A 55,881-nucleotide genomic window follows, 5' to 3' on the forward strand; every position below is an offset into this window, starting at 1 on the left:
GTCGCTCCTTCGCTCAACTGCCTCTCCAAAGAATCCTTTCTCAGCCTAAACTCAACCCCAAAATCGCCATATGCGATTCCCCTGCACGACAAGGGGAGGTCGCTTACGCCAGGGTGCGCTCGACGATGTCTCGCAAATCGGCCGACAGCTTCTCGGTATTGGCGATTGAAAGCAACGCCTCCCTTGCCTTGGCCTGCCGCACGGGTTCGAGCGAGCGCCACGACCTGAGCGCCGTCGCCAGCCTGGCGGCCACCTGCGGGTTGCGTTTTTCGACCTGCAGCACCGTTTCGACGAAAAGCCGGTAGCCCTCGCCGTCGGCGCGATGAAAGCCGGTCTGGTTGGCGCTGGAAAACGTACCGATGAGCGAGCGTACCCGGTTCGGGTTGGCAATCGAGAACGCTGGGTGGCTGGTCAAGGCCCGCACCGCGTCGACGGTTTGCGGACCGGGCACGCTGGCCTGGATCTGGAACCATTTGTCCATGACCAGCGGATCGGTTGCATATTTCGCCTCGAAATCGGCCAGTGCCTTGATTGCCTTAGGCGAGCCGTGGTGACGGTGCGCAAGCACGGTCAACGCCGCGGCACGATCCGTCATGTTGGTCGCCGATTGGAAGTGCCGGGCAGCGAGTTCCGCACCTCCCGGCAGCAAGGAGAGATAGTCCAGCAGGACATTGCGCAGCGCCCGCCGCCCGGCACTGGCCGCGTCCGGGCTGAACGGACCATTGTCGGCGAGCCGATCGTAGAAGTTGGAGAATATCTCGCGGTTGGCCTCGGCGATCGCAACTGCCAGCGCCCCGCGCGCCGCGAGAATGGCGTCGGGGTCGATGTTCTTGCCGATGTCGCGGGCGATATCGGCCTCGCCGGGCAGCGCCAGCGCCAGTGCCCGATAGGCGGGTTCGAGCGCTTCGTCGCCGGCTATTTTGCCGGCAAGCCCGGTCAGCCGGGAGCTGAACTCGGGTTGCCTGTGGTCCAGGATCTGGCGGAAAGCTGCAATCAGCGCATCGGTCAAAAGCGTGTTGAATGCCTGCCAGCGCGAGAAGGCGTCGCTGTCATGGCCAGCCAGAAAAAACTGGTCGTCGGGCCGCTGCTCGACCGAAAGCGTCACTGGCGCCGAAAAGCCGCGGTTGAGCGACATGGCCGGCCGCTCGGCAATCCCGGAAAACCTGACGACATGGCGGCGTTTGCGGATATGGATGACGCCGTCCTCGACATTCGCCCCTTCCACGCCGCTATAGGCTGTCGCCTCTCCGCCGGCGCCGACCAGGCCGAAGGCAAGCGGAATGTGCATCAGCCGTTTGCGGCTTTCCGACGGCGTTGGCGGCACCGACTGCTCGATTTCGAGCGTGAATTCCTGCGCCGCAGGATTATACGCCGAACTGACGGTCAGGTTCGGCGTACCGGCCTGATGATACCAGAGCGAAAACTGCGACAGGTCGCGACCGGAAACGTCTTCGAACACCTTGATGAAGTCTTCGATCGTCGCCGCCTGGCCGTCGTGACGTTCGAAGTAGAGGTCCATGCCGGCGCGGAACGTCTCTGCGCCGAGGATGGTGTGGATCATGCGCACAACTTCCGAGCCCTTTTCATAGACCGTCGCCGTATAGAAATTGTTGATCTCGCGGTAGCGGCGCGGCCGCACCGGATGCGCCAGCGGCCCTTGGTCCTCGGGAAACTGATGGGCGCGCAGCGTACGTACCTCGGCGATGCGCTTGACGGCGCGCGAGCGCTGATCGGCGGAGAATTCGTGGTCGCGGAAAACGGTCAGGCCTTCCTTCAGGCAAAGCTGGAACCAGTCACGGCAAGTGATTCTGTTACCTGTCCAATTGTGGAAATACTCATGCGCAATGATGGCTTCGATATTGGCGAAATCGGCGTCGGTCGCGGTTTCCTGGTCGGCGAGCACATATTTGTCGTTGAAGATGTTGAGGCCCTTGTTCTCCATCGCGCCCATATTGAAGTCGGACACGGCGACGATGTTGAAGACATCAAGGTCGTATTCGCGGCCGAATGCGTCCTCGTCCCATTTCATCGACCGTTTCAAAGCGTCCATGGCGTAGCCGGCGAGCCTCTCTTTGCCCGGTTCGACATAGATTGCGAGCTCGACCTTGCGGCCAGACAGGGTAACGAAATTGTCCGAGATATTGCCGAGGTCGCCCGCCACCAGCGCAAACAAATAGGACGGCTTGGGGAAGGGGTCGTGCCAGACCGCATAGTGCCAGCCGCCGGCAAGCTCGCCGCTGCCGGCCGGGTTGCCGTTGGACAAAAGCAGCGGCGCCTCATTGCGCTCAGCTTCGATACGCACCGTATAGACCGACAGGATGTCGGGACGGTCGAGGAAATAAGTGATGCGGCGAAAGCCTTCGGCCTCGCATTGCGTGCAATAGACGTTGCTGGAGCGATAGAGGCCCATCAGCGCTTCGTTCTGCGCCGGCGCCAACACGGTTTCAATTCTCAGCTGGAAGCGCCTTGTGGCAGGGGGGCTGATGATTGTCAGTTGATCGGGCGTGACGAGAAAATCCTCAAGGCTCGGTTCCTGGCCGTCGATGGCGATACTGCGGAGCGTCAGCCCGTCGCCATCCAGCACCAGTGACACCGACGCGGCAATCTCGTCGCGACGTTCGACCGTCAGCACGGCGGTGACATGCGTTGCTTCAGGCGAAAGGCGGAAAGTCAGGCTGGTTTCCGGAATCAGATAATCACTAGGGCGATAGTCTTCGAGTTTGAAGACCTGGCCGGTATCTGTGCGCATTCCTTGATTTTTCCTGTCGATCCGGGAGCGGCGGGCGGGTCCGCTGGTCCAAATAATTTGAAGTCTGCGCTCTTTACACGAAACACTCCCTCGACAAAACTGCAGCGACGTCTATTTCCGGCGATCATTTCCCGAGCATCATCGCGAGGCTTCCATGACCATCGTCACGCCGAAATTCGGGATGAGCGCCTCTGTGTTGCGTCGCGACGATCGGGCCTTCATCAAAGGCGCCGGGGCGGTTACGATCGGATCGACGCCTGCCGCGCTCAATGGGGTGACCGACGCGTTCTACCGCGCGTACGGCATCAGGCACATCGACATGCCGGCAACGCCGGCGCGCATCTGGGCGATCGAGGAAGCAAAAGGGGCGTGACAGCCAGACCGGATTTGCCAGTGCTTGCAGCCGGCGACCTTGCCGGCGAGCACAGCACGCTGACCGGGATCTTGCTCAAGATCGTATCGGTGGCGGTCTTCGTTGGCATGTCGTCCTGCATCAAGGCGGCAGGCACCGTGCCGGCGGGCCAGATCGTCTTCTTCCGCTCCTTCTTTGCCATTTTTCCGATCATCGCCTTCCTCGCCTTCCAGGGAAAACTCGGAACCGCCTTTTCGACAAAGCGCCCGCTCAACCACATTGCGCGCGGCGTCGTCGGTGTCTGTGCCATGGGGCTCGGCTTCTTCGCGCTGACGCGGCTGCCGCTGCCGGAGGCGATCACGCTGAACTACGCGCAGCCGCTGCTGGTCGTGGTGTTCAGTTCGATCTTCCTCGGCGAAGCCATCCGCATCTATCGTTGGAGTGCGGTTGCCGTCGGCCTGGTCGGGGTGCTGATCATCTCGTGGCCGGAACTGACGCTGCTCAGTTCGGGCGCTGCCCTCGGCGATCAGGAGGTGCTCGGCGTCATTGCCGCCCTCATAGCCGCGGCGATCTCGGCCATCGCCATGCTCCTGGTTCGCAACCTCGTCCAGAGCGAGCGGACGGCGACCATCGTGCTGTGGTTTTCGGTTACCGCGAGCCTCATGGCGCTGCTTTCGCTGCCATTCGGCTGGCAGGCGCTGACGACGGCACAGGCCGGGCTTCTGATTGCCGCGGGTTTTTGCGGCGGGCTTGGCCAGATCCTGATGACCTCGGCCTATCGCCATGCCGAGGCTTCCGTCGTGGCACCCTTCGAATACACTTCGATGATCCTCGGCGTCGTCGTCGGGTATCTGGTCTTTGGCGACGTCGCCACGATCAACATGCTGGTCGGCGGCATGATCGTGGTTGCGGCGGGGATTTTCATCATCTGGCGCGAGCGCCAGCTGGGTCTCGAACGCACCCGCACCCGCAAGGCCGTCGCGCCGGAAGGGTGATCACGGCTTCGCTGCGTCAGTCCGCTCTGTCGCCAGCCGCACCAGCACCGCCCGCGTCTGTTCGTCGGCGGGGAAAAAAGATTCGATCGCCAGCTCCGACAGCGTCACGTCGAGTGGCGTGCCGAACACGGTGATGGTGCTGATGAACGACAGCACCGCGTCGCCATGGGCAAGCTTGAGCGGATGGACAATCGCGTTCGGTTCGACCGGCGCCGGCCGGCTGCCCCTAAGGCCGGACGGATAGGCCCGAAGCTCACGCTCGAGCTCGACCAGAACCGGATCGGCGGTAGCGTCGTTCTGCCGCCTCAGCCGCTCCAGAAGATGCGTCCGCCATTCCGCTAGGTTGACGATACGCGGCGCGATGCCGCCGGGATGCAGGCTGAGGCGCAAAACGTTGACCGGCGGCTTCAGCAGGGAGGCATCGGCGACATTGGCGAGGAACGGGCCGATGGCGGCGTTCGCCGACACCAGGTTCCAATGCCGGTCGACGGCAAGCGCCGGGAACGGCTCGTGCGCCTTGAGCACGGTCTCGACCGCCGCCATCGCCGGTGCCATCGAGGCATCGTCAAGTGGTCGTTCGCCGAAGCTCGGGGCAAAGCCGGCGGCCAGCAGCAGCTGGTTGCGCTGCCTGAGCGGGATCGAAAGCTGCTCCGCCAGATGCAGCACCATGTCACGCGAGGGTGCGGCGCGGCCGCTTTCCACGAAGCTCAGATGCCGCTGCGAGATCTCGGCCTCCATAGCGAGGTCGAGCTGGCTCATGCGCCGGCGTGTACGCCATTCGCGAATGAGACTGCCGGCGGAAATCTGGGCTGCTGTCATAACGAGATGACTAGGCCGGCAGTGGGCGCATTTCAATTACCTGCGAAGTCATGATGCCGCCCTTCCTTTCTCGCAAGGGGAGAACTGAAGACGCGCTCTGCACCATTACCCAAGCGCCCGCAACTTCGCCTTCACTTCGAGGAAATCCCGCCACGCCAGCTTCTTGTGCGCCGGCGTTCTCAGCAAATAGGCCGGATGCAGGGTCGGCATGGCAGGAATGGCGACGCCGGACGGGGTCGTGTGGACGCGCCAGTTGCCGCGCAGCCGCAATATGCCTTCGGAGGTGTTGAGCAGGGTCTTTGCCGACGGGCCGCCGAGATTGACCAGCACCTTCGGATTGACCAACTCGATCTGCCGCTCGATGAACGGCCGACAGATCTCGGTCTCGTGCGGGGTCGGCGTGCGGTTGCCCGGCGGCCGCCAGGGAATGACATTGGCGATGTAGACGGACGTCCGGTCAAGACCGATCGCGGCCAGCATGCGGTCGAGCAGCCGGCCGGAGCGGCCAACGAACGGCAAGCCCTCTATGTCCTCATCGCGACCCGGCGCTTCGCCGACCAGCATCACCTCGGCAGTCGGATTGCCGTCGGCGAACACAAGGTTCTTGGCGGTGAATTTGAGATTGCAGCCGTCGAATGCCGCCATGTGCTGGCGAAGCTCGTCGAGGCTTGCCGCCGATCTCGCCAGTTGCCGCGCCAATGCCGCTTGCGCCTCGTCGGGCACCGTTGACATGGCCGGGGACGTTCGCACTGCCGGTGCCGTATTGGGTCTCTCGCCCATTTCGGCGCGCGACACGCTCGTCGAGCGTTGTGGCGCCGCATTTTCACCGGCCGGCATAGCGGCCGCCGCAGGCACCCGCTCCGGTGGCCTGGCTTCTGCAAACCTGTTTACCGGGTGTTCTTCAAGTGCCTCGTCGACGCCGGCGGTGGCGTAGAAGGCCAGCAGCTCGGCGAGATCGGCTCGGCTATTGTGGGGGGCGGCAGTCATGGTTTCACATTCGGCCGCGAAGCTTGAATTTGCAAGTTCAGCTCGACGGTATGCGCGGATCCTGCACCAGATAGAACGTCCAGCGCGGCGTGTAGTCGGTGATCAGGAAATGGAAGCTGGCGGTCTTCAGCGGGTCGATCTTGCCGTTCTTGAACAGCAGGCGGTCATACGGTTCGAAATTGCGGTCGAAATCGGCGTAGCTGCTCGACCAGATATTTTCAGGCGTTTTGTTGCGCTGGTCGAACGACAGGCCGTCGCCGAACACGCTGGGCTGGTCGAGGATCTCCTGGAGTTCGAACTGGAACTCGACCCAGGCCTGGCCGCTATTGTTGAGCACGTCGATGCGCATATACATCAGACCATTGGCGAAGTCTCCCGCCTTGCCGAACGGCTGGATCGGCTTTGTCGTGCGAATGGCCAGCGTTACCGGCGTCGCTGAATTCAGCTCTTCGGTGATGACCAGCGGATCCTCTTTCGTGCCGATGCCGGAAGCCCCGGTGATGCGGAAGCCGCCGCGCTCGTCGGAAAAGGAATAGGCGCCGGTCGCCCAGACCAGTTGCTGCTCGGCATGGGCATCGAGGGTCGTCAGTGGCAGCAGCGCCAACAGCGCCGCACGGCAAATCCGGCCGGGCGTGAAAAAAAAGCGCGTCGATGAAAAGCCAGCCGGCCCGAATATGCGCATGGCGGGAAGTATGGCCGATAAGCAAGCCGTCGAACAATTAAAAACATCAGTGCGACATATCTGTGCAAACGGAATAGGATTGAAGATTGATGCTCGCCACCGCGAATCTGTGTGGCAGGACGCGACTTTTTGGCGAAATCGGTATTGTCACGTCCGCGCCGGTTTCCCGTCGCTATTTGATGCGCTATGCAGCGCGTGAGCCAGCAAGATGCCGGGAATAGCGAGCCAGTGAGGGGTCGATGAGCGATATCGAACGCGAAAGCATGGAATTCGACGTGGTCATCGTCGGCGCCGGCCCGGCCGGCCTCGCCGCCGCGATCCGTCTCAAGCAGGTCAATCCCGAGCTTTCCGTCGTCGTGCTGGAAAAGGGCGGCGAAGTCGGCGCGCACATCCTGTCCGGCGCCGTCGTCGATCCGATCGGCATCGACCGGCTGCTGCCCGGCTGGCGCGAAGAGGAGGGTCATCCCTTCAGGACACCGGTCACCGACGACCATTTCCTGGTTCTCGGCCCCGCCGGTTCGTTCCGTCTGCCCAATATCCTGATGCCGCCGCTGATGAACAATCACGGCAACTATATCGTCTCGCTCGGCAATGTCTGCCGCTGGCTGGCGACCAAGGCCGAGGCGCTGGGCGTCGAGATCTATCCGGGCTTTGCCGCGGTCGGCCTGCTCTACAACGAGGCCGGTGCGGTCACCGGCGTCGTCACCGGCGACATGGGCGTCGAGAAGGACGGCACGCACGGTCCGGGCTTTGCGCCGGGCATGGCGCTGATGGGCAAATATGTCTTGATCGGCGAGGGCGCGCGTGGCTCGCTCGCCAAGCAGCTGATCGCCAAATACCACCTTTCCGACGGCCGCGAGCCAGGAAAATACGGCATCGGCCTCAAGGAACTCTGGCAGGTCAAACCGGAAAACCACCGGCCGGGCCTTGTGCAGCATTCCTTCGGCTGGCCGCTCGATATGAAGACCGGCGGCGGCTCCTTCCTCTACCATCTCGAGGACAACCAGGTGGCAGTCGGCTTCGTCGTTCACCTGAACTACAAGAACCCCTATCTGTCGCCCTTTGACGAGTTCCAGCGCTTCAAGACCCATCCGGCGATCCGCGGTACCTTCGAGGGTGCCAAGCGGCTGGGCTATGGTGCCCGCGCCATCACCGAAGGCGGCTGGCAGTCGGTGCCGAAACTGTCCTTCCCCGGCGGTGCCCTGATCGGCTGCGCGGCCGGCTTCGTCAACGTGCCGCGCATCAAGGGCTCGCACAATGCCGTGCTCTCCGGAATGCTGGCGGCCGAGCATGTCTGTGATGCGATAGCCGCCGGCCGCGCCAATGACGAGCTGGCCTCCTATGAGGCCACCTGGCGCGCCACCGATATCGGCAAGGACCTGAAGAAAGTGCGCAACGTCAAGCCGCTATGGTCACGCTTCGGCACCATTGTCGGCGTCGGCCTTGGGGGGCTCGACATGTGGCTGAACACGCTGTTCGGCTTCTCGGCCTTCGGCACGATGAAGCACGGCAAGGCCGACTACGCCACGCTGGAACCGGCCGCCGCGCACCAGAAGATCGCCTACCCGAAGCCGGACGGGGTGCTGACCTTCGACCGGCTGTCGTCGGTGTTCCTGTCCAACACCAACCACGAGGAGAACGAGCCGGTGCATCTGCTCGTCGCCGACATGGACCTGCAAAAGCGCTCCGAGCATGACGTCTATGCCGGGCCCTCGACGCGTTACTGCCCGGCCAGCGTCTACGAATGGGTCGACAAGGACGGCAATGCCGCCGCCGATTCTGCGGCAGAGGATGTGCGCTTCGTCATCAACGCGCAGAACTGCGTGCACTGCAAGACTTGCGATATCAAGGACCCGAACCAGAACATAAATTGGGTGCCGCCACAGGGCGGCGAGGGCCCGGTCTACCAGAACATGTAAGTCACAAGGTTTGTTCCGGACTAAACAAGATGAGGAGCAGCGCAACCGTAGGATTGTTGAATAAACCGCCTGCCTGTGTTTCCTTTCTGCGGCGACAGGGAGGAAGGAAAAATGCGCCTGGCAGTTCTGACGAGCGTTGTGGCGATCGGGGCATTGTGCGCCCCTGCAGCCTTGGCCGGCACTAAGGTGCTGGTCAAGACACGAACTTACAACATTGCCGGAACCACCGGCGCGGCCCTGATCGAGGCCATGGATCGCAGTGGGCCGAAGCACGGCTTCATGACCCACGCCATCGCGCAAACCGGCTACAGCGTCGGTGATTGGACCTTCGACGCCCATCAGGAAAACGGCGTCTGCCGCCTGCGCCAGGCCAACGGGACGCTCAATCTCTTCTATACCTATCCCAAACTGGTCTCAGCCCCATCGCCTGCGCTGCAGAAGCGCTGGAAGCGGTTCTTCGCTGGCGTCCGCGCCCATGAAGAGACCCATGGCCGCATCGCCAGACAGATGATGCGGGCCACCGAAAAGTCGGTTCGAGGGCTGACAGTCGCTGATGACCCGCACTGTTTCGAGGCACGTCGCGAGGCAAAGCGCCGGATCAATGCCATCTATGCCGAATACGAGGCAAAGCAGATCGCCTTCGATGCGCACGAGCATCGCGACGGCGGCCCTGTCGAGCACCTCATCCGCGCTTTTGTGGGCCAGTAATAAGCCAGGTCGAGACTGGACTGCGGATTTTCAGCTTCGCGTCCCGCCAGGCAGCGCTGCAAGCGCGGTCGCCGTCTGGTGCTCGTCGAGCGACCGTAGCGAAAACTCCACCAGCACCGGCAGATGGTCTGAGCCGGTGTCCTCAAGGGTCGACGCCGAACGGATAACGATGGCGCCCTTGCTGAAAACCTGGTCGATCGGCAGTCCGGCGAAGCGCAGGAAATCCGGCAGCTTTCTGTAGAGCCAGGTCGGCCCGACCGACGGCATTACAGTCAGCTTGCCAAGCGATGCGACGCGCCGGACAGCGGCGCTCCATGGCGCTGCGTTGCAGTCGCCCGCCAGTATCGACGTCTCGCCAAGCGAGGCGATTTCGTCAGACAACCCTCCAATCTGCCGTGATTGGTTGTGCGGCCATGGCCAGGTGAGGTGGATGGCGCCGACATCGACGTCGGTTCCGCCAAAATCGACCGTGGCGATCGCCATCGCGCCGCGGCTGTCGCAGTGCGGCGCCGTGCCTGTGGCAAACGGTCGTCTGGACAGCAACGCAACGCCGAACACGCCATTGGGATACGGGCAGAGGATCCGGTAGGGATAAGCGCCGGACAGCAGCCCAAGCTTTGCTTTCCACATCTCGGACACCTCGTCGAGGGTGATCACATCGGGCTGGGTCCGGCCGATCAGCGACAGCACCTTCTCGGGTGTTGGATTGTTGAACCTGAGGTTCATCTGCAACAGGCGGTAGACTGGCTCGTCACCGGGTTTGGCTTCGTAGGCGGCCTGCACCTGCCATAGCCGCGAAAGCGGCAAGGCATTCGACGTGGTGGCAAAGGAGGCTATCGCAAACAGCAAGGCGGCCGCGGCCTGCAGGCGAAACGAGGTGGCGAGCAGGGGCAGAGCGCAAAGCGCCATCAGCACCGAAAAATGGACGCGGAAATGAGCAAAGGAATCGAGGGCCGGATGCAGCGATCCGAAAAACCCGGCCACCAGCGCGGCCGAGAGTGCAAGCATTGCGACGAATGCCAGCGCAACCGTCATGTCCCGAATACGTGCCATCGCTTTGTCTATCGGCAGAAGTGCGGCTCAATCAAGATGACGAAATGTCCTGACCCGGACCGACACATGCGATTCGGCATTTACTGGAAGGCCGTTTCCGAAAAGCTCCTGAGCTTGCGCGAATGCAGTCGCTCCATCGGCATTTCAGCCAGCTTCTCCATCGCCCTGATGCCGATGGTCAGGTGCTGCGCCACTTGCCGCTTGTAGAACTCGGTCGCCATGCCGGGCAGCTTCAATTCGCCATGCAGCGGCTTGTCGGATACGCAAAGCAGCGTGCCATAGGGAACCCGGAAGCGGAAGCCGTTGGCGGCGATCGTTGCCGATTCCATATCGAGCGCGATCGCCCGCGACTGCGACAGCCGCTGCACCGGCCCGCGCTGGTCGCGCAGCTCCCAGTTGCGGTTGTCGATAGTGGCGACGGTGCCGGTGCGCATGATGCGCTTGAGGTCGTAGCCGGAAAGCCCGGTGACCTCGGCGACCGCTTCCTGCAGCGCCACTTGGATTTCAGCCAGCGGCGGGATCGGCACCCAGACCGGAAGATCGTCGTCGAGGACATGGTCTTCCCGAACGTAGGCGTGTGCCAGCACATAATCGCCCAGCGCCTGCGTGTTGCGCAGGCCGGCGCAATGGCCGAGCATCACCCAGGCATGCGGCCGCAGCACCGCAATATGGTCGGTGATGGTCTTGGCGTTGGAGGGGCCAACGCCGATATTGACCATGGTGATGCCGCCATGATTCGGCTTCTTCAGATGATAGGCCGGCATCTGCGGCAGGCGAGGGGGGGCAGCACCCTCACCAGGCGCGCTGTCGCCCACTTTGGTCACGATATTGCCCGGCTCGACGAACTCTACATATCCGTCACCGCCATTGGCCATCAATTCGCGTGCACGGGCGACGAATTCGTCGATGTAGAACTGGTAGTTGGTGAACAGCACGAAGTTCTGGAAATGCTGGGGACTGGTCGCCGTATAGTGCGACATCCGATGCAGCGAATAGTCGATCCGTTGTGCCGTGAACGGCGCCAGCGGCCGTGCCTCGCCCAATCCCACTTCGAATGTACCGTTGGCGATCTGGTCGTCGGTGCCGTCGAGATCCGGCACGTCGAACAGGTCACGGATCGGCCGTTTGATGCGTTCCGCAGCGGCACCGTCGACATGCGTGCCTTCGAGAAAGGCGAAATGCAGGGGGATAGGAGTGGTCGATTCTGAAACCGTGACCGGAACGCCGTGGTTGCGCATGATCAGCCGAAGCTGTTCGGTGAGATAGCTCTCGAAAAGAGCAGGCTGGGTGATTGTGGTTGAGAAATGCCCCGGCGTCGGCATGTGACCATAGGCCTGCCTCGAGTCGATCTGGGTGAACGAACTCGTGGTGACGCCGATCTCCGGATAGAAGGCCCGGTAGCGTTTGTTGTTGTCGCCGCCCGCGGCGAGCGCGGCAAATGAATCGCGCAGGAACTTGGTGTTGCGGTCGTAAAGCACCTGCAGGGCCGCGACCGCCTTCTTGGCATCGTTGAAGCTCTGTCGGCCGAACGGCTCCGGCGTGACGACCGATTCAATGGCTTGAGGATAGATTCGCTTTTCCATGACCCAATATAGAGAGTTGGGCGCGCAGTTGGGAGGGGGTAAGGCGGTCTCAAAACGCCCTGTCGGCGGTTTTCTTTCCGGCGGCCTAGCCTCGCCGCAAGCTGACCAGCAGCAAAAAGCCGACGCCGGACTTTCTCAGCGCAGGCGCCTCGATGGTCGAACCGGCATCGGCGCGCATCGTCGGCACGGCCAGGACCGGGGCCGCCAGAACCGTCAGGATGAGTGCCGTCCGCGGCAGAAGCCGAAGGATCTTGACGACATTGGCGGTGAGGTGGGTCATGGCGTGGGTTTCAATATCTCGCTGTCGAGTTCAGTGGCGAAGCTGGTTCGGGCAACCGAGCCGGCAGGAAATGGCCACATCCCAGGCGCGATCCGGCCGGCCGGCTTCGGCGACAAGGACGGCGAACAACATGCCGAACAGGCTCATCAGCAGGCAGACGATGGTGAAGCGGCGGGCAAGCATCGGGCGGTGTCTCCTTCAACACGCATCATAATGCCTTGCCTAGGGTGAACCGGCTCTGATCCCGGCGTTCATCTGGGGTTCAAAATGGTTGATGATCTCTGGGCGGGCCGCCTTGAAAGCAGTGACCTATGGCGAGCCGCGGCTGCGAGACCGATATATGAAAACAGGGCCGACTGGCCCCGCGCACCCCGGCAGGAATGGCACGATCAGAGCTTGTGCCAGGTCTGGCTCTTGCAGATCAGCCCGCCGAACACGCAGCCGCTCATCTTGAGCGAATTGCCGGAAAGCGAAGCCTTGCCCGAATAGGTCTTGTCGGTTTCGGGGTCGGTTATGGTGCCGGCATATTTGTTGTCGCCGGCCACCTTCAGTGAACCGATGTTCTTGCCGGCAAATTTGCCGGATTTGAGCGTAATCGAAAATGCCCCGCCGCCACCCGAAATGGCGGCAGTCGCTCCGGCTTGCGTTTTCCAATTGCCTTCGATCGGATCGGCCCATGCCGCGCCGGTCATCATTATTGCGGCCGCGAGGGCCAGACTCACGTATCGAAACATGTCTTTCCTCCCTCAGGCAAGTCCAATCGGGATCCGTCCCGGCTGTCTGCCCCTTACGCAAACGTAAGCTAGTCCAGCTCCCGGAAAAACAAAAGCGGTGCCGCGACGGAAGGGTTGCGGGTTTTTGCCCGCTCCCGAACGGCCGCGCCGGCGAAAAATGAAACGGGCCGCACACGTCTTTGTCTTCTGTGGTTAGCGGAGTCTTGATCCGCGCCTCGCAAGTTTTCTTCAAATTTTGTGCAAACTGGCGCAGTTGCTGGCTTTGTATCCTTAACGAATTTTCGCGTTTACCTCTTGTTTTAGCTTTGTTTTCCTCAAATTAAGCACGCCATTTAACGACGGATTCAAGCCTCCGCGGCATCCTCGAAAGCATCGAAAGAGCGGCCGCCCCCGAAGGTAATCAAGGACACCGAGGGACAGACGGAGACAGCTCTCGGGAGCCAGAACAGGGGATTTGAAATGGCACGTTTTGAAATGCTTGAAGCCGGCTTCGGCGCCATGGGGGCAACTGCCCAGGCCGATATTCTTTTCGAGTTGGGCATGATGTATGCGACCGGCCGTGATTGCGAGACCGATGTCGTCGCCGCCCACAAATGGTTCAACATCGCCGCGATCAAGGGTTCGGCCCGCGCCGCGGAACTGCGTTCTGAATTGTCGGCCGCCATGTCGAAAGTCGAGATCGCCAGGGCGCTGCGCGAAGCCCGCGAATGGATGACGATGCACTGAATTCGCCGACACTGAGTTCACTGACAGGGACGCTTCGGGTCAAGGCCGCGCAGACGGCTGGCCCCGAAAAAAAAGAGGCCGCGCAAGATGGCCGACCAATTCAAAACCAAGAACACGGCAGGCTGATCGGGCCGAGCCGTGCAACTGACAGGGAAAGCCAGCGGGTTCCGGCGCTGATGCGCCGGCAAGCTCAACGGCAAAAGCCGCGACCCGGCCGGAACAGGGCTGGCGCGGCTTTGTCTTTGGGACCGCATGTTACAGGCCCAATCGAGTGCCGACGATGCGTCTAGACAGCTCCGGCGAAGGATGAAATTCTCCCGCCACTCTGGAAGAGGCGCGGCCGGGCGGCTGCGCGAGAGTGGAGGAGTTATGTCACCATGAAGAAATTCAGTATTTTGAGCGCAGCCATATTTGGCCTGATGATGACCGCGCCGGTCGCCTTCGCCGACGACGTCACCTTTTCGGTGGTCGGACCGATGACCGGGCAGCTTGCCACCATCGGCGATCAGTTCAAGCAAGGCGCGCAAGCCGCCGCCGACGCGATCAACGCGGCTGGCGGCGTCGACGGTCGCCAGATCAAGCTCGACATCGAGGATGATCAGTGCGATCCGAAGCAGGCGGTTTCGGTCGCCAACCGCATCATCGCCAATGGTGTCAAGTTCATCGATGGCCACGCCTGCTCGGGCTCCAGCATCCCGGCCTCCGCTGTCTACGCAGAAGCCGGTGCGCTGATGATGAGTCCGGCTTCCTCAAACCCGGTGTTGACCGACGCAGCGGCGAAGGCCGGCTGGCCGACGATCATGCGCCTCTATACGCGCGACGATGCGCAGGGCGCTTTTATTGGTCCCTGGATCGCCAAGAAATATGCCGGCAAGAAAGTCGTCATCCTGCACGACAAGAGCGCCTATGGGCAGGGCGTGGCCGATGCCGTGAAGGCAACGATGAACCAGAACGGTCTCAATGAAATCCTCTACGAGGGCATCAACGCCGGCGAGAAGGACTATTCCGCGCTTGTTACCAAGCTCAAGGAGCTGAAGGCTGACGTCGTCTATTTCGGCGGCTATCACCCCGAAGCCGGCCTCATCCTGCGCCAGTCGGCGGAGCAGAACCTCAAGTTCCAGTTGATCATGCCGGACTCGATCGCTTCGCCGGAATTCTGGCAGGTTGCCGGTCCGGCCGGCGAAGGCACCATGTTCGTCTTCCCATCGGATCCGCAGTCGAAGCCCGAAGCCAAGGAAGCCATCGCCAAGATCAAGGCCGGCGGCTTTGTGCCGGAGGGCTTCACGCTGTTTTCCTATGCCGTGATCCAGGCATTCGCCGAGGGCATCAAGCGCGCCGGCAGCGACGACCCGGCCAAGGTCGCCGAGGCGTTGAAGAACGGCCAGCCGATCAGCACGGTTGTCGGGCCGGTCACCTTCGACGAGAAGGGCGACCTCAAGAACGCCAGCTACGACATCAACCAGTGGCATGACGGCAAATACGCGCCGATCCAGCCCTGATAGAACTATGTTGTAATTGAAAATGGCCGGCTCAAACCCGGCCATTTTCATCTCTGCGGTGCCTTTTGTGACGCGCTCGGGGTCACTTCGTGGATAAGGAAACTGCGGTCAGTTGTGGTTCCTCGGCAAAGCGAACCAGCACGGTTCCGTCGGTGACCTGCGCGCCTTCGGCGGCGATCTCGGCGATAAGCCCGTCATGGGGCGCGGCAATGGTGTGCTCCATCTTCATCGCCTCCAGGATCAGCAGCGGCTGGCCCTTGATCACGGCCTCGCCTTTTGCCGCACGCACCAATTTGACCAGGCCCGGCATCGGCGCGCGCAGGCTGCCGGAAGCGGCGGCTTCGTCGGCTCGCGCCAGCGGGTCCGGCACGGCAAAATCGTAGCCGATAGCGCCCTCGAAGACGGTGACGTGGCCCGGCCAGCGGGCGAGGCGAGGGGTGGTACGGAGATCATGCGAATTGACGCTGTCATAGGGCGCTTCCAGCGCCACCTCGAACCGTCTGTCCGGCCGCACCGACACGCGCGCGACGATCTCCTGCTCGCCAAACTTCAGCAGCATGCGCCGCACTACAGCGTGGAAATGCGCATAGCCGGCCAGCGACAACCAGGGATCGTCCGAGGACGGCATGTCGCGCGCACCGGACGCGGCAAGTGCCGCGGCGGCAATCGTCTCACCGCTCGGCGGCGCAACCGCCGTCAACGCCTGCTGATGCCTGGAGATCAGGCCGGTATCGAGATCGCCCGCCGCAAAAGCTGCATCAGCGGCCAGCGCGGCAAGAAAGCCAGTGTTGACGGTCGAGCCGGCGATTTCGGTCTGCGACAGCGCCTCGCCAAGTGCCGTGAGCGCCGCCCGTCTGTCCTTGCCATGGACGATCAGCTTGGCGATCATCGGGTCGTAAAACGGGGAAATCGCATCGCCGGCGCACACACCGGTTTCGACGCGCATGGTCGCACCCTCCGGTGCCGGCTGCGGAAATTTCAGATGGTGCAACGTGCCGGTCGCCGGCAAAAACCCTCTTGCCGCGTCCTCGGCATAGATGCGCGCCTCGAAGGCGTGGCCGGAGAGCGCGATCTCGCTCTGCGTCTTCGGCAGTTTTTCGCCGGAGGCTACCCGCAACTGCCACTCGACCAGGTCGATGCCGGTGACCATTTCGGTGACGGGGTGCTCGACCTGCAGGCGGGTGTTCATTTCCATGAACCAGAAACGGTCGGCCTTCAGACCTTGCGAGGCATCGACGATGAACTCGATGGTACCGGCGCCGGAATAGTGGATTGCCTTGGCGGCTTTCACCGCCGCTTCGGTCATTGCCTTGCGCAGTGCCGGCGTTATGCCCGGGGCAGGCGCCTCCTCGATCACCTTCTGGTGGCGGCGCTGTGCCGAGCAGTCACGTTCGTAGAGGTGCACGACATTGCCGAAACTGTCGCCGAATACCTGCACTTCGATGTGGCGCGGCTTGTCGACATATTTTTCCACCAAGACGCGGTCGTCACCGAACGCGGCTTTCGCCTCGCGCCGCGCGCCCGACAGTGCTTCCGAAAAATCATCGGGATGCTCGACGCGCCGCATGCCCTTGCCGCCGCCGCCGGCGCGCGCCTTGATCAATACGGGGTAGCCTATCTCGCGCGCCTTGGAGGCGAGCAACACGATCTCCTGCGCTTCGCCATGGTAGCCCGGAACGACAGGCACGCCGGCCTTTTCCATCAGCCGCTTGGCCGCGTCCTTCAGTCCCATGGCACGGATCGAGGCCGCCGACGGCCCAATGAAGATCAGCCCGGCCGCGACCACCTGGTCGACGAAATCGGGGTTTTCCGAAAGAAAGCCGTAGCCCGGATGGATGGCCTCGGCACCTGTGGCCAAGGCCGCCGCAATGATCTTGTCGCCGCGCAGATAGCTTTCGTTGGCGGGAGAGGCGCCGATATGCACCGCTTCGTCGGCCATTTCGACATGCAAGGCGTGAGCGTCGGCATCGGAATAGACGGCGACGCTGCGCACACCCATCCTGCGTGCCGTGCGGACCACCCGGCAGGCGATCTCGCCACGGTTGGCGATCAGGATCTTGGCGAACATCGGGCCTCCCGGATTTGGCGCGGGCAAGCCCGGATCGGCGTTTGCCCGTCTACTTCGAAGCCGCGATCTGACAGTTGCCGCTGGCCGCCACCTTGTAGTACGCCCGTGCGCTCTGGCAGGATTTCATCGCCATGGCCTCTGCCGCCTTTTGCGACGAGGCGTTGTAGTGGGCGCCACACAGGACGTAACCGTCCCTGACCCGCACGAAAGACGTCGTGGCGTATGCCGAATGGCCGCTTGCAGCGACATAGGCCTTGTAGGCCTTGGTGCACTCGTCCTTGGCGCTGCCAGGCAGAAGTGGTGAAAAGCGCTTGTCGCCTTCGCTTCCGGCCAGCGATCCCGCCGCGCCAGTGCCTGGCGCAACAATATAAGTAACCCCGAAAGTATTGCGGCAGTAGTTTTCTGGAAAAGTTGCTGTTTCACCTTCGCCCAAGCCCCATTGACGTTGAAAAACAGCTATAGCCGCAATTTTTCTGTATGGCCAGTTGGATGACTGAAAATGGGTCTGCAGATTTCTCATGGCTGTGGATCACGCTTTGCCGAGTGCGGCAACGACCCGCTGATACAATTCGGCCGTCGGCTCGTCGAAGCAGCAGAAAATGACGGTTTCCGGAACGATGTTCTGGCCGATGAAGGCGCTCACGGTCCCGACAGCAATTTGCGTCGCCTGATCCTTTGGGTAGCGGTAGGCCCCGGTCGAGATCGCTGGAAACGCCACCGTCCGGCAGTCCTTTGCGGCGGCGATTTCGAGCGACCGGCGATAGCAGGAGGCGAGCAGTTCGGCTTCTCCTTTGCTGCCACCTTGCCAGACCGGCCCGACCGTATGAATGACGTAGCGCGCGGGCAGCCTGTAGCCCTTGGTGATTTTTGCGTCTCCGACCTTGCAGCCATGCAAGGTCCGGCATTCTGCCACAAGCTCGGGGCCGGCCGCGCGGTGGATAGCGCCGTCGACGCCGCCGCCTCCGAGAAGAGAGGTGTTGGCGGCGTTGACGATGGCATCGACCGCCAGCTTCGTGATGTCGCCGGTTTGAATGCGAATCCTCTGGCCGATTTCGCTCATCTCACATCCTGAACACGCCGAACCTTGTCTCTTCGATCTCGGCGTTGAGCGCGGCCGAAAGGCTGAGCGCCAGCACCTCGCGGGTCTTGGCCGGGTCGATGATGCCGTCGTCCCAGAGCCTTGCCGACGAATAGAGCGGGTGGCCTTCATGCTCGTATTTCATCAGGATCGGCTTCTTGAATTTCGCCTCCTCCTCGGCGCTCCATTCCCCGCCCTTGCGCTCGATGCCTTCGCGCTTGACCACGGCCAGCACCGTTGCAGCCTGCTCGCCGCCCATCACCGAAATGCGGGCATTCGGCCACATCCACAGGAAGCGTGGCGAATAGGCGCGTCCGCACATACCGTAATTGCCGGCGCCGAACGAGCCGCCGATGATCACGGTCATCTTCGGCACCTTGGCCGTTGCGACCGCCATGACCAGCTTGGCGCCGTCCTTGGCGATGCCGCCGGCCTCGTATTTCCGCCCGACCATGAAGCCGGTGATGTTCTGCAGGAAAATCAGCGGGATCCTGCGCTGGCAGCACAGCTCGATGAAATGCGCGCCCTTTAGCGCGCTTTCCGAAAACAGCACGCCATTGTTGGCGATGATGCCGACCGGCATGCCGCTGAGATGGGCAAAACCGGTGACCAGCGTGGTGCCATAATTCTGCTTGAACTCATCGAATTCGGAGCCGTCGACTGTGCGGGCGATTACCTCGCGTACCTCGTAGGGCTGGCGCAGATCCGTCGGCACGATGCCGTAGAGTTCATGTGGATCGTGAAGCGGCGGAACCGATTTCTGTAAGGCAAGGCTTACAGTCTTGTTCCGATTCAGGTTTTTGACGATACGCCGGCATATGGCCAGCGCATGCTCGTCGTCGAGCGTATAGTGGTCGGCAACGCCGGAAAGCCTTGTGTGCACGTCGGCGCCACCGAGGTCCTCGGCGGTGACGTCCTCGCCGGTGGCCGCCTTCACCAGCGGCGGGCCGCCGAGAAAGATGGTTGCCTGGTTGCGCACCATGATTGTCTCGTCCGACATCGCAGGCACATAGGCGCCGCCGGCAGTGCACGACCCCATGACGCAGGCGATCTGCGGAATGCCGGCGGCCGACATGTTGGCCTGGTTATAGAAGATGCGGCCGAAATGATCGCGGTCGGGAAACACCTCGTCCTGATTGGGCAGATTGGCGCCGCCGCTGTCGACCAGATAGACGCAAGGCAGATTGTTCTGCAGCGCGATTTCCTGTGCACGCAGATGCTTCTTCACTGTCAGCGGATAATAGGTGCCGCCCTTCACCGTGGCGTCGTTGACGACGACCATCACTTCGGTGCCTTCGACGCGCCCGATGCCGGCGATGAGACCGGCCGACGGGATGTCCTCGCCATACATCGACCATGCCGCGAACTGGCCGATTTCGAGGAAGGGCGAGCCGGTATCGAGCAATTGGGCGAGGCGTTGCCGCGGCAGGAGCTTGCCGCGGGAGACGTGCCGCTCGCGCGCCTCTTCCGAGCCGCCGCGTTCGACCGTGGCCGCTTTCTCAGCAATATCGGCGACCAGCGCCCGCATGCGCTCGGCATTGGCGCGGAAAATATCGGAGGCGGGCGAGATCTGCGAGGTGAGGGGGGCCATGGCGCTACCGGATCAGCTCGATCTTGCAGCCGACATCGAGGTCGCTCCAATCGCGATCAGCGGTGACGGCAATGGCGTTCTCGCGAATAGCCAGCGCGAGGCAGGCCCGATCGCCCAACGACAGGCCGCGATGCCGCGTCAGTTGGCGAAGCTGCCCGGCGGCGATGCCCATCGCTTCGTCGAAAACGGCGATCGGCATGCCGAGACTGGCGAGGTCGTCCGCGGCCTGTTCCATGCTGCGTCCCTTGTCGATCAGCTTGGCAATGATTTCGGCCGCATTGACCGAACTGCATTGTGCATCCGGCGCGAACCCCAAAGCACTATCGGTGCCTTGCTCGTTGAGCAGGATTGCGAGTGCCGCCGAACTGTCCATGACGTAGGGCTTCATTTCGCCCGCTTTCCTGTCGTCCCTTCGGCGTGAAGCCGGTCGAGACGCTTGTCGCTTCGACGCTGCTCTTCCCGCCGCTCCTTCAGAAATTCGTCGACGACGCTTTCACCGGGCTGTTTCAGCGCCGACAATTCGGCCTGGACGCGCCGCAGATTCTGCAGCCACGATCTTACCCGCAGCTCGCCGTTTTCGACATGCAGGATCGTCTCCTCGCCAGGCTTCACGCCCATCTCCTCGCGCATCGCAGCAGGGATGACGAAGCGCCCGCCCTCGCCAAGCTTGACACGCTCGCGTTTCGCCGGAACCCTAAGCGGCGTTTTGCGAGCGCTGGCATCGAACTGTGCTTGCTGATCTTCGTCAAATCCGGACTTTCCCGTTCTGCCCGCCATGGTTCGTCTCGCTAGGATTGTGGCACATAGTCCGAAATATGCCACATCGCATGGCTTCTGGCAAAAGTTCAAAAGGATGCCATTAGGCGCTCTCCGCCATGATTTCCCGCCCGATCAGCCAACGGCGGATTTCGCTGGTGCCGGCGCCGATCTCGTAGAGCTTGGCGTCGCGCAGCAGCCGGCCGGTCGGGTAGTCGTTGATGTAGCCATTGCCGCCCAAAAGCTGGATGGCCTCGAGCGCCATCAGCGTCGCCTTTTCGGCGGCGAAGAGAATACAGGCGGCAGCATCCTTGCGGGCCGTCTCACCGCGATCGCAGGCGGCGGCCACGGCATAGACGTAGGCGCGCGCCGCGTTCATCGTCGCATACATGTCGGCGAGCTTGCCTTGCACGAGCTGGAATTCGCCGATTGGCTGGCCGAACTGCTTGCGCTCGTGCACGTAAGGTATCGCTACATCGAGGCACGCAGCCATCAGCCCGATCGGCCCGCCGGCCAGCACGGCGCGTTCGTAGTCGAGGCCCGACATCAGCACCTCGACACCGCGCCCTTCCTCGTGCAGCACATTGTCGAACGGCACTTCGACATTCTCAAACACCAGCTCGCCGGTGTTCGAGCCGCGCATGCCGAGCTTGTCGAGCTTTTGCGCCACGGAAAAACCGGCAAAGGCTTTTTCGACGATGAAGGCGGTGATGCCGCGCGAATTGAGTTCCGGATCGGTCTTGGCGTAGACGACCAGCGTCTCGGCATCCGGTCCGTTGGTGATCCACATTTTGGTGCCGTTGAGCACATAGCGGTCGTTGCGCTTTTCGGCGCGCAGGCGCAGCGACACCACATCGGAACCGGCACCCGATTCCGACATCGCCAGTGCGCCGACCTTTTCGCCGCTGCAGAGCGAAGGCAGATATTTTTCCTTCTGCGCCTGCGTCGCCCAGCGATTGATCTGGTTGACGCAGAGGTTGGAATGGGCGCCGTAGGAGAGGCCGACCGAGGCCGAGGCGCGCGAAATCTCCTCCATCGCCACAACATGGGCGAGATAGCCCATGCCGCTGCCGCCGAAATCAGGATCGGCGGTGATGCCGAGCAGGCCGAGCCCGCCGAGCTCCACCCACAAATGCGCCGGGAATTCGTTCGTGCGGTCGATCTCGGCGGCGATTGGCGCGATTTTCTCCTGGGCGAAGCGCCGCACCAGGTCGCGCAGCGCCTCGATGTCTTCGTCAAACCCGAAGTTGAGCGTATGCGTGTACATGCCGTTCCTCCCGGCGCACGACCCCGAAAATCGGGATCATGCGCGAAATCAAAGTGCTAGAGCGTCCTTTGCGCGCTCGAATGGACGCACAGTGCCGTGGCTCGTCCTCGCGCCATCGCTCTTTGCTCCGACAAGCCGCATTGTCATTGCTAGATATGTAGCGGTGACTTCGGCGATCGACAGCCGTTCGCCCGGCCGGAACCAGACGATGACGCCGGTCATCATCTGGATCAACGCCATGGCGGTGAGCCCGGTGTCTTCGATGCTGAACAGGCCCGCTTCGACGCCGTCGCGCAGGATGGTGCGCAGTTCCTTCTCGTAGGCCGTGCGCATGCGCAGGATCTGCGTGAGTTTTTCGTGTGACAGGCTGCGCAGCTCCATGTTCGAAACATGGGTGGAATGGCGGCGTTCGATATGGAAAGCGATGTGGTTTTCGACATAGGCGGCGAGCCGCGCTGCCGGATCGGCGCCGACAGGGCGTGTTGCGCGCCACGCCTCGATCAAGCCTTCCATATGCTCATGCATCAGCGTGAACAGAAGATCCTGCTTGGTCGGGAAGTAGCGGTAAAGCGCCGCTGCCTGGACGCCAACCTCGGCCGCCAGCTGGCGCATCGACATCGCCTCGTAGCCGAGACGCGCAATCAGGCTGACCGCCGCCTCGCGGACCGCAGCTTCGGTCTTTTCTCCGTGGGAGCCGGTCGTACGCGCCATGACGCAAAGCAATAAAACAAACGTTCAATTAATTCAAGGGCGGAGGCATGTGCGGCAGTAGCTTCAGGTTTGCTCTATCTGCACCCGGGAATTTTGTGCGATGGAAGCGAATGAGCAGGATCGTGCTTTGCTAGGCAACAATCCTGAATCCCGCGGACGTGTTGCGTGCCTCGAGGTCCTCGACATCGACCTTCGAAACTGCTGCCCCTGGCGGCCCTTGCCAAAGCCGTTCGATCATTGTCGAGACCGCCGCACCGGTCCCGGCAATCAAGGCTGTCACCGAGCCGTCAACTTCGTTGCGCACCCACCCGGCGAGGCCAAGCGCCGACGCCTCGCGCCGCGCCCAGACCCGGTAGCTGACGCCTTGCACCTTGCCATATATGCGTACCTATACAGTGCGGTCGGTCATCGCGCTCTCCATCCTCTGAGTCGAGTCTGGTGCATCGCCGTGCAAATTCAACCACGCTGCCGCCAGTCAGCCACATAGGGCGAAGGCTCTTCAGTTCCCCCGTGCTGCCGCCAGTGCGCCGGGCAGTTCCTCGGCAAAAATGTCGAGCTCATGGTCGAGGCCGACGCTGACCCGGATGCAGCGATCGAGCACCGGCACCATCGGCTTGCGGATGAACACGTCGCGCGCCAACAGCGCCTGCAGCACCTTCAGCGCGAAAGCACCGTCGCGGCCGCAGTCGATGGTGACGAAATTGGTCGCCGAAGCCAGCGGCTTCAGCCCGTTCGCCTCGGCTATTCCGGCGATGCGCCGGCGGCCGGAGGCGACCCGCGCCACCACGCTTTCCAGCCAGGCCTGATCGGCAAGCGCCTCGACGCCGGCGATCTGCGCCATGCGGCTGACGCCGTAGTGGTTGCGGATCTTTTCGAAGTCGCGAATCACTTGGGCCTCGGCCACTGCATAGCCGCAGCGCATGCCGGCCAGCCCATAGGCCTTGGAGAAGGTGCGCATGCGGATGACGTTCGGCCGCGCGGTATCGATCGGCGGCAGCGCCGAGGCCGGTGCCAATTCGCCATAGGCCTCGTCGAGCACCAGCATTGTGGTTTCCGGCAACGCCTCGATGAAGCGGCCGAGTTCGGCGGCTTCCCACCAGCTGCCCATCGGATTGTCCGGATTGGACAGGTAGACAAGCGGCGCCTTTTCCCTGGCGACCGTCGCCAGCAGGCCGTCGAGGTTTTCCCGATCGTTCTCGTAGGGCACTGCGACCAATCGGCCGCCGACGCCGGCAACATGAAAGTTGAAGGTCGGATAGGCGCCGAGCGAGGTCACCACCGCGTCGCCGGGCGCCACATACATGCGCGCAACCAGGCTGAGCAGCCCGTCTATGCCTTCGCCGATGACGACGTTTTCGGCGCCGACGCCGAGATGCCTGGCTGCGGCTACCTTCAAATCGTGATTGTCGGGGTCGCAATACATCCACATGTCGCCGGCAATCCCGGCCATGCGGGCGACGACGCGCGGCGAGGGACCAAAGCTGCTCTCATTGGCGCCGATGCGGGCGCGGAAGGCGCGGCCGCGATCACGCTCCTGCGCCTCCGGGCCGACAAACGGCACCGTGGAGGGAAGCGCACTGATGATTGGCGTGAGGGGAGGGCGCTGGCGCATGGCAAAGGCTCGTTCGAAAAGGGCCTTCTTGCTAGCGCGGCGCAGTTGGCCGCGCAAGCTCCCGCCTTGGCTGCAACCAGCATGCTGGATTCCCCCCGCTCTTTTTGCTAGCGAGATATTATGAACAATCGACTCCCGCCTGCTTGGTCAAAGCACATCAAGCCGGGACCCGCGCCGAAAGCGAAGGTGCCGATAGCGAAGCCTTTAGCGAGCCCGCAGAAAGGAAACGCCCAATCGCGTGCGCAGGCCGACGACGCGCTGCTGAAACAGGCATATGCCCTTCAGCAGGCTAAGCGGCTCGACGAGGCTCAGGACCTGTGCCTTCGGGTTCTGGCGCGCACGCCGAACCATCCGCTCGCCTTGTACATCTTGGGGACCTTATATCTTGGTTATGATGATGAGAGGGCCTTGCGATGTTTCGCACGGGCGGTCGGCGAGGAGCCTAAAAACCCTTACTACCACCTCAGCCTGGGCGAGGCCTATGCCAAGGTCAGCGAGTATTCGCCCGCAATCAGGCATATGCAGTATGCGTTGGAACTGCAGCCCGGCCTTATCGAAGCACTTTGTGCATTGGGGCGCACTTACACGGCGTTTGACAAACCCGACATGGCTTTACCGCTTTACGAGAAGGCGCTGAAAATCAACCGCGATCATCCCAAGGTGCGAGCCGGGCTGGCCAGCGCGCTCAGCGGCCTGGGGCGTATGGATGAAGCCGCCGTCTATCTGAAAGAAGCGATCGATCGGCGTATTGGGGTGCCGGCTGCCTACAACGACCTTGTACAGACACGAAAGTTCACCGAGGAGCCCGAGGAGCTCCAATCCATCCTTCGTGAACTCGGTAATCCGAAGCTTGGTTCGGAAGGCGCGCAGCAACTCCATCACGCCGCCGGCAAGGTGCTAAACGACCTCAAGCGCTATGATGAAGCATTCGACCATTTCAACAGGGCGAAACAGGCCTCCGGCTACAAATTCGATATCGACTTTTATCGTCGGTGGATCGATTCGATGATTGAAATCTTCACGCCGGACTTTTTGGCTGCCAGGGCCGGCTATGGAAATCCTTCCGAAGTGCCCGTGTTTGTGGTTGGCATGCCCCGCTCGGGGACGACGCTCACCGAGCAGATTTGCGCCAGCCATCCCGATGTCCATGGTGCAGGGGAGCTTAGCAAACTGAGGCGGGTCGCGAATGCGATCGGCCTCAAGACATCATCGGCTGGAGATTTGAACCAGGCAGTGATGTCGATCACGGAAGTCCTGTCCAGAACGCTGGCCGAAGAGCATCTGTCCTATTTGCGGGAGCGGGCGCCTGCCGCGCTTCGCGTCGTGGATAAGACGCCACACAATTTCGAACTGATCGGCCTTATCGGCCTTCTCTTCCCCAACGCACGCATCATTCATTGCCGTCGTGACGCCATCGACAATTGCGTCTCCTGCTTTGTCCTCAACTTCAGCGAGGCACACAGCTATAATACCGACTTGCGAACACTAGGCCTGTACTATCGCGAATATGACCGCCTGATGCGGCATTGGAACGAGATTTTTCCGGGCCTTATCTTCGAAAACCGCTACGAAACGCTGGTTGAGGACCAGGAAGCGCAGTCACGCCGCCTCATAGATTACCTCGGGCTGCCGTGGGATGACGCCTGCTTGCGCTTTTTCGAGAGGAATGGTTCGGTCAACACGCCCAGTCGCTGGCAGGTTCGTCAACCGATTTATAAATCGTCGGTCAAGCGCTGGAAGAATTATGAAAACGAAATTCAGCCGCTGATACAGTCGTTGGGGGATCTTGCAGAGATTTGACTTGAGGATGGCGGTCCGCAGTGCGTGGGCGCGCAAGCGCATAGGCTTAGCCGATCTTCAGCCTGCCGGACATCTCCCCCACGAGGGGGAGATTGGTGTCATTGCGGCTTTCGCCAGTCTCCGACGTTGATGAACAGGCGCTGTCAGCGGAGCTGCCGATCTCTCTCCTTGTGGGGGAGATGCCACCATTTTGGCAAAGAGGGGCAGGACAGAGGGGGGCGCGAAGGATCGCTGCTGCTTTCATTCTGCGCAGCCGATCGGCTTCCAACCTGTCAAAAATCACAGACCGAGATCCAGCACAGAACGACCATGGCCAGCATTGGCGGCGCCATGCATCACTCAGCTTGGCACCCCACCCCCATACGAAAAAACCCGGCGGTTGCCCGCCGGGTTCAATATTGGTCAGGTCGAACTTATTAGAACGAGCGCTGGAAGCGGAGGAGGCCGCCAATGCTGTCCTTCTTGTCCGCACTGGTCCAGTTGACGTTGGTGTAGCTGGCCGGATCGTTAAACCGCCCGTAGTGGTCCCAGTCAACTTCGGCGGTGATCGTCAGGCCCGGAACGATGTCGTAGGCGATGTTCGCCGCGACGGCATAGTTCTTGTCGTCATCAGCCGAAGCCTGCACGTTGAACGAGGTCTTCTCGTTGATCTTGTAGGTGCCGCCACCCCAAACCGCCCAGTTGCCGCCCCACTGCTTGTAGAAGCCGCGGCCGAAGGCGTCGATGGCGTTACCTGGGTCATTGAGATTGTCGTCGGTGCCGTAGCCGGCCATGATGAACAGCGAAAGCGCGTCGGTCGCGTTCACGTCGAGGCGAACCTTACCGGCAACTTCTTCGTAGTTGCTGTCGTAGGCGATGACGCCGGTGATCGCACCCCAGCCCTGCGTCCACTTCAGGCCGCCGACGACATGCGGAACGTAGCTGTCGATGGTCCCAACGCGGCCCGCGCCCTGCTCGAGCGAAGCCACGGCCGAGAAGCCGTTGCCGAAATCGAAGTAGTACTGGACGACGTTGGTGTCGAAATCACCGTAAGGAACCAGCGTATCCTGGATGACGCTGCCGGCGTAGCCGATGAACGTGTTGAAGGCCGATTCGTCCTTACCGACGCGCAGGCCACCGAGCTGGATCCAGGCGAAGTTCAGCGAAACGCCCTTGTTTTCGGCGTCATTGTTGACAGTGACCGTCTCACCTGGCAGCGGGGGCAGCGGACCCGGGCCGTCCGGATCGGGACCGGGGACGTATGTGCTGCTGACGTGTCGGTTCCGGTTGCCGAAGTTGAACCGGGTCTCGGTGTAGGTCTTCAAGGTGCCGAGCTCGGTTTCCTGGCCGGTCCAGGTCTTCAGGTTGAAGCGGGCGTTCTTGGAGTAGGTGTCCTGGATATCGCCATCTTCGTGATCGAAATTCTCAGCACCGTCGAACGAGCCGACGTCGCCGATGCCGATGTCGTAGCGGACATAGCCGCCGATGCGCAGGCAGGTTTCGGTGCCGGGGATGTAGAAGTAGCCAGCGCCGTAGACGTCGCAGATCTTGACGTATTCTGCGGGTTCCGGCTCGGCGACGACGACGGCGTCGGCGGCGCGAGCACCGGATACTGCGATCAGCGCCGCAGCGGAGCCGAGAAGCAGGCTCTTGATGTTCATTTTCTGACCTCCAGTCAAAAGTTAAAAAACGGGTCTGGGTATTCTTTGCTGAAGGACAGCGTTCCCTGCCCCATCCCCACTACCGAAAAAGATGCGCACCGCGCCGCTCCTTCAAACCCGACATTACCCATGAGGCGGCGTCGTTCAACCACGATCGTACCGGCAAAAGGTTTGTGGTGGCGCTATCGCCGAGCGTTGTTGCACAAATGACACGATTTGGCCTCACTCCGAAAGCTCCCATTAACTATCAGGCCCGCATTCCAGCCAATTCCGGCAATGGCCCGCCCAAACTGTGACCATGGACCGACTCAACAGCCAGGGAATTGCCGCAGAATCGCCTCAAGCCACAGGTGGCACTTTGGCGGAGGCCCGATTTTTCGACGATAGTGACACCAGCTTGTTGATTGTGGCGGCGCTTTTCTTTATCCACCGGCGCAACGGAGAGGTGGCCGAGTGGTCGAAGGCGCTCCCCTGCTAAGGGAGTAGAGGTCAAAAGCTTCTCGTGGGTTCGAATCCCATCCTCTCCGCCATCGCTCAACTCGGTGCAGCACTGCCCAATAAATTCCTCAGTTCTCGAGCGTTACTTCGCGCCAGTCCCGCCGCTCCGCCCGCTCGAAAAAACCAGCGATTCTGCCCGGCAGGTTGCCGGTCTCGAGAAACGGTGCATGCCCCTGGCCGTCGACCGTGATCGTTTCGATGTCGGCATGGCGCGTGCGCATCTGCTCGAGTGTTTCCGCGGACAGCAGCTTCGAGTTGGCGCCGCGTATGACGAGCATCGGGACCGCCGCCAGCGCGTCGAACTGCGGCCACAGATCGGGCAGCGGCCGGCGGGGATCGAGGCCCGTCAACGTGTCGACCACTTTCGGGTCGAAATCCGGCAAGAACCCTTCCTCGGTCTCGCGGTAGAGGGCTGACGCCATTCGCTCCCAATCCGCATCGTTCAGCGCCGGAAAATCCGGGCCATGGGTGCTGCGCAGGCCGCGGACCACCTCGGCGTACGTCTTCGGCCTTGGCAGGGGGTCGAGATAGGAGCGGATATGGGCGAGACCTTGCGGCTCGATCACCGGGCCGATGTCGTTGAAGACGATGGCCTTCAGCACGGCCGGCCGCATTGCCCCGAGCACATGGATGATCAGTCCGCCGCGCGACGTGCCGATGAAGGCAGCCTCCTCGATGCTCAGTGCTGCCAGCCCGGCGAGAATATCGCCCGCTTCGATGCCGATATTGTAATGGCCGATATCGTCATCGTAGGCGGACCGCCCACGCCCGCGATAGTCGAAAGCAACAACCTTACGCCTCGCCTGCGTCGACAGATAAAGCGCCAATTCGTGAAAATCACGGCAACTGCGGGTCAGGCCGGGCAGGCAAACGACTGGCCAATGGCCGGAATTCGCTTCGCCGTAGATGCGGGCGTGCAGGGACAGCCCGTCCGGCGCGGCGTAGAAGAAGTCGGAAAAACCCTGCTCGATTCCCATATGGACCGCTTCCTCGCAGTTGCCGGATCGTTCCCGACTGCTACAGGCGAGGGCAGGGGCGGTCAAATCGAAGCGTCGGCGCTGAGAATCTTCGAGATGTCGACGGGATAGCGCCCCCCTCTGTCCTGCCGGACATCTCCCCCTCAAGGGGGGAGATCGGCCATCATCTCCGTTTTCGATAACATCCCAAGTTGCAGAAAAGTACCCCTCAGCGAAGCTGCCAATCTCCCCACTAGAGGGGGAGATGTCCGGCAGGACAGAGGGGGGCGCGAAGGATCGCAGCCTGACTTGGCTTGAAGCCCGGCCGTCACCCCCGGCCGTTCACCAGATCTCCGACAATATCGTACTTGCCGGAGATACGCATCTTGTAGACCTCGTAGTTCTCCATCACGCGCTGGACGTAACTTCTTGTTTCCGTATAGGGAATTCGCTCGATCCAGTCGACGATGGCGTCGACGTCCTTGCCGCGCGGATCGCCGTATTTCGCCACCCACTGGGTGGCCCGGGTGGGGCCGGCATTGTAGCCTGCGAAGGTCAGCACGTAGGAGCCATCGAAACGGCCGAGCTGCTCGCCGAGAAAGGCAGCGCCCAGCGTTGCATTGTAGCCGGCATCGGTGGTCAGCCGGGCCTGAGAAAATGTCATGCCGGCCTTCTTCGCCAATTGCTTGGCCGTGCCCGGCATCAGCTGCAGCAGTCCGCGCGCGCCGGCGCTGGAGACAGCGCCGATGTTGAACTCGCTTTCCTGCCGGGCAATCGCATAGGCCAGCGCCTTGCCCGAGCCGGTGATGTTGGCGGTGTCGGGAATGACGCCGAGCGGATGCGACAGCGCGCCGACGTCGATGCCGCGTGCGCCGGCGATCTTGCCGACCTTCAGCGCCATGAAATGGTTGCCTTGTCTTTCCGCCAGCGCCGCAAGCAGCGCCAGTTCGCCGGGGCTGTTCAGCTGCCCGGCAAGGTCGCGGTAGAGCGTTTCGGCGTAGCGGTCATAGCCGGCCTCCTGCAGCCGCTTGATGGCGCTGACCGCCTCGCGGGTGGCAAAATTCCGGCGGTCGGCGGCACTTGGCTGGGGGTAGACGATGTTGAGGGTCTGCCGGCCGACGCGCTCGCCGGCGAGTTGGCCGTAAACGGGCGGCCCTACGCTGGCGGCACGGCTCAAAAAACCCTTGCCATTCCCGGGCCCGCCGCCTTCGGCGGCGCGGCCGAGCCAATAGTAAGCGCGCGACAGCGACATCGGCCCCTGGGCGAGCTCCGCGATTCGCGCAAAATGCTTGGCGGCGGTGGCGGGATCGTTGAGGCCGCGCAGCGCGTACCAGCCGGCGTGGAATTCCGCCTCGGCGGCATTGGCGGCACTTTCGGCGGCGTGCGCGGCGACTATTCTGTAGGCGGTCTTCATGTCGCCCTGGTCGACCAGCTCGCGCGACAGCACCCGGCGCTCGACCCACCAGGCGTCCGGATCGACCAGCGCGTCACGGTCGCCCGGCGCCTTCAGCACCAGCGCGGCAGCGTCTGAAAATTTCTGCTGCTTGCGCAGATATTCGGCTTCGGCAAAGAGATAGCCGGCCGCCCGCTGCGCTGTCGGCACCGCCTTCAGCAGCTTGGCCGCGTTCTTTTCGCCTTTGGCGACTGCCGCCCAGGCGTCGGCCAATTGCTGGGCGCCGGCGAGACCGGCGACGCGCAGCGCCGAAGCGACCCGGTCGGCATAGAACATGCGCTCCATGCGGAAGCGATGGTCGGCGGCCGGGATCAGCGCGCCGAACTCGCGGATGACCGCCGCCTCGTCCCTGGCTTCGAGCTTTTCGGTGCGCCAGAATGGCGACAGCACCGAGCGCGCCGCCTTCGTATCGCCCAGCGCTACATAGGAGCGGGCCAGGATCACCACGCCCTCGAAGGTCAGCGGCTGGCTGCCGTCGAACGCCCGCACCACGACATGTGGCAAGGGGTTCTCGCGATAGAGCGCGCGCTCGCTGTTCTTGCGCAAGGCGATCGTGCCCGGCCAGTTCGGCAGCATCTTCGCGGCATCGGCGATGTCGCCGCTCGGCACCTGGTCGCCGCCATAGAGCGCTATCGCCCAGGCAAGGATGTGCCGGTCGAGCGATTTGGCCGGCAGCGCCTCGCGCACCTGGCGCGCGCGCTGAATGTCGTTTGCCGCCAGCGCGTCGAGACCGCTCTTCAGCATCGCAACGCTGGCGGACGGCGACGGGGACTGCTGCAGCGCATCGTTGTCCGGCGCCGTCATCGGGATCGCCGACGTGACCCGCACATCGACGCTGCCGCCGATCGCCGCGCCGGGTATCAGCGCTACGATCGCGCCGAAAAGCGCGAAAAGATGAGGCCGCCTGGCCGGCATGGATCTGGTCATTTCCTGTTCTTCGACGTTACAACAGGCACAGTTGAACCGAAGCCTATTCGTCGGTGGTGAAGGGCCCGTAAAGAAAATCTTATTGAGGTCGTTCGAATTACGATTGCCGGCGCAATGCTTGCCGCGCAACAATGTCGAGACTATGGTGCGCCGCTTCGCTTTCGGCTAGAAGGCGCGCACGACAAAACCCGAAAGGCCCCAAGGAGTTGGACGACATGCTGAGAGGCTCGCTGACCGCGCTCGTCACACCGTTCGAAAAGAGCGGCCGTTTCGACGAGAAAGCCTTTCGCGCGTTCATAGCCTGGCAGATCGCGGAAGGCACGACGGGCGTGGTCCCGGTCGGCACCACCGGCGAGTCGCCGACGCTGTCGCATGACGAGCACCGCCAAGTCGTCAAGGTTTGCATCGAGGTCGCCAAGGGCCGGGTTCCGGTCGTCGCCGGCGCCGGCTCCAACAACACCGAAGAGGCGGTCGGCCTGGTCCAGTATGCCGAGAAGGCGGGCGCCGACGCGGCCCTTGTCGTCACGCCCTATTACAACAGGCCGACGCAGCGCGGCCTCTATGCGCATTTCGCCGCCGTCGCCAAGGCGACCAGCCTGCCGATCATCATCTACAACATTCCACCGCGCTCGGTGGTCGACATGAGCCCGGAGACGATGGGGCAATTGGTGCACGACTTCAAGAACATCGTCGGCGTCAAGGATGCCACCGGCAAGGTCGAGCGGGTCTCAGAGCAGCGCGCCACCTGCGGCAAGGATTTCATCCAGCTCTCCGGCGAAGACGCCTCGGCACTCGGCTTCAACGCGCATGGCGGTGTCGGTTGCATCTCGGTGACAGCAAATGTCGCGCCCAGGCTCTGCGCCGAATTCCAGGAGGCAACGCTTTCCGGCGACAGCGCCAAGGCGCTCGACCTGCAGGACCGTCTGTTGCCGCTGCATAAGGCGATTTTCATGGAGCCCGGCGTTTCCGGCGCGAAATATGCGCTGTCGAAGCTGGGCAAGGTCGAAAACGTGCTGCGCTCGCCGCTAATGACGGTCGAGCCGTCGACCGCCGAGAAGATCGACGCAGCGATGAAGCACGCCGGCTTGATAAACTAGGGATGAGGCGCCACCTCTCCGCATCATGAATCAAGTCAGAAAAGCCGATCCCAACAACAAGACCGTTGCGGAAAACCGCAAGGCGCGGTTTTCCTATGAGGTGCTCGACACGATCGAGGCCGGTCTTGCGCTGACCGGCACCGAGGTGAAGTCGCTGCGCCAGGGCCAGGCCAACATCCAGGACAGCTACGCCTCGGTCGAGGGCGGCGAGATCTGGCTGATCAATTCCTATTTGCCGGAATACCTGCAGGCCAACCGCTTCAACCACGAGCCACGCCGCCGCCGCAAACTCCTGCTCAAAAAGCGCGAGATGGCCAAGCTGGCGCAAAGCGTCGACCGCGAAGGCATGACGCTGGTGCCGCTGAAGATCTACTTCAACGACCAGGGCCGTGCCAAGCTGCTGCTCGCCGTTGGCCGCGGCAAGAAGCTGCACGACAAGCGCGAGACCGAAAAGCAGCGCGACTGGTCGCGCGAGAAGGGCCGGCTGCTGAAAGAGCGAGGGTGAGGGCGGTCCGAAGCGGACGAAAAGCCAATGATTTGGCTTTTCGAGCGACGAACGCCCGGAGCATGGCGGCGGGCAGGGCGGGCCAATGGGGATAGGTCTCTGTTGAAAACCCGGATCGTCTTGTGGGGTGCGGCCGGTCTGCTCATGGCGGGCCTCATCCTGGCCGGCGGCTATACCTACTTTCAGACGTTTTCTCCGGATCGCGGCAAATATCCGGTCAGGGGCATCGACGTTTCCCACCATCAGCGGCAGATCGACTGGCGGCGTGTTGCCGCCAACGATGTCGCCTTCGCCGTTATCAAGGCAACTGAAGGCGGCGACCATGTCGATGATGCCTTCGCGGGCAATTTGCGTGCGGCCCGCGCCGCCGGCCTTGCCGTCGGCGCCTATCACTTTTTCACCTTCTGCAGGCCCGGTGCCGATCAGGCACGCATCTTCATCTCGGTGGTGCCGCGCGATCAGCCTTTGCTGCCGCCGGTGGTAGACATCGAGTTCGGCGGCAATTGCCCGCAGCGGCCAACTCCCGAACAGCTGAGCGCCGAACTCTCAGCCTTCCTCGGCCCGGTCGAAGCAGCGTTCGGCAAGACGGCGATCCTTTATGTGACCGACGAGGCCGCCCAAGCCTATGCCGGGCAGGTAGCCGGCCGCCCGCGCTGGCTGCGTTCGCTGGCGCTGCGGCCAGGCCATGACGACTGGATTTACTGGCAGTACCACAACCGGGGCCGCGTCGACGGCATCAGCGGCGACGTCGACCTGAATGTTCTCCAAGGCGGGCCGGCGACGCTGGCCGCGTTGTTTGCCGCAGCGCCTCAAGCGACGGCGTCGGATTGACACTATTCCTGTCCGCCCGAAAGCACCCTCAGTGGCGCGATGCGACGAAGCCTTCGCCAATGTGGCTATTCATATCGCAGGTGGCGCTGTGCTAAGTGCATTTGATGCCGGAGCGCTGACGTTGCTTTTTCTGATCGGACTGCTGGTCGCGATTATGTTGTGGCCGTATTATAACTACACGTTCCGTTTCGATCCCAAGAAGCTGCCCCAGGACTTCGTCGATCAGCACCCTCCCGCAACCGTGCACGGGATCCACCGAGCGCTTGCGCTGCGCATCAAATCCGACATGGCCAGCAATTGGCGGATCATCCAACGCCTGCGCGTCGCGCTGCAGCTTGCACTGTTTCTGTGGTTGCTGGATCTCCTGGCCTGGTTGTTCGCGATCGCCCGAATCTAGGGATCGTGCCCTGGCGGGCGTCGTCCGACTCTATGTCTTCAGAAAAGCTTCTACCTGACTAAAGACGTCGACGAACATCGCTTCCGTCAACACGCCGGTATTGGTGTTGTAACGCGAGCAATGATAGCTGGAAAACAGCGTGATGCCATTGGCCTGCTGCTGCCCACCATGCCGGAACGGATAGGCGGCGACGCGCTGGCCGAGCGCCCGCACGGTCGACTGGTGCGCGATCGAGCCCAGCGCCAGCACAGCGCGCAGATTTGGAAACCGCGCAATCGTCGGTACCAGGAACGTCCGGCAGGTCGCTATCTCGGCGCCAACCGGCTTGTTATCCGGCGGCACGCAGCGCACCGCATTGGTAATCGCCGAACCGACAAGCTCCAGCCCGTCATCTGGTCGCGCTTTGAATTCGCCGCGCGCAAAGCCGTGCGCGATCAGCGTGTTGTAGAGCAGGTCGCCGGCAAAATCGCCGGTGAAGGGGCGCCCCGTCCGGTTCGCCCCGCGCAGGCCAGGCGCCAGGCCGACGATCAGCAAGCGCACCGCATCCTCGCCTTCCGGCGGCAAAAAGGTCGGCACCGGCGCGTTGAACCAGGACGGCTCGCGCCGCCGCCACTCGGCGATGAAGTCGTGCAGCCGCGGGCAGAGCGGGCAATCGCGATCGGGTTCGGGCGAGACGACCAGGGGCGCGGTCAAGGCAACGACCGTCAATAGTCTTCCTCGTCGACTTCGGCCGGTTCGGGCCGACGCACAGGCCGCTCCGACGGATCGCGGCCGACTTCGTTCTTGAGTGTCATCAGGTCAATGAAATGGTCGGCCTGGCGGCGCAGATCGTCGGAGATCATCGGCGGCTGCGAAGCCATCGTCGAGACGATCGACACCTTGCGCCCGCGCCGCTGCAGCGCCTCGACCAGCGTACGGAAATCGCCGTCGCCTGAGAAGATGACATAATGATCGACGACGTCGGCAAGCTCCAGCGCATCGACGGTCAGCTCGATATCCATATTGCCCTTGATCTTGCGCCGGCCGGTCGAGTCGGTGAATTCCTTGGCCGGCTTGGTCACCACCTTGAAGCCATTATAATCAAGCCAGTCGATCAGCGGCCGTATCGAGGAGTATTCCTGATCCTCGACCAGCGCGGTGTAGTAATAGGCGCGCAGCAGATAGCCGCGTTTCTGGAAGCTCGACAAAAGTTTGCGGTAGTCGATGTCAAAGCCCAGCGCGCGCGAGGTGGCGTAGAGATTTGCACCGTCGATAAAGAGAGCGATTTTTTCACGAGGATCGAACATGGAAAATGTCCTTTTTCGAAATAAGCGGTCGTCTAAATGCGTCGCGACTATCGGCCGGTCTGATAATAGACCTGTTGGCCTTCATCGTTCGAGATAACGCCAGTTTTACGGCAATCCAAGGTATCATGCCGCACCGCAAGCAATTGTGATCGGCGCTGTGTCGTCGCAGGCGGCCCGCGTCAGAGCTGCGCACCGCCATAAAAGCTTGTATTTTGGCGGCGTTCGGGTTATGGACCGCGCCTGTTTTCCATCAAATCCAGGCATGAAAGGGGCAACTCATGGCCCGCGTAACCGTTGAAGATTGCATCGACAAGGTCGACAACCGCTTCGAGCTGGTGCTCCTGGCCGGCCACCGCGCCCGTCAGATCAGCCAGGGCGCGCAGATCACCGTACCGCGCGACAACGACAAGAACCCGGTCGTTGCGCTCCGCGAAATCGCCGAAGAGACGCTGTCGCCGGACGACCTCAAGGAAGATCTCATCCATTCGCTGCAGAAGCATGTCGAGGTCGATGAGCCGGAAGCCGATGGCGAGGCGATTGCCGACCAGACCGGCAGCGCCGTTGCGGCCACCGATGCCGACGACGCCGAGGACAACGTCACCTTCGATCGCATGACCGAAGAAGACCTGTTGGCCGGCATCGAAGGTCTGGTGCCGCCGGAAAAAAGCGACGATTATTGATCTTAGCGACAACTGCCGACACTTTCGCGTCGGCAGTTTCGTGGCTATCTATGACATGCGCCGTACGCCAGTGCGGCGCATGATTCATTTCAGCATTGCGAGATCCCGCCCATGATGCGTCAGTATGAGCTTGTCGAGCGCGTCCAGCGCTACAAGCCTGACGTCAACGAGGCGCTGCTCAACAAGGCCTATGTCTACGCCATGCAGAAGCATGGCCACCAGAAGCGCGCTTCCGGCGATCCCTATTTCTCGCATCCGCTCGAAGTCGCCGCCATCCTCACCGAAATGCATATGGACGAGGCGACGATCGCCGTTGCCTTGCTGCATGACACGATCGAGGACACCACGGCGACCAGGGCCGAGATCGACGAATTGTTCGGCCCGGAAATGGGCAAGCTGGTCGAAGGCTTGACCAAGCTGAAGAAGCTCGACCTCGTCTCCAAAAAGGCCGAGCAGGCGGAGAACCTACGCAAGCTGTTGCTGGCGATCTCGGAAGACGTTCGCGTGCTGCTGGTCAAGCTCGCCGACCGCCTGCACAACATGCGCACGCTCGACCATGTGCCGGAAGCCAAGCGCCTGCGCATCGCCGAGGAAACGATGGATATCTATGCGCCGCTGGCCGGGCGCATGGGCATGCAAGGCATGCGCGAGGAGCTCGAGGAGATCGCCTTCCGCTTCATCAATCCGGAAGCCTACCGCGCCGTCACCGCACGGCTGGCCGAAATTTTCGAGCGCAACAAGGGCGTGCTGTCCGAAATCGAGAAGGCGCTCTCCACGCTGTTCGACAAATATTCGATCAAGGCCGAGGTCAAGAGCCGGCAGAAGAAGCCGTGGTCGGTGTTCCGCAAGATGGAAGCCAAGGCGTTGTCGTTCGAGCAACTGTCCGACATCTTCGGCTTTCGCGTCGTCGTCGATACCGTCGAGGACTGCTACCGGGCGCTCGGCGCCATCCACACCACCTGGTCGATGGTGCCCGGCCGCTTCAAGGACTACATCTCCACGCCGAAGCAGAACGACTACCGCTCGATCCACACCACCATCGTCGGCCCGTCGCGCCAGCGCGTCGAATTGCAGATCCGCACCTACCAGATGAACAAGATCGCCGAATACGGCGTCGCCGCTCATTCGATCTATAAGGATACCGGCGGCAAGATGAATGGTGCCGCCCATGCGATCTCGAAGGAAACCAATGCCTATGCCTGGCTGCGGCGCACCATCGAGCAGCTTGCCGAAGGCGACAACCCCGAGGACTTCCTCGAAAACACCAAGCTGGAACTGTTCCAGGACCAGGTGTTCTGCTTTACGCCGAAGGGCATGCTGATCGCGCTGCCGCGCGGCGCCACGCCGATCGACTTTGCCTATGCCGTCCACACCGATGTCGGCGACACTTGCGTCGGCGCCAAGGTCAATGGCCGCATCATGCCGCTGATGACGGAGCTGAAGAACGGCGACGAGGTTGAGATCATCCGCTCGAAGGCGCAGGTGCCGCCTGCGGCATGGGAATCGGTGGTGGTTACCGGCAAGGCGCGGTCGGCCATCCGCCGCGCCACTAAGAACGCTATTCGGAAGCAATATTCAGGTCTCGGTATCCGCATTCTGGAGCGCGCCTTCGAACGGTCCGGCAAGACCTTCACCAAGGAAAGCCTGAAGCCGGTGCTGCACCGCCTCGCGCGCAAGGACATCGAGGATGTGCTGGCCGCGGTCGGCCGAGGCGAAGTTGCCTCCACCGATGTCATGAAGGCGGTGTTTCCCGACTACAAGGACGAGCGCGTCACGCTGGTCGCGCCCAAGCAGCGCGAGGAGGGCTGGTCGAAGATCCGCAATGCCGCCGGCATGCTGTTCCAGATTCCGGGCCGCGCCGCGCGCAAGGATAAAAACCAGCCGCGCGACGATGCGGTGCCGATCCGCGGTGTGCGCGGCGATTTGCCGGTGCGCTTCGCGCCGGAAGGGGCAGTGCCAGGCGATCGCATCGTCGGCATCGTGCAGCCGGGAACCGGTATCACCATCTATCCGATCCAGTCGCCGGCGTTGCAGGCCTTTGACGACCAGCCCGAGCGCTGGATCGACGTGCGCTGGGATATTGACGAGCGCACCAAGGAGCGGTTCCCGGCGCGCGTCTCGGTCACCGCCATCAACGCGCCGGGTTCGCTTGCCGACATTGCGCAAGTCGTCGCATCCAACGATGCCAACATCCACACTTTGTCGATGGTGCGCACCGCGCCCGATTTCACCGAAATGCTGATCGATCTCGAAGTGTGGGACCTCAAGCACTTGAACCGGCTGCTGTCGCAGCTAAAGGACAATTCGAGCGTCAGCGACGCGCGACGCGTGAATGGGTGAATAGTGAATAGTGAATAGTGAAAGAGAGTGCACTCACTACTCACTACAATTCACCATTCACATTCACCATGGGCATGGAGTGAACGATGAACACCGACGAAGTGCTGGGCATTTTCCGCGAGGCCGGCGCCGTTCTCGAAGGGCATTTCATCCTGACGTCCGGCCTGCGCAGTCCGGTCTTCCTGCAGAAGGCGCGCGTTTTCATGCATGCCGACAAGACCGAGCGCTTGTGCAAGGCGCTCGCCGAAAAGATCCGCACTGGCGTGCCCGGCAGGATCGACTACGTCGTCGGCCCGGCGATCGGCGGGCTGATCCCGGCCTATGAGACCTCGCGCCATCTTGGTGCGCCGGCGATCTGGGTCGAGCGGGAAGGGGGCGAATTCAGGCTGCGCCGCTTCGAGATCGCCAAGGGATCGCGCGTCGTCATTGTCGAGGACATCGTCACCACCGGCCTGTCGATCCGCGAGACCATCGACTGTCTGCGCGCACTTGGCGCCGATGTCGTTGCCGCTGCGTGCATCATTGACCGCTCGGCCGGCAAGACCGATGTCGGCGTGCCGCTGATCGCGCTCGCCGAATACGAGGTTCCGGCCTATCCGGCCGACAGGCTGCCGCCCGAGCTTGCCGCCCTACCGGCGATCAAGCCGGGCAGCCGCAATATCTAATGCATGTCGCCCAAAGCTTATCCTCGGGCTTGAACCGAGCATGTGCAGCGGTTTTGGGACAAAGAAATGCATAAAACAAGTCAAGAGGCGCTGCCGTGATTGCTGGTATCGACCATTTCGTGCTGACGGTTCGCTCCGTTGAAGACACCTGCGCCTTCTATCAGCGCGTGCTTGGCTTCAAGCGCCTCGACGAGCCGGACCGGCCGACGGCGCTGCTGTTTGGAACGCAAAAGATCAATGTGCATGAGGTCGGGCACACCTTCGAGCCGAAGGCCAAGGCGCCGACGCCGGGCTCCGGAGATTTCTGCTTGATTGCCGCCCGTCCGCTCGCCGAGATATGTGCCAACCTCGCCGCCAATGGCGTGGTGATAGAGGTCGGCCCGGTCGAGCGTGCCGGCGCTCGTGGCGCGATGATGTCGGTCTATTTTCGTGACCCGGACGGCAACCTCGTCGAGGTCAGCGAATATCGACCCTAAGTGGCGCTCCTTAAATTCGCCGCGATCATGCCCTGTTCAGAACGGCGATACCCAAGGCTGGCGCGACCGGCCACCGAGCGGATGCCCTCGGCCTCGTTGTTCTTCGGCCAGCGCATCGCTATATCAAAGTCGTAGTTGCTTTTCGGCGACCGCAGAGCGCAGCATGGGGCTGTCGCGCCCGGCTGGAGAAGCCGGCGTGAAGCTATTGACGGAACTAGGAACAGGAACAGAGTGCTTTTTCGACGGCGCAAGCCTGATGGTTTCTTAGAGCGGGTGCGTACTTATTTGTGGCCGCGCCGCTCGTTCTCGCGCTCGCTGCGGTATTTTTCCAAGCGCATCCTGCGGCTTAGAGCCACGCCGCATGCGGTGGCCGCCGGTGTTGCGGCGGGCGTATTCGCGTCGTTTTTCCCGCTTGGCTTCCACTTCATCATTGCCGCCATCCTGTGCTGGCTGATCGCCGGCAATCTGGTTGCCGCAGCACTCGGCACGGTCTTCGGCAACCCCCTTACCTTTCCGCTGCTATGGGCCGCCTCCTGGGAGGTCGGCAAGCTGATCCTGCATGAACACCTGCCGGCACACGGACCGCCTGCCCATCTCGGCGACATGCTGCACAATCTTTCCTTTGCGCAATTGTGGGGACCGGTGCTGAAGCCGATGACGGTTGGCGCAATACCGCTCGGCCTGGTTTTCGGGCTGCTGTTTTACGGCATCACCCGCTGGGGCATGGTCACTTTCCAGGAGCAGCGCCGCAAGCGTCTGGCCGAAAGAGCGGCAAAGGCTGGAAAAACCGGGCCGGAAGTTCCCGCCGAATGATTATCGGTATCGGCAGCGATCTCATCGACATCAGACGCATCGAGAAGTCGTTGGAACGTCACGGTCAGCGCTTCATCCAACGCATCTACACCGAGATCGAACAGGCGCGCTCCGAAAACCGCGCGGCGCGTGCGGCCTCCTACGCCAAGCGTTTCGCCGCCAAGGAGGCCTGCGCCAAGGCGTTGGGCACCGGTCTTGCGCAGGGTGTGTTCTGGCGTGACATGGGGGTCGTCAACCTGGCCAGCGGCAAGCCGACCATGGCGCTCACCAACGGGGCGGCAGCGCGGCTGGACGAAATCCTGCCTGAAAGGCACCGAGCCGTGATCCACCTCACCATAACCGATGATTTTCCGCTCGCTCAAGCCTTTGTGATCATTGAAGCGTTGCCGGTCGAAGAAGCGCCACATTGATTGCATCTGACCACCGGCATGACGTTGCCCAGCGCGCGCCGAGACTCTATACCATCCAACGCACAATCGAGGACGACATGAGCGTGGCTGAAAAAACCCAGAAGAAATCCGGTGGACTTGGCGAAACCGTCAGCGTCATCGTCCAGGCCCTGCTGCTTGCGCTGGTCATCCGCACGCTCCTGTTCCAGCCGTTCTCGATCCCGTCCGGGTCGATGCGGCCGACTTTGCTCGAAGGCGACTATCTCTTCGTCACCAAGTGGTCCTACGGCTTCTCCCGCTATTCGCTGCCGTTCGGGCCGAACATCTTTTCGGGCCGCATCTGGGGCTCCGAGCCGAAGCGCGGCGACGTGGTGGTGTTCAAGTTCCCGCCGGATCCTTCTGTCGATTATATCAAGCGCGTCGTCGGCCTGCCGGGCGACAAGATCCAGGTCAAGGATGGCCAGCTCTTCATCAACGACGTGGGCGTGCCGCGCGTCAAAGTCGGGCAGATCGACAACCGCGACATCACCGAGGAGAACGGGCCGGTCGATGTCTATCGCGAGACGCTGCCGAACGGCGTCAGCTACGACACGCTCGACCTGACGCAGGCTTCGATCGGCGACAATACCAAAGAGTTCAAGGTGCCGCCCGGTCACTATTTCATGATGGGCGACAATCGCGACAACTCGTCGGACAGCCGCTTCACCGTCGGCTTCGTGCCGGACGAGAATTTGGTCGGCCGCGCCAACCTCATCTTCTTCTCGATCGGCGGCGGCGCCAGCCCGCTCGAAATCTGGAAATGGCCGTCGCAGATGCGCGCCTCGCGCCTGTTCCATTTCGTCAATTAGGACCATGGCGGCGACGAAACGGCTGACCGCCGATGCGCTCGCCGAGGCGCTCAAGGAGCGCACCGGCCACAGTTTTGGCGACCACCAGCGCCTGCAGCGGGCGCTGACCCATGCCAGCGCTCGCGGCAGTCATGCCGGCGTCGACTACGAACGTTTCGAATTCCTGGGCGACCGCGTTCTCGGCCTTGTCGTTGCCGATATGCTGCTGGCGGCATTTCCCGACGCTGCCGAGGGTGAGCTGTCGCTCAGACTGAACGCCCTGGTCAACGCCGAGGCCCTGGCGGAAATCGCCGATGAGATCGGCCTGCCGGAACTCATTCGCGCCGGTTCGGACGTACGCGGCCTCGATGGGCGCAAGCGCGTCAATCTGCGCGCCGATGCATTGGAATCGCTGATCGCCGTGCTCTATCTCGACGGCGGGTTGGAAGCGGCCCGTGCCTTTATCCACAGATACTGGCAGCCGCGCTCGCAAGCCATTGACGCCGCCCGTCGCGATGCGAAAACCGAACTCCAGGAATGGGCGCATCAGGCGGCAAGCGCAGTGCCGGTTTACATAATCGACAGCCGCGAGGGACCGGACCACGATCCGCTGTTCACCGTCAGTGTGAAGGTCGGCGCCTATCCGCCGGCGACCGGTAGCGGGCGCTCCAAGCGCGAAGCGGAGCAGGCTGCAGCCGCGGCACTTCTGCAGCGGGAAGGCGTCTGGCTCGATCAAGGGAGTGCCGCATGACCGCCACCGAAGCTCCCGCAACAGAAGCGCCCGCTACCCGCTCCGGCTTCGTCGCGCTGATTGGCGCGCCCAATGCGGGGAAATCGACGCTGGTCAACCAATTGGTCGGCGCCAAGGTGTCGATCGTGACACACAAGGTGCAGACCACGCGCGCCATCGTGCGCGGCATTGCCACCCACAACAACGCGCAGATCGTCTTCGTCGACACGCCGGGCATATTCAAGCCGAAGCGCCGGCTGGACACCGCGATGGTGACCACAGCCTGGGGCGGTGCCAAGGACGCCGATATCGTGCTGCTCTTGATCGATGCCGAGCGCGGCATCCGGGGCGATGCAGATGCCATCCTCGAGCGGCTGAAGGATGTCCGGCAGCCGATGGTGTTGATCCTCAACAAGGTCGATCGGGTCAAGCACGAGACGTTGCTTGCATTGTCGGCGGCAGCCAACGAAAGGGTGCCGTTCAAGCGCACCTTCATGGTTTCGGCGCTGACGGGGTCCGGCTGCAAGGACCTGCTCGACTATCTCGCCGAGACCCTGCCGGCCGGACCCTGGTACTACCCTGAAGACCAGATCTCCGACCTTCCGATGCGCCAGCTCGCAGCCGAGATCACCCGCGAAAAGCTCTATCTCAGGCTACATCAGGAACTGCCTTATTCCTCCCACATCGAGACAGAGAAATGGGAAGAGAAGAAGGACGGGTCGGTGCGCATCGACCAGACAATCTATGTCGAGCGCGACAGCCAGAAGAAGATCGTGCTCGGCCATAAGGGCGAGACGATCCGCGCCATCGGCCAGGCCGCGCGTATGGAGATCGCAGGCATCCTCGAGCAGAAGGTGCACCTCTTCCTGTTCGTCAAGGTGCGCGAGAACTGGGGCGACGATCCCGAGCGCTACCGCGAGATGGGGCTCGAATTTCCGCACTGAGCTATCCAAGGATTTGGCCGATCGGTCGAGCTGTCTGTTGGTCGTCTCAGGATTCTGAGCGGTCCCCAAGCGCCAACGACACACCGTTGGCAAGATGCTCGGCGTCGGACGCGTTTTCGAACGGGATGCCCGTTCTTGCATAGTCGAGCGGTGAGAAATCGGAGCCGTCGGCGTTGATCAGCGCAGCCTGGCGCCTTGCCGCTTGCATGTCGCCGAACTGAGCGTAACAGGCGGCAAGCCGGGTGCGGATCCACGGCGTCGGTCGCGTCGCCAACTCCAGCACCTCGGCAGCCGTGCGGTATTCGCCCAGCTTGTATAGCGCGAGCGCGCGATCGTACTGATACCAGTGAGGATGCAGCGGGTTGATGCGGATGGCGCGCGCCAGCCAGGCGAGCGCGTCGAGCGGCCGGCCGCGCATCGTCAACAGATGCCCCATCTGCTCGATACAGTCTGCGTCGCCCGGATTGAGCTCGAGCGCGATGCGCAAATGATGCTCGGCCGCCTCGTGGTCGCGCATATTGAGCCGCACCAGCGACTGGATGCGGTGTGCCGTTGCCTGGTCCGGCGACAATGCGATGCCCCGGTCGGCCAGGTCGCGGGCCTTCGTCAGCACGGCGTCGCTGCTCGGTCCGAATTCGCTGTTAAGCACATGCGACAGCGCCAGATAGGTGTAGGCGAGGCCATAGGCCGGGTCCCTGACGATAGCAGCCTCGAAAAACGCTGCTGCTTGTTTCAGTTCGCTTTGCGCCGGATCGCGCAGCAAGGCGACGCCGCGCAGCACCAGTTCATGGGCGGCGAGGCTGGCTACCGGCTGCCGCGAGGCACGTTGCAGGCCGGCATTGTTCACCCGAACCACCAGCCGGCCGACGATCTTTTCGACGATCTCCTGCTGGATGGCGGACAGCCCGGCGTAATCGGCCTGGTAGCGATCGCCCCAGAGCTGGGAAGCGCTGGCTGCGTCAACGAGATTGACCGCACAGACGATGCTGTCTGCCTGCCGCCGCACCGAGCCCTCGACGACATAGTCGGCGCCGATGCACGAACGCACGACAGGCCATTCGCCAGGCGAATAGGACGCAAACGAGAAGCTCGAGTTGCGCGCCAGCACCGTCAACGTGCCGAAGCGGGCGAGGCCATTGATAATGTCTTCGGCAATACCATCGACGATCGCTTCGTCGGCCGGATCGGCGCCGTCATTGCGGAATCTGAGCACCGCCACGATCGGCTGGGCGCCGAGTTCGGGCACCGGCTCGATTTCAGGGATCAGCATGTAGCCGCGCTTCGATACGGTCCGTATCGTTTCCTCGCCGAGCACCTTGCGGATCTCGCGAATCGACTGCGTCAGCGAATCCTCGGTGACGAAAACACCCGGCCAGACCGCATCCATCAATTCCGACTTCGGCACCACACGGCCGATGTGGCGGGCGAGATGCGTCAGCAATGCGTAGGCTTTCGGCCGCAGGAAGGCCGGCTGTCCGGCCCGGCCGAGCGTACCTTTGCCCAGATCGAGCGTGAAACCGCCAAACTGAAAAACCTGCTCAGTGGCCGAAACCGCCATCGAAACGGCCCGCTCCCTGCAGCCGTGCCTGTATTGGCCTACGGCTGGAGGGCTGGGTCAAGGTCTGTCGCCGCCGAAAGCGGCGCTTTGGATTTGGACGCCGCAAATTAGACGGCGCCAGCAAGGGCGGGCTGCGTTGCCGGCCTGCGGACGAAGCTCTCGGTGCCGTAGACGGCAACGATCGCGATCGCAGCCACCGCCCAGATCGCAACACCAATCCATTGCTGCTGCACATGGTCGGCGTCGATGAACGCCTTGCCCAGGAAGCGCACGCTGTTCTGATGGGTGACATGCATAAGAATGGCGAGAAGCACACTGCCGGTGTTCTGATAGAGCCAGGTGAACACCACTGCCGCCAGCACGACGTTGATCGTGCCGTAGAGGCTGAGATCGCCGACCAGGCCGAGCGGAAAATGCCAGATCGCCCAGATCGCGCCGAGGATCAGGCTTCCGGCCAGCGCCGAATGCTTGGTCAACAGACGCGGTGTCGCAAAGCCGCGCCATCCCGGCTCTTCGCCAAGCGGGCCGCTGAAGACCGCATAGAGCGCGATGATCGGCAGTATCTCAGTGACGGCTGGTATGTTGCCCCAGGCCGGCGTCGCCGAGCCGAACAGCGGATTGACCAGGATTGAGGCAAGCTGCGTGCTCAATGGCAGGCCGAATGCCACCAGATACCATAGCGGAGATACCCGCCACTTCACCATGGAAGCGAGAATGGCCTTGACCGAAGCCCAGCCTCCGGAAAGAGCGGCGATGACGAATCCGGACACCATCGGGCCGAAGGTAAACCAGGGAATGCTATCGCCATTCGACAGGTAGAATGGGATGAAGGCAAACCAGGTCAGGGCAAGCGTCAACGAAAAGAAGGCAGCCAACTGATGCTGCCGCACCAGGCGCAGGAAAGAAGTCATGTCGGGCCTCTCACGGGCAGATGACAATGAGAGGTCGCCGGGCTGCCCAATCGGTCGACTTACATCTTGAACAGCCGGCCGAAACATTCCGGGAGGCTATGCGCCGACCACCTCGGTCGACCCGTTTCTTATTGGCAGCCGCGCTACCCGAAATCCTGAGCGGGTTCTGAGAAATTTCCGATATTTCATGCAGAACCGGCCAGTCAGACCGGTTGGAACGCCTGCCGACACGGCGGTCGTCCAGCGTTCCCGTTCGTCGTCTCTCCGTCATACACCCTGCCTATAGGCGTTAAATACAAGGGCGACTGGGGTGCGATCACCGCGGTCGGCGCCATAATAGTACGTCGGAAGAATGGGCCGGCAAAGCTCGCCTCGACGTCAAGCCGATTACTGACCTGACCCTGTTCGTGATGGCAGGTTACGGCAGCGACGACAACGTCGCGAAGAACTTCTATAAGCCGTGGGCGGGCAACTTTGCCGTCTGGGGCAGCGGCAGCTATGCCGTCAACAAGAAGACCTCGTTGAACGCCCAGGTCTCCTATACCGACGACAAAGACTTCGCTGTTGCGGCCAATGTCGCCTACACCATCGTTCCTGGCTACACGATCACCGCCGAAGTCGATTATTACGACAATTTGGATGCCGACGATGCCGACGCGATCGGCGGCATCTTCCGCTTCCAGCGCTCGTTCTGATCAAACGACGATCTCGCAGAAACGGCCCGTAGCGATACGCTACGGGCCGTTTTGGTTTGCGGCGGATAAGTCGCTCATCTTGATTTCGCCATCCAACCGGTGACAAGCTCTCGTCATGGAATGGCGCGACGAGGGAATCATTCTGGGCACCCGCAAGCATGGCGAAACCAGCGCCATTCTCGAGGTGATGACGCGCGTGCATGGCCGCCATCTCGGCCTCGTGCGCGGCGGCCGTTCGCGCAAACAGCAGCCGGTCTTGCAGCCCGGCAATCGCGTCGACCTGTTGTGGCGGGCGCGGCTCGACGAGCATCTCGGCACCTTCCAGGTCGAGGCGATCGAGATGAACGCCGCCCGGTTGATGGACAGCGCCGTTGCCGTCTACGGCCTGCAGACGATGGCCGCACATCTGCGTCTTCTGCCCGAGCGTGACGCCCATGGCGGCCTTTACGAGACGCTTGCGGTGATGATCGCTCATCTCGACGATGCCGATGCCGCCGGCGAGTTGGTGGCCCGCTTCGAGCTGCTGGTCCTCGACGAACTCGGTTTTGGCCTCGATCTCAGCCAGTGTGCGGCGACCGGCACCAGGCAGGACCTTGCCTATGTCTCGCCGAAATCCGGCCGCGCCGTGTCGCGCGCGGCGGGCGCGCCGTGGCGCGACAAGATGCTGGCGCTGCCTGCCTTCCTGCAGCGCGGCTCCGGGTTGCGCGCCGATCCGGCGGCGATCGAGGACGCCTTCCGGCTGACCGGCTTCTTTTTGACCCGCCATGTCTACGAACCGCGCGGCATCGAGCCTCCCGGCGCCCGCGCCGGGTTTCTCGCCGCCTTGCGCAGGCATCAATCACCCGGCCATGAATCCGGCAAGGCGAGCGCCGCAGAAACCGCCGGGGAGACCACCAGATGAGCGACGTTGAACCTTGTCCCGGCAACGTTTCGCCGCTCGGCCTTGGCACAAGGGCGGCACGCTGGCGGTTTCGGAAGCGGCGCTGAAGGATGTCAACGGCAAGCTGCTGGCTTTGGGCGCTGAAACATGCTCGATCTTTCCGGCGGCCAATCTGGTGGCACGTTGAATGGACCGGCCGTTTGGCCGCCGCATTTGAATGTCACTGAACATTGAGTGTCAGTGACAACTGGCCTGGTTTGGGGGAACCGCCATGTTTGAAAGCCTGATTGGCCTCGTCGCCATCATCGCGCTGTTCGTCATCATTTCACGCCAGCAGAGCCGTATCGGCCTGATCGAGCGCGAGCTTGGCGCCTTGCGCAGCCTTGTGCTTTCGGGCACGCCTGCGCTGCCGCCGCAAGCCAAGGAACCGGCTGCAAACGACAGCAAACCGGCGGATGCCGCAATACCGCTTGCGGCCGCAGCCGACCTGGCATCGCCAGGGACCGCAGCGGTCGCATCAGCCACAGAGGCCGAGGCCGATACCGCGGCGCCATCCGCGCCGGAGTCGGCGCAACCGGCGGCCGCGGCGAAGCCAGCTCGCCAGTCCGACGTCGAAACGGCTCTCGGTACTCGCTGGGCGGTCTGGGTCGGCGGCATCGCGCTGGCGCTGGGCGGCCTGTTCCTGATCCGCTACACCATCGAGGCCGGCATTTTCGGGCCACGCGTGCGGCTCGCCATGGCGGCGGCACTCGGGCTGGTGCTGGTCGCCGGCGGCGAGTTCATCCGGCGCACCGGCTTCAGGGTGCCGGTGCAAGGTGCCGCCGGTGCCTATATCCCGGCAATCCTGACGGCGGCCGGCGCCTTCATTTTGTTCGGTACCGTCTACGCCGCGTACAGCATTTACGGCTTTATCGGCCCGACGCTCGCTTTCACGCTGCTCGGCGCCATCGGGGTGGCGACGATCGCGGCAAGCCTGGTTCACGGTCAGGCGCTGGCCGGCGTCGGCCTGCTCGGTGCCATGGTGACGCCGCTGCTGGTCGCCTCGCAGGCGCCCAATCCGTGGGCGCTGTTCGGCTATCTGGCGATCGTGCTCGTCACCGCCGGCGTCATCGCCCGTATCCGCGACTGGAGGCTTTTGATGGCCGCAGCCTTCGTCGCCACCGGCATCTGGACCATCTTCTACATGACCGAAGCACCGGGGACGAACCTTTCCGTCATCCTTTTTATCGACGGGGTGACACTGGCCGTGCTCGCCTTCGTCTGGCTTGGCCGCCGCGACGAAGCGGTCGCCGGCAGCGGCTTCGATTGGCCGTCGATCGCGCCGGGCTTCTTCGTCGGGCTTTCGGCGCTGGCCCTGTTCGTCGATCCGGCCTTCGCCGCCATCCGCGGTGCATTGCCGGGTGCCGCCCTTGTCGCAGCCCTGGTGGCGGTGGCGCTCTATCGGCCGCGGGCGCTGGCACTGCTGCACGCCGCCGGGCTGGCGACTGTGCTGGTCTATCTCGGCATCATTCCGCCGACCACGATCGCTTCCGATTTTTCGGGCGGCGCTCTTGGCGTCGACGGCATGCCGGTTGTGGCGTCCGATGCCTTGATGCTCAGGGTCGGCATCGTTCTCGGCCTGGTCTTCATCGGCATCGGCTTTTGGGCAGCGCGCCGTTTTGCGGCCCATGGCTGGCTGCGCGCCGCCACGTGGGCGGCCTGGAGCGCTGTCGCGCCACTGGTCATCCTGCTGGCGCTCTGGTCTACCTTCGGCAATCTCGACCGTGACCTTGCTTATGCGGCGGTTGCAGCCGTATTGGTCGGGGTCTTCGCTGCCGGCGGCGAATGGATAGCACGCGGCGAAGCGCCGCCGCTGACCGGCGGCGCTGCCGTCTCCTTCGCGCTCGGCGGGGCGGCGATTGCCGGCCTGCTGATGCTGCACATGGCCTTTGGTTCGGGCTGGACAACCATCCTGCTCGGAGCAGCCGCCGCCGTGCCAGCGCTGGCGACGCGCTGGCGTAGCTATCCGGTGCTTGGATGGATTTCCGTTGGTGCGGTGATTGCAGTGCTTGGTCGCGCTGCCTTCGACCCGACCATCGTCGGTGCCGAGTTCCTGTCGAAGACGCCGGTGTTCAACTGGCTGCTGCTTGGATATGGGGTGCCGGCGCTCGCTTTCGGTTTTGCCGCCTGGCAGCTTGCCCGAACCACCAATGGCCGACCGCGCCTTGCCATGGAGGCCGGCGCCGCGCTGTTTTGCCTGCTCACCGTCGCCATGCTGGTGCGCCATGCCATGCATGGCGGCGTCATCGATACGGCTGCTGCGACGCTGGCCGAACAGGCGATCTACACGCTGATCGCCATCGGTGCCGGTGCCATCCTGGTCGCTATCGACATGCGCTCGCCAAGTCAGGTGCTGCGTTACGGCTCGATTGCAGCGGGCGTGGTCTCGGTCGCCTTCATCGTCCTCCAGCATTTTCTGGCGTTGAACCCGTTGCTGACCGATGAATCGACCGGCAGCATTCCGGTGTTCAACCTTCTGTTCCTCGCCTACCTCTTGCCGGCGGTCGCGGCAGGCGCACTGGCACTCCATTGCCGTGACAAGCGGCCGCAATGGTATGCGGCGATGCTGGCGGTGGTGGCGGCGGTGCTCGCTTTTGCCTATGCCACGCTGTCGGTCAGGCGCCTGTTCAAGGGTGAGTTCATCGGGCTGTGGAGCGGTCTCGGCCAGCTTGAGACCTATACCTATTCGGCACTGTGGCTGGTAATCGGCGTGGTGCTGCTCACCGCCGGTGTCTGGCTGAAGTCCCAGGTGCTGCGCATAGCGTCGGCAGCGCTGATCTCGATCGCCGTGCTCAAAGTCTTCATCTTCGACATGTCGGAACTGGAAGGCGTGTTGCGGGCGCTGTCCTTCATCGGCCTCGGCGCGGTGCTCATCGGCATCGGCCTGTTTTATCAGCGGCTGCTGACAAGGGCGGCGAGAGAGGTAAATTAGGTCGTCCACTGCAAGAAGGTCCAGCCTGGAGGACAGCGCGTTGCTCATAAACGACATAGCTACGATCGGCATCATCACGGCAGGCCCTGGGGGACCAATCGAAGGCTTCAAGGAGGGGCTGAGAGAACTGGGATTTGCCGAAGGCCGGAGCATTCGGTTTGAGCAGCGATCGGCCAATGGTGATTTGGGCAGGCTTCCCACCCTGGCGACGGAACTGGTTAGGCTGAACGTCGACCTTATCGCCGTGATCGGGGCGGTGACCGCGCGTGCGGTCCAAAAGGCGACAACGGAGCTCCCCGTCGTTTATTCTGTCGTCGTCGATCCGGTCAGTGATGGCCTCGCCGCAAGCCTGGAGAAGCCCGGCGGCAACATGACAGGAGTAACCAGCTTCGATCCAAACCAGGCGCGGACGCATGTCGAGTTGTTGCGAGCCGTCTTACCAGCGCTCTCCCGCATCGCGATCTTGAGCGATCAGGGGGTGTCCGATTGCCTGTCAGCCTCCAATGCTGGGGCAATACAAGAATTTGGGCTGAACCCGCAGGTTCTCCGCATTATAGGGCCTCAGCCCGATCTTGACGGCGCTTTTGCAGCGATGGATCGCGAGCTGGTCGAAGCGCTCATCGTCCTCGAGGAGCCGATCATTGCAGCACTCCGCGCAAGAATCGCGGAGCTTGCCCTTGCGCGTCGCTTGCCAACCATCTTCGCGCGGGAGCAGATCGATGCGGGAGGTCTGTTCTGCTACGGCACCAGCTTGCGAAGCGCAACATATCACATGGCGCTGTGCGCGAAGAAGATTCTTGATGGCAAGAGCCCCCGCGACATACCAATTCAGACTTTGTCCCAGCACGAATTGGTGGTGAACTTGCAGACCGCGAGAAAGCTCGGTCTAACGGTGCCTTCAAATATAGTAAATAGAGCGGTGCGTGTGATTGAATAGTACTGCGGCCGCTGACCCGCAGCAAGGGAGACATAGGATCAAATGGCACTCTATATACGAGGCCCCGAAGTGGATGCTTCAGCGACTATGTTGCAGCGCCAGACGGACGCTCCAAGCAAAACGGAGGCGGTGCGGACCGCGCTTTGCACGAACTCGAACGCAGTCGCACCAATGTGTCGCTTCGCGACCGGATTGCCAGGCTGCAAGCCGAGGCGGTGAGGATGGGCCTGCCCAATCCTGACTTCGATATGAAGAAATTCACAGCCGAGATGCGGGAAGACTGACGTTTGTCGACGCGCCGCTATTCGTCACCACGCATTTCTTTCAACTTTCGGATGCAACCCAGGAATAAACCTGCCACCGGCAGCGTTATTCAGTTGCTTGGGTGACCGGGGCGGCGGACCGCTTCGCGCTGGCCGCTTGCGCCGCGCTGCAAAGGCGCGTTCAATCACCACGGACAGGGGCTCCAGAACCAGCGGTCATGGACGAAAAGAAGGCAGCAATCCTGGGTGAAATACCGCGTCTGCGCCGCTATGCACGCTCGCTGTTGCGCGACCGCGATTCCGCCGACGATCTCGTCCAGGATTGTCTCGAGCGGGCGCTTGTGCGGCTCGACAATTGGCAGACAGGAGAAAGCCCCAGGAGGTGGCTGTTTACGATCATGCACCATTTGTTCATCGACCAGATGCGCAAGGTGAACCGGCGCGGCGAGGCGGCGATGCTGCCGCTCGAGACAAGCGAGGCGCAGGCAGCACCCGCCGAGCAGGTCGAGAGCATCGCCTCGCGCGAGATCGTCGACGCGCTGCAGGCGATCAGCCCTGACCGGCGCGCGGCACTTGTGATGGTCGCCATCGAAGGGTTTTCCTATGCCGAAGCCGCCAACATCCTTGGAGTGCCCGCCGGCACTTTGATGTCGCGCATCGCGCGCGGACGTGACGAACTGCGAGCGCTGCTGGATGATACCGCGCGCCGCCGCTCGATAAGGATCGTTGAGAAATGAGCCGGCGCGATTTCTCCGAACGCGACATCCACATGGCTCTCGATGGCGAGTTGCCGGGCGACGAGCGGACGGCCTATGAGGCATGGCTCGAGGCCAATGCCGAGATGAAGGCCAAGAGCGCACGCTACGCCGCCGACCGGGAAGCGTTGCGCGCAGCCTTTAATGGCGTGCTGGACGAACCCGTGCCGGTGCGGTTGAGCAAGGTGGTGCTTGGCGAGGCGCCGGTGGTCAGAGTATCGCCGTCGCGCTCGCGTTGGTGGCTTGCGGCCGCCGCTGCCGCCATCCTGGCGATTGGCGGTGCTGGCGGCTACCTTGCCGGCATCGGCCGCCTCGGCCTGGAAAATACCGCCGAGGACCAACTTGCCGAAGAGGCGATCGCCGCCCACGTCATCTATGCCGCCGAAACGCGGCATGCGGTGGAAGTGCCGGCAAGCGACAAGGATCATTTGCAGAGTTGGTTGTCGAACCAGGTGGGTCTGAAGCTCGTCGCGCCGGATCTGGCGGCGCAAGGATTCCAACTGGTCGGTGGCCGGCTGCTGCCCGCCGGCCAGGGCAAGGCCGCGATGCTGCTTTACGAGGACGTCAAGGGCGAGCGCATATCGCTCTTCGTCACCGCCGAATCGGCAGCCAAGGCCAAGGGCACCTATGGGGAGGACGATGGTCCTGAGGCCGTCTATTGGCTGGACAAGGGTTATGGCTGCGCCGTCGTCGGCTCGCTGCCGCGCGAGCAACTGGCCGCAGTGGCCAAGAGCGCCTATAGCCAGCTTTTGGCGGGCTTGCAAAGCTGAGCAGGCTCTCGCTCTTCCGGAGCCGCGCCGTTGCCTAAACACGGAGGTCGTTCAAAGCCTTTGCGCGACCTGCCTGCCGTCAAAACTGTCACAATTCGGCCCTAATCGAGGTGCGATAGCGCTTGCTGAATGCTGGCACTTCGGCTGGTGTGACCGATGTTTAGACTAGGGCCGTTTCCACAACCCAATCGAGGTTTTCTGAGCCCGCATGCCTGCCGAGATTCGCAAGGCCCGCGCGTCCGACGTCGATGACCTCGCCGCCATCGAAAAAGCCGTTTTCTCGAGCGATCGCATTTCTCGCCGCTCCTTTCGCCAACTGATCGAACGCGACACCGCCGAGCTGCTGGTTGGCGAAAGCGATGGCCGCGTCGCCGGCTATGCAGTCGTGCTGTTTCGCAAGGGCAGCGGCGTCGCGAGGCTTTATTCGATCGCCGTTGGTCCATTTTTCGGCGGCCGTGGCGTTGGCCGGCTGCTGCTGGAAGAGGCCGAGGCCGCCGCTTTCGAGCACGGCCGCATGATGCTTCGTTTGGAAGTCCGCGAGGACAACCCGCGCGCGATCCAGATCTACGAGCAGAGCGGCTACCGCAAGATCGGCCGCGAGCCGGACTATTACGAGGATGGCGCCACGGCGCTGCGCTATGAAAAGACCTTGCGCGGCGACATTCCGGTGGCCACCGAAGTGCCGTTTTATCAGCAAACTTGCGAATTCACTTGCGGACCATGCTGCCTGATGATGGCGATGGCTTACTTCGGCCCCGGATTCGTGCCGGATCCGGTGATGGAAATCAGGCTGTGGCGTGAGGCGACGACCGTTTTCATGATGTCGGGGCCGGGCGGCTGCGAACCGTTCGGGCTTGCCGTCGCCGGCTATGAGAGCGGGCTTGCTGCTGAGATCTATGTCTCCTTCTACGGCGCGCTGTTCCTGCAGTCGGTGCGCAGCGAGGACAAGCGCCGCGTCATGGAGCTGGCGCAGGTCGACTTTCGCCGCCGCGCGGAACTTTACAGCATCCCGGTGAATTACCGTTCATTCGGGCTTGACGACATTCGCACCGCGATCGCAGAGGGAAAACTGGTGCTGGTCCTGATCAGCGGCTTCCTGATGTTCGGCAAGAAGGTTCCGCACTGGGTATTGGCCATCGGTGACGACGGCGATCATATCCTGATCCACGACCCCTGGGTCGAGGACGAGCGGCAGGAGACGATCCTCGATGCTGCCAACATTCCCGTGCCTTACGGCATCTTCATGAACATGGCGCAATTCGGCCGCGACGGATTGCGCGCCGCCATCACTCTCGGAAAGCGCGATAGCCAATGACCTGGGTCATCCTTACCGGCCGGCAGAACGATCTCGACCAAGTGGCGACGCCGCACAAGATCATCACCAATCGCGACTACCTTGCCCATCCGGCACTGTTTCGCGGTCAGCGGCCGAAGGTCATCAACCTGTCGAACAATTACGGCTACCAGAGCCGCGGCTATTACGCGTCGCTGCTTGCTGGTTCGCGCGGCCATAAGGTCATCCCGACGGTCGAAACGATGATCGACCTGTCGGAGCGCAAGCTCTATGAGCACGCGTTGCCGGAACTCGAACTCGCACTCAACAAGTGCCGCAAGGACCTGGGTGGCGCTTTTCCCCAGAAGGTCTGCATCTTCTTCGGCATCGGACCATCCAGGATCTGGGACCGCTTCGCAAAACTTCTGTTCGACTGGTTCCGTGCCCCGGCGCTCGAGGTCCACATCAGGGACAGCGCCGAATGGGCCTCGATCCGCAAGATCGGGTTCCATCCCCTGGCCAGGATGACCGAGGACGAGGAAACGCACTTTCTCCAGTGCCTGGAGACCTACACCAACCGCGAGTGGCGCGACACCAAGGGCCGCACGCCGGCGCGCTACACTTTCGCCACTCTGGTCGATCCGCATGAGGAACTGCCACCGTCGGAGATTTCGTCGCTGCGCCACTGGGCCAAGATCGCTGAAAAGATGGGCGTCGAAATCGAGCCGATCACCAAGCGGGATCTGGCCAAGCTCGCCAACTACGACGCGCTGTTCATCCGCGAGACCACCTCGATCTCCAACCACACCTACCGCTTTGCCCGCCGCGCCCAGCAGGAAGGCATGCCGGTCATCGACGATCCGCTGTCGATGATCCGCTGCACCAACAAGGTCTATCTCAACGAGCTGATGACCTACAACAAGGTACCGGTGCCGCCAACGGTGATGATAGCCGGCACCTCGGACCTGGAACTTGCGGCGCAGACGCTGGGCTTCCCGCTGGTGCTGAAGATCCCGGACTCCTCGTTTTCGCGCGGCGTCAAGAAATGCGGCACTTTCGAAGAGTTGAAGTCGCTTGCAACCGAATGGCTGGAGGATTCCGACCTCCTGATCGCGCAAAAATTCATTCCGACGGAATATGACTGGCGCGTCGGTGTCCTCGGCGGCCAACCCTTGTTTGCCGTCCATTATCTGATGGCCAAGAAACATTGGCAGATCGTCAATCATAAGGCCAACGGCAAGCCCGATCAGGGCGGCATCAAGACCTTCACCCTGAAGGAAGCGCCGGCCCATGTCGTCGAGACGGCGGTGAGCGCGGCGCGTTGCATCGGCGACGGCCTCTACGGCGTCGACCTCAAGGAAACCAGGGACGGCGTCTTCGTCATTGAGGTCAACGACAACCCCAACCTCGACCACGGCTGGGAAGACTCTGGCGAAAAGGACGAG

Annotated in this window: 56 protein-coding genes and 1 tRNA gene (1 of these 57 only partly in view); 31 read left to right on the forward strand and 26 right to left on the reverse strand. The window is 62.4% G+C overall.

The window, feature by feature from the left end:
* Positions 1 to 103 precede the first annotated feature (103 nt).
* On the reverse strand, positions 104 to 2,749 hold the full coding sequence (gene pepN, locus NKJ72_RS27745; protein ID WP_352480295.1) for an aminopeptidase N: 2,646 nt from the start codon (positions 2,747 to 2,749) through the stop codon (positions 104 to 106).
* 154 nt (positions 2,750 to 2,903) lie between these two features.
* On the opposite strand from pepN, the gene NKJ72_RS27750 reads away from it, so the two are divergent.
* Positions 2,904 to 3,122, forward strand: coding sequence for a hypothetical protein (locus tag NKJ72_RS27750; protein ID WP_352480342.1), 219 nt, complete (start codon positions 2,904 to 2,906; stop codon positions 3,120 to 3,122).
* Positions 3,119 to 4,096, forward strand: coding sequence for a DMT family transporter (locus NKJ72_RS27755; protein ID WP_502901909.1), 978 nt, complete (start codon positions 3,119 to 3,121; stop codon positions 4,094 to 4,096). The genes NKJ72_RS27750 and NKJ72_RS27755 overlap by 4 nt, the downstream gene beginning before the upstream one ends.
* On the opposite strand, the gene NKJ72_RS27760 is transcribed toward NKJ72_RS27755, so the two are convergent.
* The 3 genes from NKJ72_RS27760 to NKJ72_RS27770 form a co-directional block, all read right to left on the reverse strand.
* The gene (locus tag NKJ72_RS27760; RefSeq protein WP_352480296.1) at positions 4,097 to 4,915 is read right to left on the reverse strand and encodes a helix-turn-helix domain-containing protein; all 819 of its coding nucleotides are present in this window, start codon (positions 4,913 to 4,915) and stop codon (positions 4,097 to 4,099) included. It abuts the gene before it with no gap.
* Between the two features lie 105 nt (positions 4,916 to 5,020).
* Positions 5,021 to 5,902, reverse strand: coding sequence for a uracil-DNA glycosylase (locus NKJ72_RS27765; protein ID WP_352480297.1), 882 nt, complete (start codon positions 5,900 to 5,902; stop codon positions 5,021 to 5,023).
* Positions 5,903 to 5,939: 37 nt separating this feature from the next.
* On the reverse strand, positions 5,940 to 6,584 hold the full coding sequence (locus NKJ72_RS27770; protein ID WP_352480298.1) for a hypothetical protein: 645 nt from the start codon (positions 6,582 to 6,584) through the stop codon (positions 5,940 to 5,942).
* A gap of 239 nt (positions 6,585 to 6,823) precedes the next feature.
* Here NKJ72_RS27770 and NKJ72_RS27775 point away from each other — a divergent pair, with 239 nt between their 5' ends.
* Positions 6,824 to 8,503, forward strand: coding sequence for an electron transfer flavoprotein-ubiquinone oxidoreductase (locus tag NKJ72_RS27775; protein WP_352480299.1), 1,680 nt, complete (start codon positions 6,824 to 6,826; stop codon positions 8,501 to 8,503).
* A 111-nt stretch (positions 8,504 to 8,614) separates the two neighbouring features.
* A complete protein-coding gene (locus NKJ72_RS27780) occupies positions 8,615 to 9,211 on the forward strand; it encodes a DUF922 domain-containing protein (RefSeq protein WP_352480300.1) in 597 nt (198 codons plus the stop codon).
* A 30-nt stretch (positions 9,212 to 9,241) separates the two neighbouring features.
* Here NKJ72_RS27780 and NKJ72_RS27785 read toward each other — a convergent pair whose 3' ends face one another.
* From NKJ72_RS27785 to NKJ72_RS27805, 5 genes are all read right to left on the reverse strand, one after another.
* A complete protein-coding gene (locus tag NKJ72_RS27785) occupies positions 9,242 to 10,264 on the reverse strand; it encodes an endonuclease/exonuclease/phosphatase family protein (protein ID WP_352480301.1) in 1,023 nt (340 codons plus the stop codon).
* An 80-nt stretch (positions 10,265 to 10,344) separates the two neighbouring features.
* Complete coding sequence (locus NKJ72_RS27790) at positions 10,345 to 11,847, reverse strand: AMP nucleosidase (protein ID WP_352480302.1); 1,503 nt, start codon at positions 11,845 to 11,847, stop codon at positions 10,345 to 10,347.
* 85 nt (positions 11,848 to 11,932) lie between these two features.
* Complete coding sequence (locus NKJ72_RS27795) at positions 11,933 to 12,127, reverse strand: hypothetical protein (RefSeq protein ID WP_352480303.1); 195 nt, start codon at positions 12,125 to 12,127, stop codon at positions 11,933 to 11,935.
* Between the two features lie 30 nt (positions 12,128 to 12,157).
* Positions 12,158 to 12,310, reverse strand: coding sequence for a hypothetical protein (locus tag NKJ72_RS27800; protein WP_352480304.1), 153 nt, complete (start codon positions 12,308 to 12,310; stop codon positions 12,158 to 12,160).
* A 206-nt stretch (positions 12,311 to 12,516) separates the two neighbouring features.
* Positions 12,517 to 12,861: a DUF2147 domain-containing protein gene (locus NKJ72_RS27805; RefSeq protein ID WP_352480305.1), complete on the reverse strand. Its 345-nt coding sequence runs from the start codon at positions 12,859 to 12,861 to the stop codon at positions 12,517 to 12,519.
* Positions 12,862 to 13,320: 459 nt separating this feature from the next.
* On the opposite strand from NKJ72_RS27805, the gene NKJ72_RS27810 reads away from it, so the two are divergent.
* Together NKJ72_RS27810 and NKJ72_RS27815 are read left to right on the forward strand one after the other, a co-directional pair.
* Positions 13,321 to 13,587: an SEL1-like repeat protein gene (locus tag NKJ72_RS27810; protein WP_115145099.1), complete on the forward strand. Its 267-nt coding sequence runs from the start codon at positions 13,321 to 13,323 to the stop codon at positions 13,585 to 13,587.
* 377 nt (positions 13,588 to 13,964) lie between these two features.
* On the forward strand, positions 13,965 to 15,086 hold the full coding sequence (locus NKJ72_RS27815) for a branched-chain amino acid ABC transporter substrate-binding protein (protein WP_352480306.1): 1,122 nt from the start codon (positions 13,965 to 13,967) through the stop codon (positions 15,084 to 15,086).
* A gap of 82 nt (positions 15,087 to 15,168) precedes the next feature.
* On the opposite strand, the gene NKJ72_RS27820 is transcribed toward NKJ72_RS27815, so the two are convergent.
* The 10 genes from NKJ72_RS27820 to NKJ72_RS27865 all read right to left on the reverse strand — a co-directional run bounded on the left by NKJ72_RS27820 (position 15,169) and on the right by NKJ72_RS27865 (position 24,169).
* Positions 15,169 to 17,154 carry an acetyl/propionyl/methylcrotonyl-CoA carboxylase subunit alpha gene (locus NKJ72_RS27820; RefSeq protein ID WP_352480307.1) on the reverse strand — a complete coding sequence of 662 codons (1,986 nt, stop codon included), beginning with the start codon at positions 17,152 to 17,154 and terminating at the stop codon, positions 15,169 to 15,171.
* A 49-nt stretch (positions 17,155 to 17,203) separates the two neighbouring features.
* A complete protein-coding gene (locus NKJ72_RS27825; protein ID WP_352480308.1) occupies positions 17,204 to 17,674 on the reverse strand; it encodes a hypothetical protein in 471 nt (156 codons plus the stop codon).
* Between the two features lie 9 nt (positions 17,675 to 17,683).
* Positions 17,684 to 18,214, reverse strand: a complete 531-nt coding sequence (locus tag NKJ72_RS27830) for an O-acetyl-ADP-ribose deacetylase (protein WP_352480309.1) — start codon at positions 18,212 to 18,214, stop codon at positions 17,684 to 17,686.
* A gap of 1 nt (position 18,215) precedes the next feature.
* Positions 18,216 to 19,823, reverse strand: a complete 1,608-nt coding sequence (locus tag NKJ72_RS27835; RefSeq protein ID WP_352480310.1) for a carboxyl transferase domain-containing protein — start codon at positions 19,821 to 19,823, stop codon at positions 18,216 to 18,218.
* 4 nt (positions 19,824 to 19,827) lie between these two features.
* Positions 19,828 to 20,211, reverse strand: a complete 384-nt coding sequence (locus NKJ72_RS27840; RefSeq protein ID WP_352480311.1) for a type II toxin-antitoxin system VapC family toxin — start codon at positions 20,209 to 20,211, stop codon at positions 19,828 to 19,830.
* Positions 20,208 to 20,600, reverse strand: a complete 393-nt coding sequence (locus NKJ72_RS27845; protein WP_352480312.1) for an AbrB/MazE/SpoVT family DNA-binding domain-containing protein — start codon at positions 20,598 to 20,600, stop codon at positions 20,208 to 20,210. The genes NKJ72_RS27840 and NKJ72_RS27845 overlap by 4 nt, the downstream gene beginning before the upstream one ends.
* 82 nt (positions 20,601 to 20,682) lie before the next feature.
* Positions 20,683 to 21,846, reverse strand: a complete 1,164-nt coding sequence (locus tag NKJ72_RS27850; RefSeq protein ID WP_352480313.1) for an isovaleryl-CoA dehydrogenase — start codon at positions 21,844 to 21,846, stop codon at positions 20,683 to 20,685.
* A gap of 48 nt (positions 21,847 to 21,894) precedes the next feature.
* A complete protein-coding gene (locus tag NKJ72_RS27855; protein WP_352480314.1) occupies positions 21,895 to 22,557 on the reverse strand; it encodes a TetR/AcrR family transcriptional regulator in 663 nt (220 codons plus the stop codon).
* Between the two features lie 130 nt (positions 22,558 to 22,687).
* Positions 22,688 to 22,939: an acylphosphatase gene (locus NKJ72_RS27860; RefSeq protein WP_352480337.1), complete on the reverse strand. Its 252-nt coding sequence runs from the start codon at positions 22,937 to 22,939 to the stop codon at positions 22,688 to 22,690.
* A gap of 117 nt (positions 22,940 to 23,056) precedes the next feature.
* Positions 23,057 to 24,169 (reverse strand): pyridoxal phosphate-dependent aminotransferase, encoded by a 1,113-nt coding sequence (locus NKJ72_RS27865; protein ID WP_352480315.1) that lies wholly within the window; start codon positions 24,167 to 24,169, stop codon positions 23,057 to 23,059.
* Positions 24,170 to 24,289: 120 nt separating this feature from the next.
* Here NKJ72_RS27865 and NKJ72_RS27870 point away from each other — a divergent pair, with 120 nt between their 5' ends.
* Complete coding sequence (locus NKJ72_RS27870; RefSeq protein WP_352480316.1) at positions 24,290 to 25,969, forward strand: tetratricopeptide repeat-containing sulfotransferase family protein; 1,680 nt, start codon at positions 24,290 to 24,292, stop codon at positions 25,967 to 25,969.
* Between the two features lie 416 nt (positions 25,970 to 26,385).
* Here NKJ72_RS27870 and NKJ72_RS27875 read toward each other — a convergent pair whose 3' ends face one another.
* Positions 26,386 to 27,609, reverse strand: a complete 1,224-nt coding sequence (locus NKJ72_RS27875; RefSeq protein WP_352480317.1) for a porin — start codon at positions 27,607 to 27,609, stop codon at positions 26,386 to 26,388.
* Between the two features lie 439 nt (positions 27,610 to 28,048).
* Here NKJ72_RS27875 and NKJ72_RS27880 point away from each other — a divergent pair.
* A tRNA-Ser gene (locus NKJ72_RS27880) sits at positions 28,049 to 28,139 on the forward strand.
* A 36-nt stretch (positions 28,140 to 28,175) separates the two neighbouring features.
* Here NKJ72_RS27880 and NKJ72_RS27885 read toward each other — a convergent pair.
* Complete coding sequence (locus NKJ72_RS27885; RefSeq protein ID WP_352480318.1) at positions 28,176 to 29,084, reverse strand: alpha/beta fold hydrolase; 909 nt, start codon at positions 29,082 to 29,084, stop codon at positions 28,176 to 28,178.
* A 307-nt stretch (positions 29,085 to 29,391) separates the two neighbouring features.
* Positions 29,392 to 31,431: a lytic transglycosylase domain-containing protein gene (locus tag NKJ72_RS27890; RefSeq protein WP_352480338.1), complete on the reverse strand. Its 2,040-nt coding sequence runs from the start codon at positions 31,429 to 31,431 to the stop codon at positions 29,392 to 29,394.
* A gap of 227 nt (positions 31,432 to 31,658) precedes the next feature.
* Between NKJ72_RS27890 and dapA the strand changes: the two genes are divergently transcribed.
* The 4 genes from dapA to NKJ72_RS27910 all read left to right on the forward strand — a co-directional run bounded on the left by dapA (position 31,659) and on the right by NKJ72_RS27910 (position 34,273).
* Positions 31,659 to 32,540 carry a 4-hydroxy-tetrahydrodipicolinate synthase gene (gene dapA / locus NKJ72_RS27895; protein ID WP_254820184.1) on the forward strand — a complete coding sequence of 294 codons (882 nt, stop codon included), beginning with the start codon at positions 31,659 to 31,661 and terminating at the stop codon, positions 32,538 to 32,540.
* A gap of 25 nt (positions 32,541 to 32,565) precedes the next feature.
* Complete coding sequence (gene smpB, locus NKJ72_RS27900) at positions 32,566 to 33,045, forward strand: SsrA-binding protein SmpB (protein WP_352480319.1); 480 nt, start codon at positions 32,566 to 32,568, stop codon at positions 33,043 to 33,045.
* 102 nt (positions 33,046 to 33,147) lie between these two features.
* On the forward strand, positions 33,148 to 33,876 hold the full coding sequence (locus NKJ72_RS27905) for a GH25 family lysozyme (RefSeq protein ID WP_352480320.1): 729 nt from the start codon (positions 33,148 to 33,150) through the stop codon (positions 33,874 to 33,876).
* Between the two features lie 31 nt (positions 33,877 to 33,907).
* Entirely contained in the window at positions 33,908 to 34,273 is a 366-nt protein-coding gene (locus NKJ72_RS27910; protein WP_352480321.1) for a hypothetical protein, read from the forward strand.
* 30 nt (positions 34,274 to 34,303) lie between these two features.
* Here the strand turns inward: NKJ72_RS27910 and NKJ72_RS27915 are convergent, their stop codons facing one another.
* The gene (locus NKJ72_RS27915; RefSeq protein ID WP_352480322.1) at positions 34,304 to 34,981 is read right to left on the reverse strand and encodes a uracil-DNA glycosylase; all 678 of its coding nucleotides are present in this window, start codon (positions 34,979 to 34,981) and stop codon (positions 34,304 to 34,306) included.
* Positions 34,978 to 35,559, reverse strand: a complete 582-nt coding sequence (locus NKJ72_RS27920) for a LabA-like NYN domain-containing protein (protein ID WP_292657898.1) — start codon at positions 35,557 to 35,559, stop codon at positions 34,978 to 34,980. The genes NKJ72_RS27915 and NKJ72_RS27920 overlap by 4 nt, the downstream gene beginning before the upstream one ends.
* 278 nt (positions 35,560 to 35,837) lie before the next feature.
* On the opposite strand from NKJ72_RS27920, the gene rpoZ reads away from it, so the two are divergent.
* The 9 genes from rpoZ to era all read left to right on the forward strand — a co-directional run bounded on the left by rpoZ (position 35,838) and on the right by era (position 43,423).
* Positions 35,838 to 36,239 (forward strand): DNA-directed RNA polymerase subunit omega, encoded by a 402-nt coding sequence (gene rpoZ, locus NKJ72_RS27925; protein WP_023677773.1) that lies wholly within the window; start codon positions 35,838 to 35,840, stop codon positions 36,237 to 36,239.
* A gap of 111 nt (positions 36,240 to 36,350) precedes the next feature.
* A complete protein-coding gene (locus NKJ72_RS27930; protein WP_254820189.1) occupies positions 36,351 to 38,579 on the forward strand; it encodes a RelA/SpoT family protein in 2,229 nt (742 codons plus the stop codon).
* 86 nt (positions 38,580 to 38,665) lie between these two features.
* Positions 38,666 to 39,244 (forward strand): orotate phosphoribosyltransferase, encoded by a 579-nt coding sequence (pyrE, locus tag NKJ72_RS27935; RefSeq protein ID WP_352480323.1) that lies wholly within the window; start codon positions 38,666 to 38,668, stop codon positions 39,242 to 39,244.
* 95 nt (positions 39,245 to 39,339) lie between these two features.
* A complete protein-coding gene (locus NKJ72_RS27940; RefSeq protein ID WP_352480324.1) occupies positions 39,340 to 39,720 on the forward strand; it encodes a VOC family protein in 381 nt (126 codons plus the stop codon).
* 231 nt (positions 39,721 to 39,951) lie between these two features.
* Positions 39,952 to 40,533 (forward strand): DUF2062 domain-containing protein, encoded by a 582-nt coding sequence (locus NKJ72_RS27945; protein WP_254820192.1) that lies wholly within the window; start codon positions 39,952 to 39,954, stop codon positions 40,531 to 40,533.
* Positions 40,530 to 40,943, forward strand: coding sequence for a holo-ACP synthase (gene acpS, locus NKJ72_RS27950; protein WP_254820193.1), 414 nt, complete (start codon positions 40,530 to 40,532; stop codon positions 40,941 to 40,943). The genes NKJ72_RS27945 and acpS overlap by 4 nt, the downstream gene beginning before the upstream one ends.
* Positions 40,944 to 41,020: 77 nt before the next feature.
* Positions 41,021 to 41,770 carry a signal peptidase I gene (gene lepB / locus NKJ72_RS27955; protein ID WP_352480339.1) on the forward strand — a complete coding sequence of 250 codons (750 nt, stop codon included), beginning with the start codon at positions 41,021 to 41,023 and terminating at the stop codon, positions 41,768 to 41,770.
* A 4-nt stretch (positions 41,771 to 41,774) separates the two neighbouring features.
* A complete protein-coding gene (gene rnc / locus NKJ72_RS27960) occupies positions 41,775 to 42,500 on the forward strand; it encodes a ribonuclease III (protein WP_254820195.1) in 726 nt (241 codons plus the stop codon).
* Positions 42,497 to 43,423, forward strand: coding sequence for a GTPase Era (gene era / locus NKJ72_RS27965; RefSeq protein WP_023677765.1), 927 nt, complete (start codon positions 42,497 to 42,499; stop codon positions 43,421 to 43,423). The genes rnc and era overlap by 4 nt, the downstream gene beginning before the upstream one ends.
* Before the next feature lie 46 nt (positions 43,424 to 43,469).
* On the opposite strand, the gene NKJ72_RS27970 is transcribed toward era, so the two are convergent.
* Together NKJ72_RS27970 and NKJ72_RS27975 are read right to left on the reverse strand one after the other, a co-directional pair.
* Positions 43,470 to 44,981, reverse strand: coding sequence for a winged helix-turn-helix domain-containing tetratricopeptide repeat protein (locus NKJ72_RS27970; protein ID WP_352480325.1), 1,512 nt, complete (start codon positions 44,979 to 44,981; stop codon positions 43,470 to 43,472).
* A 107-nt stretch (positions 44,982 to 45,088) separates the two neighbouring features.
* The gene (locus tag NKJ72_RS27975) at positions 45,089 to 45,892 is read right to left on the reverse strand and encodes a CPBP family intramembrane glutamic endopeptidase (protein WP_352480326.1); all 804 of its coding nucleotides are present in this window, start codon (positions 45,890 to 45,892) and stop codon (positions 45,089 to 45,091) included.
* Positions 45,893 to 46,278: 386 nt separating this feature from the next.
* Here NKJ72_RS27975 and NKJ72_RS27980 point away from each other — a divergent pair, with 386 nt between their 5' ends.
* From NKJ72_RS27980 to NKJ72_RS28025, 10 genes are all read left to right on the forward strand, one after another.
* Positions 46,279 to 46,587: a porin gene (locus tag NKJ72_RS27980; protein WP_352480340.1), complete on the forward strand. Its 309-nt coding sequence runs from the start codon at positions 46,279 to 46,281 to the stop codon at positions 46,585 to 46,587.
* A 115-nt stretch (positions 46,588 to 46,702) separates the two neighbouring features.
* Positions 46,703 to 47,488 carry a DNA repair protein RecO gene (recO, locus tag NKJ72_RS27985; protein ID WP_352480327.1) on the forward strand — a complete coding sequence of 262 codons (786 nt, stop codon included), beginning with the start codon at positions 46,703 to 46,705 and terminating at the stop codon, positions 47,486 to 47,488.
* Positions 47,489 to 47,501: 13 nt separating this feature from the next.
* Positions 47,502 to 47,654 (forward strand): hotdog fold domain-containing protein, encoded by a 153-nt coding sequence (locus tag NKJ72_RS27990; RefSeq protein WP_254820198.1) that lies wholly within the window; start codon positions 47,502 to 47,504, stop codon positions 47,652 to 47,654.
* An 84-nt stretch (positions 47,655 to 47,738) separates the two neighbouring features.
* Positions 47,739 to 50,438 carry a DUF2339 domain-containing protein gene (locus NKJ72_RS27995; RefSeq protein WP_352480328.1) on the forward strand — a complete coding sequence of 900 codons (2,700 nt, stop codon included), beginning with the start codon at positions 47,739 to 47,741 and terminating at the stop codon, positions 50,436 to 50,438.
* A 40-nt stretch (positions 50,439 to 50,478) separates the two neighbouring features.
* On the forward strand, positions 50,479 to 51,375 hold the full coding sequence (locus NKJ72_RS28000; RefSeq protein ID WP_352480329.1) for an ABC transporter substrate-binding protein: 897 nt from the start codon (positions 50,479 to 50,481) through the stop codon (positions 51,373 to 51,375).
* A 143-nt stretch (positions 51,376 to 51,518) separates the two neighbouring features.
* Positions 51,519 to 51,659: a hypothetical protein gene (locus NKJ72_RS31050; protein WP_502895551.1), complete on the forward strand. Its 141-nt coding sequence runs from the start codon at positions 51,519 to 51,521 to the stop codon at positions 51,657 to 51,659.
* Between the two features lie 197 nt (positions 51,660 to 51,856).
* Positions 51,857 to 52,375, forward strand: coding sequence for a sigma-70 family RNA polymerase sigma factor (locus NKJ72_RS28010; protein ID WP_254820200.1), 519 nt, complete (start codon positions 51,857 to 51,859; stop codon positions 52,373 to 52,375).
* Positions 52,372 to 53,163, forward strand: coding sequence for an anti-sigma factor family protein (locus NKJ72_RS28015; protein ID WP_352480330.1), 792 nt, complete (start codon positions 52,372 to 52,374; stop codon positions 53,161 to 53,163). Before NKJ72_RS28010 ends, NKJ72_RS28015 begins: the two co-directional genes overlap by 4 nt.
* Positions 53,164 to 53,371: 208 nt before the next feature.
* Positions 53,372 to 54,478, forward strand: coding sequence for a peptidase C39 family protein (locus NKJ72_RS28020; RefSeq protein ID WP_254820202.1), 1,107 nt, complete (start codon positions 53,372 to 53,374; stop codon positions 54,476 to 54,478).
* Positions 54,475 to 55,881, forward strand: the 5' portion of a protein-coding gene (locus tag NKJ72_RS28025; protein ID WP_254820203.1) for a RimK family ATP-grasp domain-containing protein. Its footprint extends 57 nt past the window's final position; 1,407 of the gene's 1,464 nt are visible here — the first part of the coding sequence; the start codon lies at positions 54,475 to 54,477; its stop codon lies beyond the right edge, outside the window. The genes NKJ72_RS28020 and NKJ72_RS28025 overlap by 4 nt, the downstream gene beginning before the upstream one ends.

It is taken from the genome of Mesorhizobium sp. M0045, assembly GCF_040323385.1.
In the GTDB taxonomy this organism is placed as follows: Bacteria; Pseudomonadota; Alphaproteobacteria; order Rhizobiales; family Rhizobiaceae; genus Mesorhizobium.

Excerpts from the sequence above, each read along its gene's own strand:
- pepN (WP_352480295.1), bottom strand. The coding sequence starts at position 2,749 with ATGCGCACAGATACCGGCCAGGTCTTCAAACTCGAAGACTATCGCCCT.
- NKJ72_RS27750 (WP_352480342.1), top strand. The coding sequence starts at position 2,904 with ATGACCATCGTCACGCCGAAATTCGGGATGAGCGCCTCTGTGTTGCGT.
- NKJ72_RS27760 (WP_352480296.1), bottom strand. The coding sequence starts at position 4,915 with ATGACAGCAGCCCAGATTTCCGCCGGCAGTCTCATTCGCGAATGGCGT.
- NKJ72_RS27765 (WP_352480297.1), bottom strand. The coding sequence starts at position 5,902 with ATGACTGCCGCCCCCCACAATAGCCGAGCCGATCTCGCCGAGCTGCTG.
- NKJ72_RS27770 (WP_352480298.1), bottom strand. The coding sequence starts at position 6,584 with ATGCGCATATTCGGGCCGGCTGGCTTTTCATCGACGCGCTTTTTTTTC.
- NKJ72_RS27775 (WP_352480299.1), top strand. The coding sequence starts at position 6,824 with ATGAGCGATATCGAACGCGAAAGCATGGAATTCGACGTGGTCATCGTC.
- NKJ72_RS27780 (WP_352480300.1), top strand. The coding sequence starts at position 8,615 with ATGCGCCTGGCAGTTCTGACGAGCGTTGTGGCGATCGGGGCATTGTGC.
- NKJ72_RS27785 (WP_352480301.1), bottom strand. The coding sequence starts at position 10,264 with ATGGCACGTATTCGGGACATGACGGTTGCGCTGGCATTCGTCGCAATG.
- NKJ72_RS27790 (WP_352480302.1), bottom strand. The coding sequence starts at position 11,847 with ATGGAAAAGCGAATCTATCCTCAAGCCATTGAATCGGTCGTCACGCCG.
- NKJ72_RS27795 (WP_352480303.1), bottom strand. The coding sequence starts at position 12,127 with ATGACCCACCTCACCGCCAATGTCGTCAAGATCCTTCGGCTTCTGCCG.
- NKJ72_RS27800 (WP_352480304.1), bottom strand. The coding sequence starts at position 12,310 with ATGCTTGCCCGCCGCTTCACCATCGTCTGCCTGCTGATGAGCCTGTTC.
- NKJ72_RS27805 (WP_352480305.1), bottom strand. The coding sequence starts at position 12,861 with ATGTTTCGATACGTGAGTCTGGCCCTCGCGGCCGCAATAATGATGACC.
- NKJ72_RS27810 (WP_115145099.1), top strand. The coding sequence starts at position 13,321 with ATGGCACGTTTTGAAATGCTTGAAGCCGGCTTCGGCGCCATGGGGGCA.
- NKJ72_RS27815 (WP_352480306.1), top strand. The coding sequence starts at position 13,965 with ATGAAGAAATTCAGTATTTTGAGCGCAGCCATATTTGGCCTGATGATG.
- NKJ72_RS27820 (WP_352480307.1), bottom strand. The coding sequence starts at position 17,154 with ATGTTCGCCAAGATCCTGATCGCCAACCGTGGCGAGATCGCCTGCCGG.
- NKJ72_RS27825 (WP_352480308.1), bottom strand. The coding sequence starts at position 17,674 with ATGAGAAATCTGCAGACCCATTTTCAGTCATCCAACTGGCCATACAGA.
- NKJ72_RS27830 (WP_352480309.1), bottom strand. The coding sequence starts at position 18,214 with ATGAGCGAAATCGGCCAGAGGATTCGCATTCAAACCGGCGACATCACG.
- NKJ72_RS27835 (WP_352480310.1), bottom strand. The coding sequence starts at position 19,823 with ATGGCCCCCCTCACCTCGCAGATCTCGCCCGCCTCCGATATTTTCCGC.
- NKJ72_RS27840 (WP_352480311.1), bottom strand. The coding sequence starts at position 20,211 with ATGAAGCCCTACGTCATGGACAGTTCGGCGGCACTCGCAATCCTGCTC.
- NKJ72_RS27845 (WP_352480312.1), bottom strand. The coding sequence starts at position 20,600 with ATGGCGGGCAGAACGGGAAAGTCCGGATTTGACGAAGATCAGCAAGCA.
- NKJ72_RS27850 (WP_352480313.1), bottom strand. The coding sequence starts at position 21,846 with ATGTACACGCATACGCTCAACTTCGGGTTTGACGAAGACATCGAGGCG.
- NKJ72_RS27855 (WP_352480314.1), bottom strand. The coding sequence starts at position 22,557 with ATGGCGCGTACGACCGGCTCCCACGGAGAAAAGACCGAAGCTGCGGTC.
- NKJ72_RS27865 (WP_352480315.1), bottom strand. The coding sequence starts at position 24,169 with ATGCGCCAGCGCCCTCCCCTCACGCCAATCATCAGTGCGCTTCCCTCC.
- NKJ72_RS27870 (WP_352480316.1), top strand. The coding sequence starts at position 24,290 with ATGAACAATCGACTCCCGCCTGCTTGGTCAAAGCACATCAAGCCGGGA.
- NKJ72_RS27875 (WP_352480317.1), bottom strand. The coding sequence starts at position 27,609 with ATGAACATCAAGAGCCTGCTTCTCGGCTCCGCTGCGGCGCTGATCGCA.
- NKJ72_RS27885 (WP_352480318.1), bottom strand. The coding sequence starts at position 29,084 with ATGGGAATCGAGCAGGGTTTTTCCGACTTCTTCTACGCCGCGCCGGAC.
- NKJ72_RS27890 (WP_352480338.1), bottom strand. The coding sequence starts at position 31,431 with ATGCCGGCCAGGCGGCCTCATCTTTTCGCGCTTTTCGGCGCGATCGTA.
- dapA (WP_254820184.1), top strand. The coding sequence starts at position 31,659 with ATGCTGAGAGGCTCGCTGACCGCGCTCGTCACACCGTTCGAAAAGAGC.
- smpB (WP_352480319.1), top strand. The coding sequence starts at position 32,566 with ATGAATCAAGTCAGAAAAGCCGATCCCAACAACAAGACCGTTGCGGAA.
- NKJ72_RS27920 (WP_292657898.1), bottom strand. The coding sequence starts at position 35,559 with ATGTTCGATCCTCGTGAAAAAATCGCTCTCTTTATCGACGGTGCAAAT.
- rpoZ (WP_023677773.1), top strand. The coding sequence starts at position 35,838 with ATGGCCCGCGTAACCGTTGAAGATTGCATCGACAAGGTCGACAACCGC.
- NKJ72_RS27930 (WP_254820189.1), top strand. The coding sequence starts at position 36,351 with ATGATGCGTCAGTATGAGCTTGTCGAGCGCGTCCAGCGCTACAAGCCT.
- pyrE (WP_352480323.1), top strand. The coding sequence starts at position 38,666 with ATGAACACCGACGAAGTGCTGGGCATTTTCCGCGAGGCCGGCGCCGTT.
- acpS (WP_254820193.1), top strand. The coding sequence starts at position 40,530 with ATGATTATCGGTATCGGCAGCGATCTCATCGACATCAGACGCATCGAG.
- lepB (WP_352480339.1), top strand. The coding sequence starts at position 41,021 with ATGAGCGTGGCTGAAAAAACCCAGAAGAAATCCGGTGGACTTGGCGAA.
- rnc (WP_254820195.1), top strand. The coding sequence starts at position 41,775 with ATGGCGGCGACGAAACGGCTGACCGCCGATGCGCTCGCCGAGGCGCTC.
- era (WP_023677765.1), top strand. The coding sequence starts at position 42,497 with ATGACCGCCACCGAAGCTCCCGCAACAGAAGCGCCCGCTACCCGCTCC.
- NKJ72_RS27970 (WP_352480325.1), bottom strand. The coding sequence starts at position 44,981 with ATGGCGGTTTCGGCCACTGAGCAGGTTTTTCAGTTTGGCGGTTTCACG.
- NKJ72_RS27975 (WP_352480326.1), bottom strand. The coding sequence starts at position 45,892 with ATGACTTCTTTCCTGCGCCTGGTGCGGCAGCATCAGTTGGCTGCCTTC.
- recO (WP_352480327.1), top strand. The coding sequence starts at position 46,703 with ATGGAATGGCGCGACGAGGGAATCATTCTGGGCACCCGCAAGCATGGC.
- NKJ72_RS27995 (WP_352480328.1), top strand. The coding sequence starts at position 47,739 with ATGTTTGAAAGCCTGATTGGCCTCGTCGCCATCATCGCGCTGTTCGTC.
- NKJ72_RS28010 (WP_254820200.1), top strand. The coding sequence starts at position 51,857 with ATGGACGAAAAGAAGGCAGCAATCCTGGGTGAAATACCGCGTCTGCGC.
- NKJ72_RS28015 (WP_352480330.1), top strand. The coding sequence starts at position 52,372 with ATGAGCCGGCGCGATTTCTCCGAACGCGACATCCACATGGCTCTCGAT.
- NKJ72_RS28020 (WP_254820202.1), top strand. The coding sequence starts at position 53,372 with ATGCCTGCCGAGATTCGCAAGGCCCGCGCGTCCGACGTCGATGACCTC.